This is a genomic window from Deferribacter thermophilus (assembly GCF_049472675.1).
GTDB classification, from domain to species: domain Bacteria; phylum Chrysiogenota; class Deferribacteres; order Deferribacterales; family Deferribacteraceae; genus Deferribacter; species Deferribacter thermophilus.
In genome coordinates, this window is record NZ_JAPNXM010000008.1 from 57672 (window position 1) to 98074 (window position 40403).

Genomic DNA, 40403 nt, shown 5'->3' on the forward strand with positions numbered 1-40403 from the left:
GAAAAATATTATAATAAATTATTTAACATGAAAGTAATAAAAACTGTCCCAGAAAATTATGTAGCCGAAAGTAATTTTAATTTTGAAGATTTCGATTATCTAATTGAAACTTTAGGAGCATTTAAAGAGATATGAGCTTTAAAAAGATAAAAAAATTAAACATTATACCAGAAAATTTAAGATATGATATTATTAAAGACTATATAATAAAATTATCATTCTTTACATTAATTTTAACTATTTTGATAATTATATTTGATTATTCAATGCTGTATTATAAAAATGGTCAGTTAGAAAAAATGATTAAAAATTTATCCGATTATAATAGTGAACTTAAAAAAGAGATAAGTAGCCTTGATAGATATGAAAAACAATACGATTCATTGAAAAATGAGTTACAAAAATTACTTAAAGAAAAAAAAGAAATCTACACTTTTTACTCCTCAACAAATTCACCACTTATCTCTACAGTCTTTTATTTGACCTCTAAGCCAGATGATATATTTTTCCAAAATGTGTCTTACAAGAATAACTTAATTTATATCGAAGGGATTACTAAAAATGCTAAATCCTTTTATAGATATTATCACTCTCTTGAAAATAATAAGTTACTTAAAAATATAGATTTTAATTTTATAAAGAAAGATGAATCAAGTAGCTATTATAATTTCAAAATAATTATGAGGGTAAAAGATTTAGATGAGATCAATTAAAAGAACCCATGTTATAATTTTGTTTATATTATTATTAATTTTAATTCTGTTAGTTTACACAAAATATATAAGACAGGTGCAAATTAGTAGGTTTAATACCTTAAAAGTCAAATTAAGCCAAATAGATGGAAAAATTAGCTCAAATTTGATAGAATTTAATAGAAGATTAAATACTCTCAGTGGAATTTACTCTTTGAAAAAACAAATTATTAACACCACAACAGATATGGCAAATTTACTAGAATATGTAAAAAATAAGACATATTTATCATCAGTTATAAAAACTATTATTTTAGATAGTGGAGTTAAAATTGATGAGTTTAGTTTTTCTGGTTTTGATGTTAATGGCATAAAGTTTAATAATCACTATTCTGTCTATGTGCAAGGAAATATTTACAATATTTTAAAGTTATTAGAAAATATTGAATATGAAAACGAATGGTTATATCTAGATTCATACAAGCTTGATTTTAAAGATGATGGAACTGTTTATATGACTTTGAATATATCAGCTTATGGGATGATAAAGTGAAAGGGTTTTTAATATTTTGCATAATTATTTTAACATTCAATGGTTATTGTTGGGATGTTGCAAATATCCCTCGTAATAATTTTTCATTTATAAATAAATATCGTTTTGCATTCATAAAACCATTAAAAAAAGGAGAAAACATAGTTCAAACAAAAGAAGAACAAAATTTTAATCTTACAGGGGTTATTAAAATAGGAAATGATTATTTTGCAATAATAAATAATAATAGTTATGGTCTAAACAGTTTTGTAAATGGATACAAGATAGTTAATATAGATATGACAAAAGTAGTTTTAACAAAAAATAAAAGTAGGGTTGTGCTCTATGTGGACAAAAATTAAACTAATAATTTTAATTTTATCAATATCATCATTAGTTTTTGCTGCTGATTTAAATCAAAGGATTTCTGTAAACTTTAAAGATGCAGATATCAAAGATGTAATGATAACCTTATCAAAATTGACTAAAATCAATGTCGTTTTACCAAAAAATATTGATGGTAAATTAACTCTCTATTTAGAAGATGTTGCTATCAAAGACATTATAGACAATATAGCAAAACAGTTTAATTTAAGTTATGAAATTAAAAATAATATTATTTACTTTTATAAATCAGGTATACAAAATGATACTGCACCAATAGTAGATTACTTTTATGCACCAAAAAATATTAAGCTATCCGATTTAGTTAAAATTTTAGAAAACTTTAAAAGTAAAAAAGGTAAAATTGTGGTCGATGACTATAGTGGAACTTTAATAATCACTGATACAAAAGATAATATCGAAAAAATGAAATATTATATCTCCAAAATTGATATTCCTATAAAACAGGTTATGATAGAAGCAAAAATTGTCGAAGTATCAAAAACTGGTAGTAGGGAGCTTGGACTTCAATGGTCTGCAAATACAAATTTCAACTCAACAAACTCTAATTTCCCTAATACAATATCAATAGGTGGTGATACATCTGGTTATATGGTAAATTTACCTATAACAAACCCTGCTGGAACACTATCCCTATTACTAGGAAATTATTCTGGATCTTTTATTTTAGATGCAAAACTTCAAGCTTTAGAGCAACAAGGGTTAGCAAAAATTGTTTCACAACCTAAAATCATAACTATGAATAATAAAGAAGCCAAAATTGAAAGTGGTTTTGAATTTCATTATAAAGTAATAGACAATGATGATACCAATGTTGAATCTGATGAAGCAAAACTTTCATTGACTGTAACTCCACAAGTCACACCAGATAATAATATTTTGTTAAAAATAGTCGTAGATAAGAGCGAACTTGACTTTACAAAAACTGTTGATGGGTATCCTTTAAAGTTTACTAGAAAAGCTGAAACTTATGTAAAACTTAAAGACGGTGAAACAACAGTTATTGGTGGACTTGTTCAAGAAAAACAATCAAAAAGCACTTCAGCCGTACCAGGTTTGAGTAAAATACCTCTCATTGGCTGGTTATTCAAAAGTAAAACAAACAGCCATGATTTAAACGACCTTGTAATTTTTATAACTCCAAAGATTATCAAGGAATAAAAATGAAATTAAAACATATTAGAATTGGTGATTTACTTGTTACTAAAGGGTATCTAACTGAGGCTCAACTTAAAGTTGCCCTTGAAGAGCAGAAAAAAACAGGGAAAAAAATTGGTGAAGTTTTAATAGACTTAGGATATATCACTGAAGATTTTTTACTCGATATTTTATCCGAACAGCTTGGCATAGAAAGAGTCACTTTAGACCAATTAGAACTATCTCCAAGCTTTAAAAATATTATCCCAGAAAATGTTGCAAGGAAATATAAAGTTATCCCTGTAAAAATAGAAGGTAACACTCTACATATCGCTATGAGTGATCCAAACAATATCATTGCAATTGATGAAATTACCAGACTTACCAAAAAAGATGTAATACCAATGCTTATTTCAAATGATGAATTTTTGGCTGCATTTAATAAAATATATGGTGGTGAAGAACATCTATATAATATTGCACAAACGGTAGAAAAAGAGATATCTCTTTTATCTTCAGAAGATGATAGTGTCTACGAATCCTTAGCAGAAAGCTCATCTGCGGTAAACCTCGTAAATAGCATTATAGCAAAAGCTATAAATGAGAAGGCATCAGATATTCATATTGAACCAGATGAAGATATATTAAGGGTAAGATTTAGAATTGATGGTATCTTACATGAAATTTTGACTTTAAATAAAGTATTAGCACCAGCTATAATTTCAAGAATTAAAATTATGGCAAATATGAATATAGCAGAAAAAAGAGTTCCTCAAGATGGCAGATTTAAAATAAAAATAAATTTTCAAGATATAGATTTTAGGGTATCCACACTTCCTACTAATTTTGGTGAAAAAGCAGTATTAAGAGTGCTTGATAGAAGCAAAGCATTGTTAGAGCTTCACAGAATTGGTATGGATACTCACTCATTAGAAATTTATGACTCTATTATTTCAAAACCTTACGGTATTATTTTGATTTCTGGTCCTACTGGAAGTGGTAAGACTACAACTCTGTATGCAACATTAAACAAATTAAACACATTAGAAAAAAATATTGTAACGATTGAAGACCCTATTGAATACAATTTTAAAGTAATCAATCAAGTCCAAGTAGATGAAGCTGCAGGTGTAACCTTTGCTTCTGCATTAAGATCCATATTGAGACAAGACCCAGATATTATTATGGTTGGGGAAATAAGGGACAAGGAAACAGCACAAATCTCTATTCAAGCATCCCTTACAGGTCATCTTGTTTTAGCTACAATACATACAAATGATGCAGTAAGTAGTGTTGTAAGACTTGTGGATATGGGGATAGAACCATATTTAGTTTCTTCTTCTCTAATAGGTGTTGTTGCTCAAAGACTCGTTCGAAAAGTATGTTTAAACTGTGCTGTAGAATACACTCCAGATGAAACTATATTGAAACGATTAGATATTAAATATCAAAATGCAAAATTTGTAAAAGGTGAAGGTTGTCCAGAATGTCATTATACAGGATACAAAGGGCGGATAGGTATCTATGAAGTTTTAAAAATTGATACCGAAATGAGAGAAATGATAAGCAAAAATGCCACTACAGAAGCTATTAGAAAATATGCTTTGAGCAAAGGGTTTCAAACACTTTACGATTCAGGGATGAAGCTTGCATCAGTAGGAATAACTACTCTTGAAGAGGTTTTGAGAGTTACTACTATAGAAAACGACTAAATTATCAATCATATATAAGTATCAAAATTGTTTCCTTTAATATATTTATTGTTAAAATCTATCTTTTACTTTATATGCTATTACTGAAGCAACAATTAATTTAATAATATCAAAAGGTAATGGTGTAAAAAAACCAATATATAATATTTTTTTGAAAGCTATAGCTTTATGCTGAATATAATTTAAATTCAAATATAAATATGATACCCCTAATCCATATATGACAATCAAACCTACAGCACCACCTAAAAAATAAAAAAATAGCTTTTTATATTTTGCAAAGTATCCAATAGGAATTGAAGCTAAAACAAAGCCAACAAGATAGCCAAAAGTAGGCTGTAACACATACCCTATTCCACCACCATGAGCAAAAATTGGTAAACCAATTAACCCTAATATTAAGTAAACCAAACCACCAATAAATGCAGGTTTTATACCAAAAATCATTGGCATTAATAACACCACAAAAGGTTGTAAAGTTAAAGGTACAGGTTCTAAAGGGATTTTTATAAAAGCACTAACTGCTAAAAAAGCTGTAATCAAAGCAGAAAAAACAATTTTATTATTTTTCATGTGTACCCTCCATCATTAATAACCGATTTATAAGTCTTTTCCCTTCCTCATATCCAATTTCTATTATTTCTTTAGCTTTTGTAAAATCTGTTAGTTTATAACCATCTAAATCAGGTTTTACCTTAATACATTCAACATCATCCATCACATATTCTGCAGTGGCTTCCTGCATTATTGCTATACTTTGAACCAAAATTTCAAAAATATTTGGATATTTTACTTTTCCATTTTCAATATTTTTACCAAGAATATCTCTCACTAATTTATTTATAGATTTAAAAAATAAATTATTATCTTTTTGTCCAAAGCTTTCTCCATTTGAATAATATTTATTTATAAATTCATCCTTTTCAGCAAAAGGCCCCACATGAACAGCAATTTTGATATCACAATCATCTGGTAATCTATTAACAGGCACTGGATTTTTTAATCCTCCATCCACTAAAAACATACCGTCTAAATAAGCTGGGATAAAAACTCCAGGAAATGAAATACTAGCCCTTATCGCTTTTATTAGAGAGCCAGAATTAAACACTATCTCTTTACCAGTAAATAAGTCAGTGGCAACACAGCAAAATTTTAAATCTAGGTTTTCTATTTTTATATCACCCACAAACTCATAAATAAATCTATCTATCTTTTTCCCATCTACTAATCCCGATTTTGTAATTTTAATATCAAAAAACTCAGTAAATATTTTCCAGTCAAGTTCATAAATCAGTTTTTCCATTTGAAAAACATCATACCCTGCTGCATATAGTCCACCAATAAAAGCACCCATACTTGAGCCGCTTATAGCATAAATTGGTATCTCTGCTTCTTGAAAAGCTTTTAAAATACCTATATGAGCCAAACCTCTAGCAGCCCCACTTCCAAGAGATATTCCTATTTTCATAATTTCAATTTACCCTTTCAATCTTAACAGCACAAACCTTATACTCAGGAATTTTAGCTACCTTATCCAAAGCTTTCACTGTAAGCTTGTTTACATTACCTTCAGGAAAATGAAAATTACCAAACAACTCCCCTGCTTTTAATCTCTCTGTAACAAAAACTTTTGCAATTATCTCCCCTCTTCTCGAAATTACTTTAATATTATCTCCATCTATTAAACCATAAGATTTTGCATCATTTACATTAATCATTACTATAGGCTTTGAACAGACTTTAGTTAACTCATCAACTCTCCGTGTCAATTCACCACCATGCCAATGATAAAGCTCCCTGCCAGTATTTAGTAAAAAAGGGTATTCATTATCAGGGGATTCATAAGGGTTACTATTAGATACTATATGAAATTTCCCTTTACCTCTTGCAAATCTTTCTTTGTGCAAGATTTTTGTCCCACTACTTTTTTCATCATAAACTGGCCAGTATAAATCTTCACCCTTTTTTAATCTTGAATAAGTAGCAAACCTATATATAGGAGTTGTAAAATTAATCTCTTTTATCACATCACTAATCTTTTGGTAATCCCATTTTGCACAATCACCAATTGGTATTAAATTAAGTTTTTTAATGAGTCTATTAGCAAGCAATACAATAATCTCAAAATCTGTTTTCGAATTATAAAGTGGGTCTATCAAAGGATTTATTAAATTAATTTTCCTTTCTGTATTTGTAAATGTTCCTTCTTTTTCTGCAAACGATGCAGCGGGTAATATCACATCTGCATATTTAGAGGTTTCTGTAGGAAAGATATCTTGTACCACTAAAAATTCTGCATTTTTTAAAGATTTTTCCACTTTATTTACATCAGGTTCTGTCATTAGAGGATTTTCACCCATGATATAAAGGGCTCTTAAAGTCTTGTCATCTAAACCATCCATCATTTCTGTAACTGTTTTACCAATAGTTCTATTAAGTTTAAAATTGCCAGATAATTTCCAGTAATTTTCAAATTTTTCAATAACCTTTTCATCAGATACCTTTTGATACCCACTAAAAACATCAGGCAGACAACCCATATCACAAGCGCCCTGTACATTGTTTTGTCCTCGCAGAGGATTTAATCCTCCTCCACTAACTCCAACATTACCAGTCAAAAGTTGTAAATTTGCCAAAGCTAACACATTGTCAACACCATGAGTATGTTGAGTAATCCCCATTGCCCATATTAGAGCTGTAGGTTTTTCTGTAGCTATAATTTTAGCAACATCGAAAAGTAGATTATAGTCAATACCAGTTTTTTTAATATATTCATCTAAGTTGATTGATAATATATATTCTTTGAACAAATCATAATTTTCACATCTTTCAAATATATATTCTTTATCCTCCCACCCATTTTCAATAATAATTCTGCATAAAGCATTGATTAAGTCTATATCGGTGCCTGGTCTAATTGGTAAATAAATATCTGAAAAATCAGCAATATCAATACACCTCGGATCAGCGACAATTAGATTTACATTTCTATTTATTACTGCTCTTCTAATCTTTACACCAAAAACTGGATGCTGCTCAGTAACATTTGAACCAATAATAAATATGGTCTTTGAATTTTTGATTATATCATCCATAGTATTGGTCATAGCACCAGAGCCTATACTCTGTATTAACCCCACAACTGTAGATGAATGACAAAGTCTTGCACAGTGATCAATATTATTCGTTCCTATTATCTGGCGAGCTAATTTTTGTAAAAGATAATTTTCCTCATTGGTACATTTTGCTGATGAGAAAAATCCTATACTATCAGCACCATATTTATTTCTTACTTCTATTAACTTGTTCACAACAATTTCCAATGCCAAATCCCAATCAACCTCTATCAGTTCACTATCTAATGATTTATTAGATTTTTCTAAAAGATATTTCCTTACAAGTGGTGTCTTTAACCTATCCTCACTAAAAATATAGGAATGACCATATCTACCCTTTACACATAAAGAGTTATAATTTTCCCCAATTTGTATAGGTTTTACATTTATATTTTTCCCATCCGTAAAAAGCCTAACTCTACAACCAACCCCACAATAAGAGCATACTGTATCAACTGTTTTTATATTATCCCCGTTTAACTTTACATTATTACTGATAGCTCCTGTGGGACAAAAATCAACACATGTACCACAAAATTCACAACCAGCTTCTTCAAAGGTTTCATCAACACCTATACTTAATCTCTGCTTTTTCCCTTTAAAAACAAAATTCCAGATAAATCTCCCCTGCAATTCTCTACAAGCAGAAACACATTTTCCACATTGCACACAAAGTGATTCATCAAAAGTAAAAAAGGGGTTTGACACTTTTCTAATGTCATACTTTTTATCATTGCCATAATTTTTAATTTCAAAATACTCAAATAACTTTTTAATATCATTAGATATTTTTATATCATCTAAAGAGATATTCTGGAATAATAATTCAAAATTTATTTTTCTGTATTCTTTTAACTCATCATTATCAGTAATTATTTCCATCCCATTTTCAATAAAACTTTCACATGATGTCATTATTTTTCCATTTACCCTAACGATGCACAGCTTACATCTTCCAATTGGCTTCAATCTTTTATCAAAACACAAATTTGGTATATATTCACCTGCTAAATCACACGCTTGTAATATCAATAATTTTTTTTCAAAAAAATAGTCTTTACCATTAATTTTTACTTTAATCATAACAGCTCGCAAAATAAGAATTTATTGCATTTTTTATCGCTTTACCCAGTCCGCACCTTGTACTGACACACATAGATTCAACTAATGTTTTGACTTCAGTTTCATTTATTTCATTTTTTTGACAGTTAAATTTTTCTAATAATTTTTTATACCCTCTATAACATGGAATACATTGACCACAAGACTCATCAGCAAAGAAAGAGACAAAATATTTTAAAAATTCTAATTTATCTCTTATTTCACTGGCAATAAAAATCGATCCTACAAAATTTGTATTAAAGTCTTTTAATCTTTTACCAAAATCTTTTTTATCAATAAAAAAACCAGAAGCACCACCTAAAATGGCAAATTTAGCTTTACCAACAACCCCATCGCAAAATTTCTCTAATATATCATTTATAGAATTATCAGAATCAATTTCCACTATGCCTTTTTTATTTACATCACCACTTACAGAAATAAGCCTTTTATCTAAATTTACTATTTTCAAATTACAGACTTCAAAAAGATAAGACAAAGTTTCTATATTATTAACAACAGTAGGTTTATTATAAATACCACTTTCTAAAGGGTATGGAGGCTTTATTCTTGGCCGTCCCCTTTTACCTTCAAATGATTCTATCAAGGCTGTTTCTTCACCACAAACATAAGCTCCCGCACCACTAACAATATGAATATTTATTTTTTTTAAAAAGCTTATATCTGATAAAAAGTTATCAATAGTTTTTTTCAAAATATTTTTTTGCTTTATATATTCACCTCTTATATAAAAAACAATATCTGTAGCTCCGATTATATAAGCAGATAGTATTGCACCAGATACAGCTACATCTGGATTGATCTCTATAAGTGCTCTATCTTTAAAAACAAATGGTTCAGATTCATCAATATTGCACACAAGATATTTTATTTGACTATCAATATTTTTAGCTATTTCTAATTTTTTAAAGGTTGGAAAATTTGCTCCCCCTCTTCCACTTAATCCAGAATTTTTCACCCAATTTAGCAATTCATCTTTGTTTAATAACAAAAGATTATTTAATGAGTTAATATAATACTCTCTTTCTTTCTTTTTTAAAATCAAACAATCATCTAAATTTTTATTCAATATTATTGTTTTATCAATAGGTTTAAAATTTTCACCATCATAGTATACCTGCTCTTCATTTTTGATAAAAGCATAATCTTTATCACACAACCCTAAACAGTGTGTTTTTATAATATTTTCACTTAAGATACTATTATTACAAGCAGGAGAGTTACAAGCCAATATAGCGTTTTTATCTGCATTTAATAAGGAATAAAATGATATTATCGAATAAGCCTCACCATAAGGTAAGCCATATTTCCTTGCAAGATTTTTAATATCATTTTTAGAAAAGTTAGAAAATTTATAACTTTTAGCTTCATCCAAAAATTGTTTATAAGCTAATTCATCTTTAAAAAAAACATATTTTCTAATAAATCTATCAACGACCGGCATTTCAATGCTCAGAATATATTTTACTTAATTCACTAAAAAGCTCTGTAGAATGCTTTTTATAGAAAAAATTATCAGGAATATCAATGTTTTTACTTTGTATTAAAACATGAAAGTTTGTACCAAAACCACCTTCGGGTATAATTAAAGATCTAATCCTAGCTTTATGCAAATCTGATTTGGATTTTTCAATTTCATCTAAAATGCCAGATTGGAGCAGAAACAACCATTGTGGCTCAAATTTTACCACATCCAAACCACTCTCTTTACCATATTCCATTAAAGCGGAAAAATCCACAAATGCAGTTATGTCCTGGTAACCGATCCTTTCAAAAAAATCATTGTTTTGGGTGTGTTTAAAATAACAAGTAACTGTTCCATCCATTCTAAAAGGTGCATACAGCTGTTTTGCTTCAAACCCATAATCAATTGTAACAACAACCCCTTTACTAATTTTTTTACCAAGCTCTTTAATCCATTTTGTTGCATCCAGATTTATATCTGCTATTTGTTTATCAACAAGTTTAATATTTAGTCTATTAATATAGTCATTTAACTCTTCAGTAGAAAATTTATCAGGATAAAACTGAAGTTTGTTATCATGATATATTACATAAAGTTCTTTAAGCTCACCATTAATATTAATAATTCTATGAACTGGAAAAGCATCAACTAATTCATTTGAAAAAAATATCCCTTCAAAATTATTTAATTTTTCAAAATCGATCCATGAAACTTTATCTTTATGTTGAGCTAAAAGTTCCTTTTGCCTATTAATCAAATAGTTACTTTTTTCAATTATTATATATTTTATTTTATCATAAAATTCAGGTTCTTCATTTAAATAAAAATTTAGGATATCATTTGCCAGCATACCGCTACCAGCACCCATTTCACAAAGCACAGGATCAAGACCAAGTTCATTTATTGCTCTCTTAAACCCTTTAGCCAATGATCTACCAAAAGACTCAGAAGCATCAACAGAAGTATAGAAACTACCCTGCATGCCAAAAGGGTTTTCTTTTTGATAATAGCCATAAACAGGATGGTACAAAGCAATATCCATAAACTCTGCAAAAGTAATTTTATATTCTTTAACCTTATCAATTATTAATTTTTTAAGTTCATCCATAACTACTCCACCCTAAAATATAATACAATTTCCACTTCATCTGCTTGTGTATAATCTACAGCATCAAATCTTAACTCTTTAATAAATTTCACAGCTAAATTTTCAACATAACTACTACTTCTGGTCACAAAATTTATATCATAAGGGATACCGTACCTATCAACTTTAAATTTCAAAGTTATTTTCGTATCTTTTTCAAGTTGAAAACTAGGTTTTGGTGGCTCATAAATAATTTTACGCTTGATATTTGAAATCTTTTTTATCTCATAAAAACTATTTGCCTTACTTTGAGCTATCTGTTCATTAGTAAGGGAATACTCTTTTAAAGCTTCCTCTTTCACAACATTTAATTCACTTTCTAAATTCACATCATCTTTTTTTTCAATATCTTTTATTTTGATTTCATTTAGCTGTGGAATATTAATTTTTTCTAAATTACTTGCTTCAGGTAAGTCAACATTACTTTTTATATTACTTCTCTTCTTTTTAAATCCTTTAATTTTTTCTTTTATTTTATTCAAATTAGCATTTTCTATAAGATTGTCTCTATTCTTCTTTTCCAAAACTTTTGAAACATAACTCTTTTTAACAATAAAAACTTCTACATCTTGCTCTCTTAATTTCTTAAAATCAATATGCAACTCAGGTATCACAAAAATTAAAGCAAAATGAAATATTAAAGATATAAGCAAGAAAAGTATAAGTCTGCTATAAACTATCATTCTTCTTCAACAGCTATTGTAAACCTATCAAAACCTGCTTTTTTACACTGATCCATTACATAAACTACTGTGCCATGTTTTGCATCTTTGTCAGCTTGTAGTATAATAGGAAGATTTTCAGATTTCTTTTTTAAATCTAAAAGTGTCTTATAAAGAGCAAACTTTGAAATCTTTTTTTCATTTAAAAAAATCTCGTTATTATTATTTATCACAATAACAATACTTTTATTTATTGTCTGCTCATCACCCTTTGCTTTTGGCAAATCCACCTTTAATGCATTGGTATATATAAAAGTAGTTGATACCATAAAAAATATTAAAAGTAAAAATACCACATCTATCAAAGGGGTTAAATTGATATCAAGACCTGCATTTTTTTCTCTTTTAGAAAATTTCATCTTAACCCTCTTTGAAAATCAAATTAATTACCTTTGCAGTAGCTTTTTCCATTTCTAATGTAAGCTTTTCAGATCTATGTCTTACTATGTGATAAAAAAGTACCGTAGGAATAGCTACAGACAAACCAGCTGCAGTAGTGAGTAATGCCTCTGAAATACCACCAGCCAAAGCTTGAGCATTTCCAACCCCTTGTTCTGATATTACTATAAAGGTTTTTATCATACCAAGTACAGTTCCCAGTAAACCTAAAAGTGGAGAAATATTAGCTATTGTTTGTAGAGTTGGTAAAAACTTTTCAAGTTTTGATGCTTGAAATCTGCCAGTTTCTTCAGCAAGCTCCATTAATCTTGTCACAGGAAGATCTAAATTATTCAAAATTTCATAAGCTATTTCACCCATCGGATTTTTTTGTAATTCACACAAGTTTTTAGCATCTTCAAAATCTTTTTTTTCTAAATAAATATATAATTTTTCCATAAAGGTATTTGGTACAAAATTATTTTTTCGTAATGTAAAAAGTCGCTCCATAAATACAGCCAATGAAATTATGGATAATGCAATTATTGGGTACATAAGTACCCCACCCTTTTGTATTATTTCAAACATTTAGCCCTCCAGCTTTTTTAATATTTTCTCTATTTTTTCTGCTTCCACGTTTTTATCCATTTTTAAATAACAATCTCTGGCATATTTTAACGCTTTATCAGTATAAACACTATCCTTAAACAAATAATAAATTTTCATAAAATGCTTCAATGCATACAGGAAATCCCCTTTATTGAAAAGATAAACACCCTTATAAAAAAGCCCTGCAGGTATAAAATTTTTATCTCCACTTTCTAAAAGCTCCATAATATATTGATAGCTTTCATCACCAATGGTTTCTTTTTTCTGCAAAAACTTCTCTAAACCCTTATAATAAATATTAAAATCTTTATCTTTAAAATATAGAGCGTTTTCTAAAATTTCGCTACTATTATCAGATAAAGCTATAATTTCTTTTCTACTTAAGTATTCATAACCTTCTTTATTAACTAATAAATCCTTAAATATAAAATAGGCTTTTTTGGGATCTAACTCTTTTAAACATTGTGCTTTTACAAAAAGTGCCTCTGCGCTTTTACTTTTTTTGTAAGCAACATCAGCGTCAATAACACACTTTTCATACATATTATTTCTCATATAGAAATTAGCTCTTAATATAAGCATTTCAGAAGCATATTTAGAATTTGGATACTTTTTGAAGAAATAATTTATGAGCTTTATATAATTCTCTTTTTCATTATTTTCAAAAGATATCTTGGCTAATTGTAATATTATAAAATCTTTATCTTTAAAATCATACTTGCTTATCAAATTAACAATACTGTTAACAAAATTCTTTTCACCTAAACTTTTTTTAATATTTATAATTCCATAAATTGTATCAAATAAATATACACCTTTATCCAATAACGCATTAAAAATTTGTTCTGCACTTTTGTATCTTTTTAAAGAATAAAGAGATTTTGCCTTTAGCAACAATAAATAATCATTATTAATATTTGATTTATCCACATAATTTATAACATCATCATATTTACCAGCTAAAAACAGGTATTTTACCCCTTCTTTTAAAAAATCTATATCACTTAAATGATTATTTAAAACCGCTTTTGCTTTCATTATTTTATCTTTTTTAAAGTAAATTAGCATCCTTAAAAAATCCACATCTCGCTCTTTAAATTTAATCTTTTCTACTTCATCTAAAGCTTTTGAATACTCTTTTAGATTATAAAAAGATGCAGCTCTTAAAAAGTAAACTCGATCATCCTTGATCCCCTCTGTTAGCTTTAACAAATTATTATATTTTTTGAGATGGTAAAAAACTTCTGCTTTTATTCTTTTACAAAGATTGCTATCACAATCAGCAACCAACAAAAAAGCATCGTTATAATTATTATGAAGAATTCTTATCTGTGCTACCACAAATCTTGCAATATCTATCTTTTGATCATCCAAAGACTTATTTAGATATTGGGTTAAAAAACTCTCCGCTTGATTTAAATCTATATAGACATAGCATATACCTTTGTAAAAAAGTGACTCTTTATAAAGCTTATCATTAAATATTATCTTATCAAAATATAGAATTGCCTTTTTATAGGAATTTTTTATATAGTAATAAAGTCCTAAATAAAAATTTTTATAATCGTTTAATTTATAATCACTAAAATATATTTCATCGATTGCTTTAGAATCAACATTTGGAAAATATCTTGATAGATAAAACATTAAAACTGACAATTTATCAATATCCTTGAGGCTTTGAAGGCTTGATGGAGAAAAAGTCCCGTTTAATGCAGCTATTTTTACTTTAAAAAATTCTTTAATATACCCATCTTGAAGATTATTCAAAATTTCATTTACCTTTTCAACCTGCTCTTTTTCTATCAAAACATCCACCAAAAATGGCGCAACAGTTTCACTGTAATATTCAGTTTTTAAAATTTCATCATATTTTCCTAAGAAATAAAGTGATATAATATAAAAATCATTCGCAAAATCATAATCAACATTTTTATCCAAAACATATTGAACAACTTTTCCATACTGGCGACTTGAAAACAAAGTATTGAGATAAACATAAACTGAAAATGGAGTTTTTTTATCTAACTCATTAAAAATGCTTATTATTTTTTGCTTATTTACATCTTTTAAAATATTAAAATAAAAGTCTATAGCTACATTTTTAAAAATATTTTGTGATTTAATAATCTCATCTAACTCATTATAGGCATCTTTCTTAAAACCTGCTTCAAATAATGAAAAAGCATATATTAATCTAACTTCATCTTTGATTTCTTTTGTTTTTATTTTTTCATAATATTTTTTGTAATTTTCTAATACAGAAATATAATCCTTTTCCAAATATTTTTTTACTAAAAAATTTCTGTATGCTTTTTCACCAACAAATATAGCTGATAAACCTGTACCAAATTTGGAAGAATATATACTACCAGGTTCATCAGATTTATACTCTTCTTTTATTGGTTCGTTAATTTTAACTTTAATATTCTGGATATAACTCGAAAACTTTGAAACACCTTTAAATTTTATTTTAATATTTGTGAAAGTTGGTTTTACACTAAAATTTGCTATCTCCTTACCAACAAAAGAGAAATTAGGCACATCAATTGCTGAATAAGTAACTCTTGTTACAAAAAATAATAAAATAACAATTAAAGCTTTTTTAATCATTTTTAATTAGTATTTGTTTGTTCAGGTGATGTTGGATTACTATTTGAACAGCCTTCACACCCAACAAAAACAATTATTGAAAACATCATTAACAAAAATAACAATATTATCTTTATCAATCTTCCCATTTGTACTCCTCCTTTTTTACACTATCAAAAAAAGAATAGTCAGTTAGATCATATTTCAATGGAGTTACACTAATATAACCATCCTGTATCGCTTTATCATCACTATTTTCTCCATTATATTGAACGATTTTTTCACCAGTTAACCAAAAATATGTATTCCCCCTTGGATCAACCCTTTTTTCAAATGTATCAAGATATCTTGTTTTACCTTGTACTGTAAATTTCCATCCCTTAATTTCTTCCCGCTTTAAAGGTGGAACATTTACATTAAATAACAGATATTTATCATCTTCACTTTCATAAAGATATTTAGCGAAAAAAGCTGCAAATTTAGCTGCAACAGAAAAATCATCATACTCAACTGATGCTAAGCTTATTGCAAAAGATTTCACACCAAGCATAGCACCTTCAGTAGCAGCAGAAACAGTACCACTATAAATAACATTTGATGATAGATTTGCACCATGGTTGATACCAGAAACAACAAGATCGGGTTTTGTCGTCAAAATATCATCAAAAGCAAGTTTTACACAATCAGCTGGAGTACCTTTAACTCCATACCCAAAAAAAGTATTTCTCCTTGTAACCTCATAAATTCTCAAAGGATCAGAGATAGTTATAGCATGCCCCACAGCGCTCTGTTCAGTAATAGGAGCTACTACAGTAACTTCAGCTATTTTAACCAGCTCTTCATAAAGAGCATAAATACCTTTCGAATAAATCCCATCATCATTTGTAAGAAGTATTTTCATATTTATTCTCCCAGCTATTTTTTATAACATTTTTATTTTTTAATCAACCATACTTTCAGAGAACTTATTGAAAAAATATTTATTAAATCTATATTAACCTCTATTTAAATACAATAAGGAGGTATTATTTATGTCATCATGTAATTCAAACAGTTCATGTAATAGCTGTTCTGCACAAAATAGTTGCAATCCCAATGAAAAACAAAAACATACAAAAGAGCTTTTAAAACAAAAATTATCAAAGATAAAATGCACCATAATGGTAATGAGTGGAAAAGGTGGTGTAGGAAAATCCACCGTAAGCACAAATCTTGCCACAATGTTAAATATGCTTGGACATAAAGTTGGTATTTTAGATGCTGACATTCACGGACCAAATATTCCAAAAATGTTTGGTATAAACGAAAAAGGTGTTTTATCATCTGCTGAAGGGATTATTCCGTTTGAACCTGTAGAAAATCTCAAAGTAATGTCAGTGGCTTTCCTTTTAAAAAGTGATGATGATGCTGTTATCTGGAGAGCACCTCTAAAACATAGCTTAATTGAGCAATTTATAAGCGATGTAAACTGGGGTGATCTTGATTTTCTTATAATAGACCTTCCACCTGGAACTGGTGATGAACCATTAAGTGTAGCTCACATCATTGAAAATGTTGATGGTAGCATCATTGTCACAACGCCACAAGAAGTAGCACTGCTTGATTCAAGAAAATCAGTAACCTTTAGCAGAAAATTAAACATACCAGTTTTAGGTATTGTTGAAAATATGAGCGGTTTTGTATGTCCTAATTGCGGTGAAAAGATAGACCTTTTCAAAATTGGTGGTGGTGAAAAAGCAGCAAAAGAATTAGATGTCGACTTTTTAGGAAGAGTTCCTATTGACCCTTCTGTTGTTATAGATGGTGATTCAGGAAAACCTTATATTCTAAATCATCCCGAATCAGAAGTTACAAAATCTTTCAAATCAATAGCTGAAAAAATAATAAATAAGACCCTTTTATAAAAAAGAGCACTAATAAAAGTGCTCTTTTGTCTCTTCATACACTAACTATAATTTTATTTTTCTATACATAAATATGCTTATATTACAAATATTTAACCATCTTTATAATATTTATTTCATGAGTTATTTATTTAACATTGATAATTTCTATCATTAAACCAAATGCGATTAAAAATAATTTATTTTTGCTAAACTTATTATTTTCTTAATATGTATTTACAATTTTTAGTTACAGATATTTATAGTAGTGCAACTGCTATATATTTTATTCTTTTTTATCATATAATTATATTTTTATTGACAATTTATATTTTCTATAATATAAAAAGGAAAATCCTATAAAAAATAAAATGCCGCTTCAAAATACATTTAGGAGGAATTTTAGATGAGCAGAAGGAAAATTTTAGCAGCTAACAGAGGTGAAATAGCAATAAGAATTTTTAGAGCAGCTACAGAATTAGGCTTTAACACAGTTGCAATTTACTCAGAAGAAGATAAATACTCACTACACAGATACAAAGCTGATGAAGCTTATCTTGTAGGGAAAGGTTTAGACCCTGTTTCTGCTTATTTAAATGTCGATGAGATTGTTGATTTATGTATCAGAAAAAAAATAGAGTTTGTTCATCCAGGATACGGCTTTTTGGCAGAATCTTATGAATTTGCAGAAAAATGTCAAAAAGCTGGCATAAAGTTTATCGGCCCATCTCCAGAAACTATAAAAATTTTTGGTGACAAAAAGATAGCAAAAGATCTTGCTAAAGAATGTGGAGTACCAGTTATTGAAGGCTCAAACAAAATAAGTTCATTAAATGAAGCTAAAAAAATCGCTAAAACAATCGGTTATCCCATTATGATTAAAGCAACTGCTGGAGGGGGTGGCAGAGGGATAAGAATTGTGCATAATGAAAAGGAATTAGAAGAAAATTTTGAATCTGCTAAATCAGAAGCTTTCAAAGCTTTTGCAAACGATGATATTATTTTAGAAAAATATATTGAAAAACCAAAGCATATAGAAGTTCAACTTTTAGCAGATAAATATGGAAATATAGTGCACCTATATGAAAGAGATTGCTCAATACAGAGAAGACATCAAAAATTGATTGAGATAGCACCAGCTTTTACAATACCAGAAAAAGTGTTAAACCAAATATACGAAGCTGCAATAGAAATTGGCAAAAAATCTCAGCTTATTAGTGCAGCCACAGTGGAATTTTTGGTAGACAAAGACTACAATTTCTATTTTTTAGAAGTAAATCCAAGAATACAGGTAGAGCACACAATCACAGAATTAATTACAGGAATAGATATCGTACAATCACAGATTTTTATTGCCGATGGTAAAAAACTTTCTGATAAAGAAATAAATATCAAAAGTCAAAAAGATATCACTACACATGGTTACTCAATTCAGTGTAGAATTACTACTGAAGATCCAGAAAATAACTTTATGCCAGACACAGGAACATTAGAAGTTTATAGATCAGCATCTGGCTTTGGTATAAGATTAGATGCAGGGAATGCTTATACTAATGCAAAAATTACCCCCTATTATGATTCTTTATTAGTAAAAGTTTCATCTTGGGCTATTACTTTTGAACAGGCTGCAAAAAAAATGCTTAGGGCTTTAAGTGAGTTTAGAGTTAGAGGTGTAAAAACAAATATTCAGTTTTTAGAAAATGTAATATCACATCCAAACTTTTTATCTGGTAACTTTGATACAACATTTGTAGATAATACAAAAGAACTCTTTGTTTTTAGAAAAAGGCGCGATAGAGCAACAAAAGCACTTAAATTTTTAGGCAATAACATAGTTAATAACCCTTCTAATGCAAAAATTCCTGATGATATGGTTTTGCCAGAAATTAAGCCTCCAATAATAAAATATGGAGAAAAAATACCTGCTGGCACAAGAGATATTCTACTCAGAAGAGGTGTTGAAGGGGTATTAGATTATATCCAAAAATCAAAAGAGACACTTTTTACAGATACTACCTTTAGAGATGCTCATCAATCACTTCTTGCAACAAGATTAAGAACCTTTGATATGCTACAAATAGCTGATGCCTACGCTCATCATATGCATCATCTCTTTTCTCTTGAAATGTGGGGTGGAGCTACATTTGATGTTGCATACAGATTTTTAAAAGAATCTCCATGGGAAAGATTAAGATTATTAAAAGATAAAATTCCAAATATACTATTTCAAATGCTTCTTAGAGCATCAAATGCTGTAGGATATACAAACTACCCAGATAATGTGGTAAAAAAATTTATAGAGTTATCAGCTAAAAACGGTATTGATGTTTTTAGGATTTTTGACTGTTTCAACTGGACTGCTCAAATTATCCCTGTAATCGAAGAGGTAAAAAAACAAGGGAAAATTGCAGAAGCAGCAATCTGTTATACTGGTGATATTTTAGATACGAAAAGAGACAAGTATTCGCTTAAGTATTATGTAAACTTAGCAAAAGAGTTAGCTAATGCAGGAACAGATATTTTGGCAATAAAAGACATGGCTGGGTTAGTAAAACCCTATGCAGCTAAAAAACTTATTAAAGCAATAAAAGAGGAAACAGGTTTACCTATACATTTTCATACACATGATACAAGTGGTAATGGAGAAAGTGCCATACTTATGGCAATAGAATCAGGCGCTGATATTGTTGATGCAGCAATTAGCTCCATGAGTGGATTAACAAGCCAACCAAACTTAAATTCTATTGTCGCAGCTTTGGACAATACTGAGCATCAATCATCAATAGATAAAGAATGGGCTCAAAAAATATCAGACTATTTTGAAAGGGTCAGAAGGTATTACTTTCCATTTGAAAGTGGCTTAAAAGCGGCTACTGCAGAAGTATACGAACACGAAATCCCTGGAGGTCAATATTCTAACCTTGTAGTACAAGTGGAAGCCTTAGGTTTACTTGATAGATGGGAAGAAGTGAGAAAAATGTACAAAGAGGTAAATGAAGCTCTTGGAGATATAATAAAGGTTACACCTTCATCAAAAGTGGTGGGTGATTTAGCACTTTTCTTGGTAAGAAATAATTTAACAATTAATGACTTGTATGAAAAAGGGGACACTCTATCCTTCCCTGATTCAGTAGTTAGCTTTTTTAAAGGTTACTTAGGGCAACCTTATGGTGGATTTAACGAAAAATTGCAAAAAATTGTACTAAAAGATGAAAAACCTATAACATGCCGTCCAGGTGAACTTTTAGAACCTTTTGACTTTGAAAAAGCCAAAAAAGAATTGGAAACAAAGTTTAAAAAACATAATTTTACAGATGAAGATTTAATATCTTATGCTCTTTATCCAAAAGTTTTTGAAGACTACATCAAATTTGTGGATGAATATGGTGATGGTGCAATCTTTGATACAAAATCGTTCTTTTATCCATTGAAACCTGGTGAAGAGATTAGTGTTGATATAGAAGAAGGTAAAACTCTCATTATTAAATATCTTGGTGTCAGTGAAGTTGATGAAAAAGGGTACAGAAGATTATTCTTTGAATTAAATGGTCAACCAAGAAGTGTATCTGTTAAAGATGAAAAAATCTCCGATATAATCAAATCAAATGTTAAAGGGGATATAACTAATCCAAAACATATTTGTGCAACAATGCCAGGCAAAATTGTAAAAATATTTGTAAAAGAAGGTGATGAAGTTAAAAAAGGTGATTTATTAGTTATTACTGAAGCGATGAAAATTGAAACAAAAATAAATGCTAACTGTGATGGAAAAGTAGAAGAGCTCCTCCTGCACGAGGGGGATAAAATAGAAGCTGGCGATTTAATCCTGAAGCTGTCCTAAAAGGACAGCTCCCCCTCATAAAATTTTCTAATCTTTCTTTACATGCACATCCATCTGAGGATAAGGGATTACAATACCCTCTTCATCAAATCGTTCTTTTATCCTTTCTAACAAATCAAACTTGACAGCCCAATAATCAGAAGCTTTTACCCAAGGTCTTACAACAATATTGATAGAACTATCAGCAAGCTCAGCAACTGCAATTGTGCAAGCAGGTTCTTTTAAAATCCTTTCATCACTGTTTACTATTTCCTCTAAAATTGCCTTAGCCTTTTTAATATCAGATTCATAGCTAATCCCAATTGTTAGATCGACACGCCTCGTATCATTTGCAGAAAAATTAGTTATTGGATTACCAATAATACTTGAGTTTGGCACAATAATCTTTTTGTTATCAGGAGTTAATAATTCTGTATTAAAAATAGAAATTTTTTGAACACTACCTGAAATACCACCAACTTCTACAAAATCACCAACCTTAAAAGGTTTTGTCAATAATATTAATACACCTGAACCAAAATTTGACAAATTACTCTGCAATGATAAGCCAATTGCAAGAGTAGCAGCACCAATAATAGCAGCTAAAGATGTAGTTTTAAAACCAAGAGTATTTAAAGCAATTATTACAGAAATTATAAAAAGTGCATAATAGAGAAGATCAGATAAAAAATTCACTAGCATTTCATCAGCGTTTGCTCTTTTCAAACCCATACCAGCAAGTTTTGAAATTTTCTTTGATAAAAATCTACCAACAATAATTATTAAAATCGCCAAAATAAGTTTTACTGCATAACCAATCAAAACACCTTTATATACATTCCACTCCATCAAAACCTCCTTTATTTTTTAAAAACTCTATGTTAATATAATATTACGATGGTAAAATTCAAGAAAGACATATTAGAAAAAGTATTTGATAATTTTGAAAAATTTTACATTCATATCATGCCTCATAAGAATCTAATTATTGGTAATAGAGGTTTAATTGATCAAGAAAAAGAAAAAGGATTAATGCTTGTTTTTGGCCCCTACTCTTATAAAGATTTCGATTGGGATGATGAAAATATTTATGTGTCAATGAGATTTTCTGGAGTCTGGGAATTTTTAACTATACCTTTTGATTCTATCGTATCAATTTTTGATGATCCTTTAAATCCTAATTTTGTCATAAGTTTTAGGTATATGCCTGAAAAAGAAGATGTAGATAAAGAAAAACCCAAAGTTGAAAAAACAAAAGAAAATGAAAAAGTTATCAAACTAAACTTTTCAAGGAAAAATAAAGAATGAATAATTTTTTTGATGCTTTAACAGAATTTTTAAACTATACAATAATTGATATAAAACTGAAAAAGCTTCTTATATTTTTTGGTATCCTTTTTATATTCTTCTTTTTAAAACAAATTTTATCTAAAATAATATTTAATTTTATAAGAAAAATTACTGCAAAAACTAAAACCACATTAGACGATTATCTAATAGAATCTATTGAAAAACCTGTTAAACTAATTATTGTAATGATTGGTTTTCATATTGCATTTTTATATTTAAACCTTCCACCCAATCCTCAACAGCTTGTATCTCATGTAATAAATTCATTCATTATTTTTGCAATTTTCTGGGCATTATATAAATCTGAAACTTTGCTCAGCAGTTCAATTGAAAAATACTTTAAAGACAGAAATTATGAACTGATAGAGAGTTTTCTTCCATTCATAAATAAATTCATTAAAGTTACCATTATAATATTTGGAGTTATTTTTATTATTCAAGAGTGGGGTTATAATGTAGGAGCATTAATAACAGGGCTTGGTATTGGTGGTGTTGCTGTAGCTCTTGCTGCAAAAGATACCCTCGCAAACTTTTTTGGTAGTATAATGATACTTATTGATAGACCATTTAGAGTGGGTGATTGGATAATATGTAACGATATCGAAGGGATAGTTGAAGATATTGGTTTTAGAAGTACAAGAGTGAGGACTTTTGCTAAAGCACTCGTATCAATACCAAATTCGATAGTAGCTACATCACCCATAACTAACTGGTCGCTTAGAGATAGAAGAAGGATAAAAACAATCATTGGGGTAACTTATTCAACACCAAGGGAAAAATTAGAAAAAGCTGTTAATCAAATCAGAGAAATGTTAATAAATCATCAAGATATACATGATGAACCATTAATGGTCTATTTTACTGATTTTAATAGTAGTAGTTTAGATATTTTTATTTACTGCTTTACCAAAACAAGTGTTTGGTCAGATTATTTGGCAATCAAGCAGGATGTAAATTTAAAAATTATGGAAATTTTAGAAGATTTAGGAATAGAATTTGCTTTCCCATCTACTTCTATTTATGTAGAAAAACTACCATTTGATAAATCTTAATTTAATTTTTGTACTTATTTTTATATGTTGTATAGGAAAATAATGCTATTTCTTAAAATTTAACAGTTAAAAACTTAAAATATCCAATTCACAAATCTTTTTTATCTCGCCAATTTCCCTTGCATAATCATAAAATAACTTCAAACCTTCAATATGTTTTTCTGTTAAGTCATAATTTATTATTTCCCAATAATCTATAATTTGATAAGGGGTCAACCCCTTAAAAAAATAATGCTCCACAAGTGATGAAAGATTTAACTTGCTATTATTTTTTATCTTTATAAGTTCATCATATAACTTTTTGATAAGTTTTTCTTTTTTATAATAAGTATCTTTTTTGACTAACCAAAGTGCATAAACAAAGGGTAAACCAGTTGAATCAAACCATAATTTTCCCAAATCATAAATATATTTAAAATCATTATTATAATATCTATATAAAGCTTTATCCCCTATAAACAAAAAAGCTTCACATTCTTCTTTTATAGGAGAAAAACTCAATTTAATATTATAAAATTTTTCAAAAATAATTTTTAATAAAACTATACTTGTCCCAGATTCTTCAGTCAAATAAACCATTTTATTTTTCAAATATTTCAAATCATAATTAGAAAATAAACATACACTTTTTACCTCTTTAATAGAACTAATAGATATATCAGGTAAAATAAAATAACTACCGCAATTTCTTACATATTCAATACTACTACAACAAGATATATCAATACCACCTTCTCTCAGTGCTTTATTTAAAACTGACGGATATGACTTAACAAATTTAAATTCACCAAAATTCTTTTTTTTCAGCGAATAAAAAATTGGATAAACATTAGCGTATTCAATCTCACCAACTATCAACATATTAAACTACCAAAAACTTAATTCCAATAACAATTAAAACAAATCCACCAAATACTTCCATCTTATCACCAAAAAACTTTCTTGATAAGCTACCAAAATAAACACCAAAAATAGAAAAAATCGCACAAACTATACCAATTATTAGTGAAGATAAAAAAATATTATTATCCCCAACAGCTAATATCAGCCCAACACCTAAAGCATCCAAACTTGTAGCAACTGATAAATAAACTAAAGAAAAACCTCTGGTAGGATCTAAATTATAACAATGTTTATCATCATCTTTTATACCATCTTTAATCATCTTATAACCAATAAAAAACAGAATAATAGCTGCCAAATAATTTAATCCAACAACATAATTTTTTAAAACAATTCCGATAAAAGCTCCAATCAGAGGCATCAAAAATTGAAATAATCCAAAGTGGAAAGCTAATCTAAAATAGTGCCTTAAGGTATTAAACTTACAGCCTACCCCAAAAGAAACAGAAAAAGCATCCATACTCAAAGCAAAAGCAATAGCAAATACTTCTATTAAACTCATAATATTTTAAATAATACCTCAGCATACAATAAAGTAAGGATCAGCGAAAAGGGATAAACTGCAGCATAACTTATAGATGGTAATTCATTACCTACCATATTATTAACTACACCTAATGAAGGTGTAGATGTAAAACTTCCTGCAAGTAAACCTAAAAACTGTAAGCCGTTTACTTTTAACTTTTTTAAAAATATATAGCTGAATGCTAATGTAATTATTATAAGAATGGTAAGTGAAATAATTATTGGATAAATACTATATTCAGATAAAGACTCAAATAGATATTTCCCAGCATTTGTTCCTACAGAAACAACAAAGAGCAATTGCCCTAATACTTTCATTAATGTGTTGGAATGAGGAGAAAGTTGCCAAACTATAGGCCCTATTCTTCCCAATCTGCCGAGAATTAGTGCTACTAGTAAAATCCCACCTACAAAACTTAACTTAAACAACCCAACAAATGGTAATCCAATAGGAATCATCCCAACCAATATCCCCATCACAATACCTAAAGATATAGGGAAAAAATCAGCTGCAGGAAAAGCCATCAAATTGTCACCAATTAATTTTATTATTTTATCTTTATTCTTTTCAGGGCCAACAATATATAATTTATCACCTAGCATAAGATGAACCTCTGGCATAGGTGATATATCAATCCCTGATCTCCTTATTTTAGTAATTCTCCCACCATAAGAATAAAGCTCTTTTAACTCAGAAATCTTTTTACCAACAACTTCTTTATTACTTACCAAAAGTCTATAAATTTTCATATCATCTCTAAACTCTATATTTGATTGATATTCTTCACCTGCTACGATTTTCAACCTTTTTAGCTGTTCTTCATTACCAGTAGCCCTTATGATATCCCCATAATGTATAACAAAGTCTTCAATAATATCATGTATTTCATATTCTGATTCTATTCTTTCAATAATTGTACCAGTCATTCGCTCTAAATCAGATTTTTTTATCGTTTCATTTTTAAAAATATCATTAGTAACTCTAAAATTTTTTGTGATAATTGGCGGATTATTTTTTATGACATTTAACTTATACTTTTCGTACTCATCATTAAAATCTATCTTAAATATCAAAGGTAATATTCTAAACAAAATAACAGTGACAACAAGTGCAAATGGATAAACAATACCAAATATAACAGATATAGTATGAGAATTTTTAACCTCCAAAGATGCGGCCAAAGCTGGTGCAGATGTAAAAGTCCCTGTATAGATTCCAGATGCCACATCCTCACCTAAATTGAAATACCAGCACACAACCAATATACTAAAGTAAATTACACTAATAAAAACAAATGAGATTAAATTAAGTTTTATCCCCTCTTTTTTTAAAGAATCAAAAAAACCTGGCCCAGTTTGCAATCCTATTGCATAGATAAAAATTGCAAGGCCAAAATATTTAAAAATCTCTGGTATAACAACACCAAAATGCCCTGCAATTAAAGAAACAATAAGTAAACCAGCAATATCTAAATTAAAGTTTTTTACCTTTAAATTACCTAAAAATAAACCGATAGAAAAAAGCAAAAATATGTAAAAAACTGTATTTAAATAATTCATATTATTAATTAAAAGCTTTTATAAGCATTGAGTAAATTTTATCGATATATAATTCTAAATCTCTACTCATCCCAGTGAAAACCCATGTTGAAATAACTTCATCTAATGTTCCAAAAAACATCTCTCTTGCAAGATATACATCAAGGTCAGGAGAAAAACTCCCCTTTTCTTTACCTTCTTCTAAGACTTCTTCAATAACTTTAAAATAATTTCTAAGATTTTTTCTTACTTTTACTCTAAGCTCCACATGAGGTTGTCTCAATTCAATTTGCAAAACTTTTGCTAAATCGGGGTTATCAGTCATAATTTTAATATGATATTTTATAAGCACCTTTAACTTATCTTTTGGATTTTCAATATTTACTATCTCTTTCTTAGCATTATTAACATATTCTTCTAATTTAATTTTAAAAATCGTTACTAAAATATCCTCTTTATTTTGAAAATAATTATAAATAGTACCATCTGCAACATCAGCCTCTATAGCAATATCCTTAATCTTAGCATTATGAAACCCCTTATCCCCTATTACTTTAATTGCAGAATTTAAAATTCTTTCAAATTTATTCTCTTTACTATTTTCCATTTTTCCTCCCTAACTCTTTTGATCTATTTGTTGCTGATTCAACAGCATTTATCAAAGTAGTTCTAAGACCACCCTGCTCCAAAGTGTGTAATCCTGCAATTGCAGTTCCACCAGGAGAAGTAACCATATCTTTTAATCTTCCTGGATGCATACCCGTTTCAAGCAATAATTTAGCTGATCCAAGAACAGTTTGAGCTGATAGCTTCAATGCCACTTCTCTTGACAATCCCATTTTAACACCAGCATCACTCAATGCTTCAATAATCATAAAAATATATGCAGGCCCACTTCCTGACAAACCAGTGACAGCATCCATTTGTGTCTCATCAACAACAACAACCTTACCTACGGCCTTAAAAATCTCTAAAGCCAATCTGATATCATCTTCATTAGCATGAGCTCCAGGACATATAGCTGTAGCACCCTCTAACACTAGAGCAGGTGTATTAGGCATTGCCCTAATTACCCTCAATTCTTTACCTATTGTAGTTTCAATATAATCAGTACTTATACCAGCAGCTATAGAAATCAGCAGTTTTGAATCATCTACAACATGATCGATCTCTTTTAAAATTTTATCAAATATTTGAGGCTTAATTGCTAAAACAATGATATCAACCTTTGTAACTAAACTTGCATTATCTTTAAAGATTGTATTTATACCAAACTCATTCCTTAAAGAATCCAATTTTTCTATATTTATATCACTGGCGTATACATCTTCAGGTTTGATTAATCCAGACTTTAAAATCCCTTTAATCAAAGCTGTAGCCATATTCCCTGAGCCTATGAAACCGATTTTTTTCCCTGTAAACATTTATTCCTCCCTAATCCACTCTTCGATCTGACCAAAAATATTGTTAACTATTGGATTGCTATTCAGTGTTAATACATGTTTTATATCTTTTTGTTTTATTAAATCAATCTTTTTTTTACTTGAATCTAATTTATTATAAAAATTTACTATTTTTTTGTTATCAATAACATCATCATATTCAGAGTAAATTATATATACAGGAAATTGTCTTTTATTTAAAATACTCCATGTATATTCTATTAAAAGTTTTAATTGAAATAATGCCTTTATAGGTCTGACATTATAATAATATTCTTTTAAATCATCACTAAAATTTTCTTTTTTAACAAAATCTATAAAATTTTTCAAAATAGGGACTAATTTAAATTTAAAACTTTTAATACCCAAGCCAGGAACTAACATCACCACTTTGTCAACATCATTAAAAGTAGCCACAACATAAGCCAATAATCCACCCATTGACTGCCCAACAACTACTATCTTATCACAACTATTTTTTAAAACATAATAACTATATTTTAAAGATTCATACCAATCTTCATAAGTTAATAAATTCAGATTTTCTGGCCTACTTCCATGCCCAGCTACCCTTGCATTATACACAGTGTACCCTTTTGAATTTAGGTAATTAGCTAAAAAACTCATTTCATAAGGAGAAGCAGTAAAACCATGAATTAACAAAACTCCAATATTATTATTCCCTTTATAAAACTTTGGCATGTTCTCTTCTATATTAACACCCTCTGAAATAGCCCTTTTTTTATCCATAATTAATAACTCTTTAATATCCACTGAGCTTAAATCTACAAAAGGTTTCAGCTCATATTTTTCATTTTTATAATAGATTAGATAAACTCCTACAATAATAATGAAAATTAGCCAAGGTATTAAAAACCATTTAACAAAAAACATTTATCACCTTTTATTTATTATTTTTCTCTTTATTAATAAACTCTTTTACATTCAAACACTCTTTATCATTTTTCATAAAAAATGATAAAAATCTTTCGAATTTATCAAAGATATCTTTATCTATTACATGCTCAATTCTGCAAGCATTCTCTTCAGCCCTTTTCCTATCTACACACAAAATCTCTACCAAAAACTTAGTAAGAGTGGTGTGTTTGTGGTATATTTCACTAGCGTATTTTTCCCCTTCTTCAGTCAAAGTAATATGACTATATCTATCATAATTTATCAGTCTCTTATCAGCTAAAAGTTTTAATGCATTAGTCACAGAAGATTTCTTAACTCCCAATCTATCAGCTATTTCTGTGACCCTAGCAACAGGATTATCCTTTAAAATTATAAAGATAGCCTCAAGATAATCTTCCATATTCATTGTCAGTTTATTACTCATTATAATATCCTCCTAATTAGTGTCCTCAGCTATTTTTAAATAAATATAATTATACTTTCTTTTTCAAATTATTCAAATCATAATGAATAAATTGGTAATTTTTACACAATTTTTATGAAATTGTGTAATTTTTACACATCATCACATCCAAAAACCTCTTATTTTTTGGCATATTAATTGCACTTTTTGAGAAAAATTATTTGGAGGGTTTTATGATTTCACTTAGGAAAATTACATCATTAATTATGTTAATATCATTTATTATTCTAGTTTATAGCGGAATAATACTTTTTATTGCGCCTCAAGGAAAAATTGCCTATTGGAGTCTTTGGGAATTTTTGGGATTAACAAAAGAAGAATACACAAATATCCATATCAATTTTTCATTACTTTTTCTTATTTCGGGATTATTACATATATATTACAACTGGAAACCTATTATAAATTATCTAAAAAACAAAAGTAAGAAGTTAGTAGTCTTTACAGTAAACTTTAACCTTGCACTATTAATTTCAATAATATTTTTTCTTGGAACATATTACAAAATTTCACCATTTAAAACCATACTTAATTTCAGTGAAAATATGAAAGATTATTGGGAAGAAGTATTAGGCTCACCACCAATGCCACATGCAGAACAATTATCACTAAAAAATTTATGTAATAAATTCTCTATTGATTTAGAAATGGCTAAAAAAGCATTAATTAACCAAAATATAAAAATAAGCTCAATTGATGAAACACTTTCTCAAATAGCTAAAAATAATGGTATCAGTCCAAACCGCATTTGGGAAATAATAAAAGAATATAAAAAATCTGGTATGAACTCTAACAAATCAACTAATGAACCAACAGGTTTAGGGAAATTAACACTGATTGAATTTTGCAACAAATATAATATAGATTATAACAAAGCATCTAACATTTTAAAAGAATATGGATTTAAATTTAAACAAGATACCAAAATAAAAGAGATATCATCACAAAAAGGGATGTTACCAATAGATATTTATAATCTTTTACAGAAAAAAGAGTAGATGCTCAAACAGCATCTACTCTATACATACTTATTTTCAAAATCTGAGTAGCTATAATTTTTAATCCATTTAACTCCATCTTTTAAACTTATTACTACAATCGATGGAAGTTTTACTCCATTAAAAGTATTATTTTTAACAAAAGAGTACAAAGCCATATCCAGCATTATTAATTTATCACCAACTTTTAGCGGATTTTTAAATGAGTAATAACCAAAAAAGTCCCCTGCAAGACATGAGCATCCACCAATTCTGTATTTAAACTCATATTCGTTCCAATCACCAGCACCAAGTATTTTTGGAGTATAAGGCATTGCTAGGACATCTGGAGTATGGGTTTCTGCAGAAGAATCTACAATGGCAATATCAACCCCATTATTAATTATATCAAGTACTTTAGTAATAAAAACTCCAGCATGTAAAACAACCGCTTCACCAGGCTCCAAATACACATCTAAGTTTTTACCATATCTTTTTCTAAAGTCTTTTAGAGTATCAATCAACAGTTTTAAATCATAATCGTCCCTTGTTATATGATGACCACCACCAAAATTAACCCATTTTAAACCATTAACATATTTTCCAAATCTTTCTTCAAAACTTTTTAATACCCTAACAAACACATCAGAATTTTGCTCACACAATGCATGAAAATGAAAACCATCTACAATACTGAGTTCTTCCCCCTCTATATCATCAGGATTTACACCAAACCTTGAGCCAGGGATACATGGGTTGTATAAATCAACCTCCACTTCTGAATGTCCAGGGTTTACCCGTAATCCAACCTGTTTCCCTCTTTTTTTTACTAATTCACCATATTTTTCCAATTGATTAATCGAATTAAAGATAACCACATCAGAACATTCTATAATCTCATCAATTTCATCATCTCTATAAGCAGGTGCATAGGTATGCACTTCCTTTTTAAAATGTTTATACCCTAATTTTGCTTCCCATAACCCACTTGCACAAACACCGTAAAGGTATTTTGATATTAGAGGATAGGTTACAGGTAAAGTATAAGCCTTTTGAGCCAAAAGAATTTTTACTCCAGCTTCATCCTGCACCCTTTTTAAAATTTGACAGTTATATTCAATTGCATCTTCACTTATAACATAAGCAGGGGTATCAATTTTATTTAATATATTTTCTGGAAAAAAATTGTAATATCGCTCAATATAATTTTTCATCAAAACTCTGGTAACTCCCCTTCAAAGTCCTCTATTTTCCATGGTAACCCGTATTTATTTAGTGCATCCATAAATGGGTCAGGATCAAGCTGCTCTACATTAAATACACCTTTACCACTCCAAACACCTTTTATTACAAGCATAGCACCAATCATTGCAGGAACACCTGTTGTATAGGATACAGCTTGCGCTTGCACCTCTTTATAAGCTTCTGCATGGTCACACACATTATAAATATATTTTTTAAACCTCCTACCATCCTTTTCACCATCAAATATACATCCAATAACTGTCTTCCCTTTATAATTTGTGCCAAGCTCAGCTGGATCAGGCAGTAATTTTTTCAAAAATTTAAGAGGCACGACTTTACACCCTTCATAATCCACTTCATCAATTCTTGTCATACCCACATTTTTTAAAACCCTTAAATGGGTTAGATATTGATCAGAAAAAGTCATCCAAAATCTAATTCTTTCAAGCCCCTTGATATGCTTTACCAATGATTCCATTTCCTCATGATATAAAAGGTAGCTTTCTCTTGGACCAACTTCTGGATAGTTAAAGGTAAAATGAATACTACCCTCCTCTATTATTGGTGGTGTTTCAACCCATTTGCCATTTTTCCAGTGTCTAACCACTTGGGTAACTTCTCTAATATTTATCTCAGGATTAAAATTCGTGGCAAAAGGATGGCCGTGATCACCAGCATTACAATCTAAAATATCTATAGTTTTAATAGTATCGTAAAGATGTTTAGCAGCATAAGCACAAAAAACATTTGTAACACCAGGGTCAAACCCACAACCTAATACAGCCATTATCCCAGCATCTTTATATCTGTCATGGTATGCCCACTGCCATTTATACTCAAATTTTGGATTGTCTTTCGGTTCATAATTTGCTGTATCAAGGTAATGCACCCCAGTTTCAAGACACGCATCCATAATAGTTAAATCTTGATAAGGTAGAGCAACATTTACAACAATATCTGGATTAAAATCTTTTATTAGTGCAACAACCTCTTCTGTTTTATCAGCATCAACTGCAGCTGTTTTAATATCAACACCATACTGATTTTTGATATCAGATGCTATTTTATCACATTTCTCTTTAGTCCTACTTGCTAAACATATCTCTTCAAAAACATCTGGTAGCATAGCACATTTTTTTGCTACAACATTACCAACACCGCCAGCACCTATTATTAAAACTTTACCCATAATTTCACCTCAATTTAATTTTTTGAACCTGCTATAGTTTTTAAATAGCAATTTTCACTTAATACAAGATATAAATTACCAATGACATCTTTTTTCTCATCAGCAGGGATTAATTCAGAATCTTCAATATTTTGTTTTAATCTTCTTTCAATCTCTTTTGCATCATAGTCAAGATCATCTAACACATCCAAAATATTTTGTGCTTCAATGATATCATCTATTTTATAATTTCCCTCTTCATCAAAATTAATGACAAACTCGGTTGGATGTGTAAATAAATTATGCTCCATACCTAAAGTCTCTTGATAAGCACCAACAAGAAAGAAACCTAAAAAGTAATCCTCTTTTTTCAAATCCACATCGTGCAAAAACAAAGGTCTATCAGCATCAAAGGCTATTTCACCATCACTATCGCATGTAATATCCCAAAGGCTTGCTGATCTTGTAGGTGAAATATCAAGTTTATCAAGTGGCATAACAGGAAATTGTTGCCCAAGCCCCCAATAATCTGGTAAACTTTGAAAAATAGAAAAATTCAACAAATATCTTTCCTGAATCATATTTTGAATATCTTTCAATTCAGAAAGATTTTTATTTTTTAATAATTCAATCGCTTTTCTAATTATGAGATGGACTAAAACTTCTGTATTGTTTCTATCTACTAAGTCAATATACCCTAAATCAAATAGGGTTAAAAGAGATTCCATGTGGTCTAAACTGTCATGTAAAAATTCTATAGCATTCTTCTCATTTATTGTATTGTAAAGCTCATACAACTCCTCAATTAGAGGAGGATTTTGTTCTTTTAAACAGAGTTTTTGCTCATTATACTCTTGAGAAAATAGCTCTAAAACAGGTACTACTAATACAGCATGGCTTGCTGCCACATATCTACCTGCTTCGATAAATATATCAGGCTCAGGAACACCTTTGTTGTTTGCTATCATTTTAAGTAAGAACACAACATCGCTGGTATACTCATCTAAAGTATAATTGATACTGTGATTACTTTTATGTTGGCTATACTCAACAGCGAGACCACCACCAATATCTATCTTTTTTAAATTTTTTGCTCCCATCTTATACAATTCAGCATAAATATTACCAGCCTCTCTTAATGCTTTCTTTACAGGAGATATTTCACTTATCTGAGAACCTATATGAAAATGAATCATCGTTAGATAATCAATTAAATTTTCCTCTTTCAAAATTTTTAAAGCTTCTATTAATTCTACAGAAGTAAGACCAAACTTTGAATTTATACCACCGCTTTTAGCCCAAATACCTATACCAGAGCTATGAAGCTTGATTCTTAAACCAATATTTGGATATGGAGGTCCCATCTCTTTTGCAACTTCTACAATCGTCTCAAGTTCATTTAAGCCTTCAATGGTTAGTGTGATATTTTGCCCCATTTTTGCAGAAATAAACCCAAGAGATATCATTTCTTTATCTTTAAAACCGTTTACAACAATCGGACACCCATCATTTACATAGCTCATAGCAATTATGAGCTCTGGTTTACTACCAGCCTCTAACCCATAATTTTTCCCTTTTGTATTTTCCATCAAATATTTAACAAAATTTGGATACTGATTTACTTTTAATGGAAATACCGATGAAAATTTCCCAGAATATTCATACTCTTTTATATACTTATTAAATTTATTAAAAAGTGAATTAACTTGCTTTTTAAGTATATGAGGAAATCTAAACAGAACTGGCCCTTTAAACCCCTGCTCTCTAACATCTTTTACAATATCAATAATTGCAGGTCTGTTACCTTCATTAATGACAACTTTACCATCCTCAATAATAAAATCGTAACCGCCCCAAATCTTTATTCCATAATCCATAATAAACCTCTTAATTTTTGCATTATAGAAGTAAATCCATTTAGTATTAAAATTCAAATTTTGCAATTAAAAATTTAAAATAAAAGGGACTAAAATTGGAACAAGCGCACTAAGAATAAAACCATTTATAAAGGCAACTATCGCTGCGCTACTTCCTGCATATTTTTCGATAATAGGCAAAGCGGTATCCATAGTAGTAGCACCACCTGGTGCAATAGACACATAAGGGCCAACATATTTCGCAAGATATGGAACAAGCATTATACTGATTATTTCCCTGCTAACATTAGATAAAAATGCTATTGAGCCCAAATCGGCACTTTTCATTTTTGCAATTATAACAGCAGAAAGGGAATACCACCCAAAACCAGCTGCAATAGCAAGAGAATCTTTTACGCTGATTGCAAGGAAAAAAGAAGCCACAAAACCTCCCACCAATGTTCCAACAATTGTTCCAAAAGGGACTAAAAAAGCATATCTATCAGCAGAAACAAGCCTCATAATAGACTCTTTGTCTCTGCCTATATCATAACCAATCAATAAAAGAAGTAAATACAATGAATAATCTGTTATATTCCCAGAATATTCTGTTAAAAATGTGGGTAAAAAACCAAACTGTGCAAACAAAACACCACAAATCACAGCGATTATCATCAAAAAAATCATTTTTTAAAAACCCTCATTAGCACAGCTACAACTATTACACTAAATGCTACAGTAAATAAGCTGATAATCAAAGATGTATAACCAAACATCGATATTTTATCCATCAATTTAGGATCTTTTCCTATACTTACACCCATAAAAAAAAGTAAAATCAATACAGTGGTATTTAAAACATGTTTGCTGTATTTAGGCTCTCTTTTAGACCCTATAAAATAACCAAATAAAACTCCAATAACAAGAAATATAAGATATTTGACCAACTTATCATTTACCTCTTAAATCAATTACCCTCTTAGCTTTCCCCTGACTTCTTTCAATAGCACCTTTTTCTACAATTTCAAGGTTTAGATGAAACCCTAAAAAGTCGTACAGTTTTGTATAAACCTTATCATAAATCACATCATTAAAACCGTTTTCCCTTTCTACTTTTAGAGTAACACTATCTTTCCCCTTTTTGTCTTCTAAAATGATAACATACTCCATCGATAATTCGTTAAACTGAAGTAAAATGGACTCAATTTGAGATGGATAAAAGTTAACCCCTTTTATTTTAAGCATATCGTCAGTCCTACCCTTTATTCGCCCAACCTTTATGGTATGTAATCCACAATCACACTTTTCTCTACTAACGATTTTCGTAATATCCCTAGTTCTGTATCGAATCAAAGGTAACCCTTCTCTTGTCAAAGTAGTGACCACCATTTCACCTTCAATACCATCCTCAACTGGTTCACATGTAACAGGATCGATAATTTCTACAATATAATGGTCATCCCACACATGTATGCCATCATGTTTTATACAATCAATCCCTAATCCTACACCACCTGTCTCTGTCATTCCTATGATATCAAAAGTTTCTATCCCCATAATATATTCAATTCTTTTTCTCATCTCATCAGACCAAACTTCTGCACCAAATATCCCCACTCTTAGCTTCGAATCCTTTTTAAAATCAAAGCCTTCATCTTCAGCTATTTCAATTAATCTTAATGGATAAGATGCTATAGCACACAAAACAGTTGATTCTAACTCTTTCATAAATTTAAGCTGTAAATGAGATCTACCTGGCCCAATGGGGATTACAAAAGCTTTGATCTTTTCTGCTCCGTAATGAAAACCAAAACCACCGTTAAACAAACCAAAAGATGGCGTAATCTGAATTGTATCCTCACTGGTAACAGTTGCAGTTTTATAACAACGAGCCATTATTTCTGCCCATTGATTTATATCATTTTGGGTCATAGGGTTGATAATAGGTGTACCAGTAGTTCCACTACTCATGTGCATTCTCATAAAATCCTTTCTATCAGCACAGGCAAAACCAAAAGGGTAACCATTTCGCAAATCATCCTTTGTGATAAAAGGCAATTTTATAAAATCATCATAACTTTTAATCTCAGAGTTTACATTAAGCCTTTCAAAATAAAATGGGTTATTTTTCTTTATCCTATAAACAGTTTTATTTAATAATTCTAGCTGTAAATCAGATAACATTTTTCAACTCCTTGAGTATTAAAGTATATTTATTTTCATCTAAAAGCTTTTGATTTATCAAAATGTTTTTTACATCAATTAAGTCTATTTTTCCTAATAACCCAAAGAATATGAACAATAAGAAGTAGTTTGCGTATTTAGGTGACTCAAAAATTTTTAATGATGATTTTGTTGCATCAAAAAATACCCCTTTATTGCTTTTATTATTTTTCTCAGTATTAACAATATAATATCCATCATTTTTTAAGTAATGCTTATTATTTAAATATTCATCATAATCTGTAGAAATTATGTAGTCAGCCTGATTATAGCCAAAACCTGCACTTTTAAATTCTCCACATTTTAAAAAAGTACTTACACTACCTCCTCGCATTGCCATACCATGCGTTTCTGCAGAAATCACTTTGTATCCTAATAAAGATAAAATATTTCCTATAGTTCTATTTAAAGTGATAACCCCTTGCCCACCTTTTCCACAAATTAAACAGTTAAACCTCATCATCTACCTCATCAATATAAGCAATGGCATCAAATGGGCAAACTGATATACAAACACCACAGTTAACACATAATAATTCATCAATTTTTGCTGCATTAGCAAACTTGTCTTCGAAGATGGCTGGACACTCAAATTTTTCATAACAGATTTTACAATTTTTACATTTATCTGTAATAACTACTCTTTTTTTACCTTTATACTTAATTTTTGTGACACAAGGGTGCTTAAAAATAGCTACTGCAGGGGTATTATTCTTTTCAGAGTACTCAATTGCTTCATTTAATAACTTTATACTCCCATCAAAATCATAAGGGTCAATAGTTTTGCAAAAATCAACGCCACACCCTATTACTACTCTTTCAATTGATATTTTTTTATGATTATGAGGCACTGGTTGAAATCCTGTCATGGCAGTAGTTTCGTTATCAAGAATTGCTAATACAATCTTTGAATCATTTGCCACAGCATTTATCAAAGCAGGAACTCCAGTATGAAAAAATGTAGAATCACCAATTGTAGCTATAACCACCTTTTCATTATTTGCTCTTTTTAACCCTTCTGCAAAAGTAACGGATGCTCCCATACATATACATGTATCCACAGCTTCCAAATTAACACCCAATGTATAACAACCGATATCACCAGGAAAAATACCTCTGTTTTTCGCAACTTTTTTAATAGCATAAAATGCTGGTCTATGACCACAGCCAGGACACAGCCTTGGTTTTACACTTTTAACATCTACATCAAACTCTTCTATCTCGTTTTCTTTGCCAAGAAATTGATACAATTTTGATTGTAAATATTGGTAAGTTAATTCACCCATATTTGTAATAAAACCGTTTAACCTACCAAACACTTTATCTCTTCTTGCAAATTGCATTTCAATAACTGGTTGCGTTTCTTCAATAACAAGAATTTTTTCATACTCCTCCAATAAGCTGTTAATAAGCTCATCAGGAAGTGGAAAAGGTAAATCAAGTTTGTATAAATCTATATTTAGGTCGTCTTCAGCTACTATATCCATTGCCATAGCAAAAGAATAACCTGAACCAACAACAGCAAAATCACTCTTTTTATTAATTTTAAACTCTTTGTAATATTCATTTGAGATATCTTTTAATTTTTGATTTAAAATACTATGTAATTGCTTACGAAATTTGGGTGTAGCAGCCCATCTCGCAGTATCTTTTTCAAAAGAATTAGAAATAATTAAATTATTTTTTTCAATATCTACATCTATCGACTGTCTTGAGTGACATACACGCATAACAGGTCTAATCATCACAGTAATTTCATATTTATGAGATAAATCTACAGCCTTTTTTGTAAGAAAATAAGCATCCTCAGGATTTATCGGGTCAAAAACTGGTAATTTGGCTGACATTGCATACATTCTACTATCTTGCTCTGTCTGAGAGCTATAAGGGCCAGGATCATCAGCAGATGCAATTACTAATGCACCTTTTATACCAGTATAAGCAATGGAGAAAAACGGATCGGCAGCCACATTAAGACCAACCTGCTTCATACTACATAAAACAAATTTACCAGAAACAGCTTCAGCACCAGCCAATTCTAAAGCGATTTTTTCATTGACAGACCATTGAGCATACACATCTTCAGAAATCTTAATAAAATATTCGAGAATTTCACTGGAAGGAGTTCCAGGATAAGCGTATGCTGACCTCACACCTGCATTATAAGCAGCAAGTGCAATTAATTCATTTCCCATTAAAAATTTTTTCATATCAGTTAAATGAAATATGATAATTGTTGAAAAAAGTCAAATATAATTTAACCTAAATTAAATTTGCAAAAATTTGTATTTATTTAAATTATTTCCTTAACTTACTTTTTGATAACATCAGTCAATATTTTTTTTAGCTCTTCTACCTTAAAAGGTTTTAATAGATAGTTATCAAAGCCAAAATCACTATAATTTGCAACCGCACCAGTATCAGAATAACCGCTTGTCACTACAATATATGCATCAGGCTTTATTTTTCTAATCTCTTTTGCTGTATCTACTCCTCCCATACCTCCCACTATAGTCAAATCAAGAATAATTACATCAAAATCATCCTTTTTTATTGCCTCAATAGCTTCTTCCCCTTTTGATACTGTAATTACTTCATGCCCCATACTTTCTAATAAAATTTTAAAAGAATCCCTTAACATGTCTTCATCATCCATATAGAGTATTTTTAACATTTTATCCGTTTCAACAATATTTTCATCTTTTGATATTTGAGTTTTTATTTCTTTAGCTTTTTGCAAAAGTATTACAAACTCTGCTCCATTTTTATATTCTCTATTCAAATAAATAGTGCCACCATGTTTTTTCAAAACAGAATAACATATAGCCAAACCAAGCCCATTACCATTCTCTTTTGTTGTAAAATAGGGATCAAAAATTTTATTCATTAATTTTTCACTGATTCCAGGCCCAGTATCCCTAACCCTTATTTCAACATATTCGCCAGGCGATAAATTTAAAACATTTTCTTTTTGCAATGAAATATTTCTTATATTTACTTCTATTTTACCGTTATTTTGCATAGCATCATTAGCATTGACAAACAAATTGACAAAAACCTGCACAATCTGACCTTTATCAGCAAAAACTAAGTATTTATCGTCTTTAAAATTCAAATTATATTGAATACTAGTCCCACTTAATGACAAACTTATGGCCTCTTTTATCACCTCTTTTATATCAATCAGTTCTTTAACAGGCTCACCACCTTTTGCAAATGTTAAAAGTTGTTTTGTAATGCCTATACTTTTTTCAACAGTTATATCTATATTTTTAGCTATACCTAAAATTTCGTTATCCAAATTTTGCTTTTGCATAATCAAATAAATATAATAAGGCTATTGCATAATTTCTATGTTTTTCAATTTTCATCATTTTTCTTAAATTTTGCTCAATTTTCTACTCAATTTT

The 40403-nt window shown here is 29.4% G+C and carries 39 protein-coding genes (1 of these 39 only partly in view); 11 read left to right on the top strand and 28 right to left on the bottom strand.

Annotated features, from left to right (window positions below; genetic code table 11):
- The 6 genes in view from OWM07_RS08310 to OWM07_RS08335 are tightly spaced (at most 2 nt apart) and all read left to right on the top strand, a layout consistent with a single transcriptional unit that may run on beyond the window.
- Positions 1–135 carry the 3' portion of a hypothetical protein gene (locus OWM07_RS08310; protein ID WP_423303230.1) on the top strand. 819 nt of this gene lie to the left of the window's left edge, so 135 of the gene's 954 nt are visible here — the last part of the coding sequence; its start codon lies off the left edge, out of view; its stop codon occupies positions 133–135.
- Entirely contained in the window at positions 132–713 is a 582-nt protein-coding gene (locus tag OWM07_RS08315) for a PilN domain-containing protein (protein ID WP_423303231.1), read from the top strand. The genes OWM07_RS08310 and OWM07_RS08315 overlap by 4 nt, the downstream gene beginning before the upstream one ends.
- Complete coding sequence (locus tag OWM07_RS08320; protein WP_423303232.1) at positions 700–1245, top strand: hypothetical protein; 546 nt, start codon at positions 700–702, stop codon at positions 1243–1245. Before OWM07_RS08315 ends, OWM07_RS08320 begins: the two co-directional genes overlap by 14 nt.
- Positions 1242–1586: a hypothetical protein gene (locus OWM07_RS08325; protein ID WP_423303233.1), complete on the top strand. Its 345-nt coding sequence runs from the start codon at positions 1242–1244 to the stop codon at positions 1584–1586. Before OWM07_RS08320 ends, OWM07_RS08325 begins: the two co-directional genes overlap by 4 nt.
- Complete coding sequence (locus OWM07_RS08330; protein WP_423303234.1) at positions 1570–2790, top strand: secretin N-terminal domain-containing protein; 1221 nt, start codon at positions 1570–1572, stop codon at positions 2788–2790. Before OWM07_RS08325 ends, OWM07_RS08330 begins: the two co-directional genes overlap by 17 nt.
- Positions 2791–2792: 2 nt before the next feature.
- On the top strand, positions 2793–4478 hold the full coding sequence (locus OWM07_RS08335) for a GspE/PulE family protein (RefSeq protein WP_423303235.1): 1686 nt from the start codon (positions 2793–2795) through the stop codon (positions 4476–4478).
- 51 nt (positions 4479–4529) lie between these two features.
- Here the strand turns inward: OWM07_RS08335 and OWM07_RS08340 are convergent, their stop codons facing one another.
- The 11 genes from OWM07_RS08340 to surE are packed head-to-tail and all read right to left on the bottom strand — an operon-like array spanning position 4530 to position 16530.
- Positions 4530–5051 (bottom strand): biotin transporter BioY, encoded by a 522-nt coding sequence (locus OWM07_RS08340; protein WP_423303236.1) that lies wholly within the window; start codon positions 5049–5051, stop codon positions 4530–4532.
- Entirely contained in the window at positions 5041–5946 is a 906-nt protein-coding gene (locus OWM07_RS08345) for a patatin-like phospholipase family protein (protein WP_423303237.1), read from the bottom strand. Before OWM07_RS08345 ends, OWM07_RS08340 begins: the two co-directional genes overlap by 11 nt.
- 4 nt (positions 5947–5950) lie before the next feature.
- Positions 5951–8677 carry a formate dehydrogenase subunit alpha gene (fdhF, locus tag OWM07_RS08350; RefSeq protein ID WP_423303238.1) on the bottom strand — a complete coding sequence of 909 codons (2727 nt, stop codon included), beginning with the start codon at positions 8675–8677 and terminating at the stop codon, positions 5951–5953.
- Positions 8670–10160 (bottom strand): NADH-ubiquinone oxidoreductase-F iron-sulfur binding region domain-containing protein, encoded by a 1491-nt coding sequence (locus OWM07_RS08355; protein WP_423303239.1) that lies wholly within the window; start codon positions 10158–10160, stop codon positions 8670–8672. Before OWM07_RS08355 ends, fdhF begins: the two co-directional genes overlap by 8 nt.
- Position 10161: 1 nt before the next feature.
- Positions 10162–11289: a class I SAM-dependent methyltransferase gene (locus OWM07_RS08360; protein WP_423303240.1), complete on the bottom strand. Its 1128-nt coding sequence runs from the start codon at positions 11287–11289 to the stop codon at positions 10162–10164.
- 2 nt (positions 11290–11291) lie between these two features.
- Positions 11292–12011: a hypothetical protein gene (locus OWM07_RS08365; RefSeq protein ID WP_423303241.1), complete on the bottom strand. Its 720-nt coding sequence runs from the start codon at positions 12009–12011 to the stop codon at positions 11292–11294.
- Positions 12008–12409 carry an ExbD/TolR family protein gene (locus tag OWM07_RS08370; protein ID WP_423303243.1) on the bottom strand — a complete coding sequence of 134 codons (402 nt, stop codon included), beginning with the start codon at positions 12407–12409 and terminating at the stop codon, positions 12008–12010. Before OWM07_RS08370 ends, OWM07_RS08365 begins: the two co-directional genes overlap by 4 nt.
- A 1-nt stretch (position 12410) precedes the next feature.
- Entirely contained in the window at positions 12411–13016 is a 606-nt protein-coding gene (locus OWM07_RS08375; RefSeq protein ID WP_423303245.1) for a MotA/TolQ/ExbB proton channel family protein, read from the bottom strand.
- Positions 13017–15650, bottom strand: a complete 2634-nt coding sequence (locus OWM07_RS08380; protein ID WP_423303246.1) for a tetratricopeptide repeat protein — start codon at positions 15648–15650, stop codon at positions 13017–13019.
- Positions 15651–15652: 2 nt separating this feature from the next.
- Positions 15653–15778, bottom strand: coding sequence for a hypothetical protein (locus OWM07_RS08385; protein ID WP_423303247.1), 126 nt, complete (start codon positions 15776–15778; stop codon positions 15653–15655).
- Positions 15766–16530, bottom strand: coding sequence for a 5'/3'-nucleotidase SurE (gene surE / locus OWM07_RS08390; protein ID WP_423303248.1), 765 nt, complete (start codon positions 16528–16530; stop codon positions 15766–15768). The genes OWM07_RS08385 and surE overlap by 13 nt, the downstream gene beginning before the upstream one ends.
- A gap of 130 nt (positions 16531–16660) precedes the next feature.
- Here surE and OWM07_RS08395 point away from each other — a divergent pair, with 130 nt between their 5' ends.
- Together OWM07_RS08395 and OWM07_RS08400 are read left to right on the top strand one after the other, a co-directional pair.
- Positions 16661–17533 (top strand): P-loop NTPase, encoded by an 873-nt coding sequence (locus tag OWM07_RS08395; protein ID WP_423303249.1) that lies wholly within the window; start codon positions 16661–16663, stop codon positions 17531–17533.
- Between the two features lie 385 nt (positions 17534–17918).
- On the top strand, positions 17919–21353 hold the full coding sequence (locus OWM07_RS08400; protein WP_423303250.1) for a pyruvate carboxylase: 3435 nt from the start codon (positions 17919–17921) through the stop codon (positions 21351–21353).
- A gap of 27 nt (positions 21354–21380) precedes the next feature.
- On the opposite strand, the gene OWM07_RS08405 is transcribed toward OWM07_RS08400, so the two are convergent.
- Positions 21381–22181, bottom strand: a complete 801-nt coding sequence (locus tag OWM07_RS08405) for a mechanosensitive ion channel family protein (protein ID WP_423303251.1) — start codon at positions 22179–22181, stop codon at positions 21381–21383.
- Positions 22182–22229: 48 nt separating this feature from the next.
- Between OWM07_RS08405 and OWM07_RS08410 the strand changes: the two genes are divergently transcribed.
- Both OWM07_RS08410 and OWM07_RS08415 read left to right on the top strand, forming a co-directional pair.
- On the top strand, positions 22230–22640 hold the full coding sequence (locus OWM07_RS08410) for a ClpXP protease specificity-enhancing factor SspB (protein ID WP_423303252.1): 411 nt from the start codon (positions 22230–22232) through the stop codon (positions 22638–22640).
- Positions 22637–23734, top strand: coding sequence for a mechanosensitive ion channel family protein (locus tag OWM07_RS08415; RefSeq protein ID WP_423303253.1), 1098 nt, complete (start codon positions 22637–22639; stop codon positions 23732–23734). The genes OWM07_RS08410 and OWM07_RS08415 overlap by 4 nt, the downstream gene beginning before the upstream one ends.
- Before the next feature lie 66 nt (positions 23735–23800).
- Here OWM07_RS08415 and OWM07_RS08420 read toward each other — a convergent pair whose 3' ends face one another.
- Genes OWM07_RS08420 through OWM07_RS08450 form a run of 7 tightly spaced genes read right to left on the bottom strand, consistent with a single transcriptional unit; the run spans position 23801 to position 29485 of the window.
- On the bottom strand, positions 23801–24595 hold the full coding sequence (locus tag OWM07_RS08420; RefSeq protein ID WP_423303254.1) for a menaquinone biosynthesis protein: 795 nt from the start codon (positions 24593–24595) through the stop codon (positions 23801–23803).
- 1 nt (position 24596) lies between these two features.
- On the bottom strand, positions 24597–25139 hold the full coding sequence (locus tag OWM07_RS08425) for a manganese efflux pump MntP (protein ID WP_423303255.1): 543 nt from the start codon (positions 25137–25139) through the stop codon (positions 24597–24599).
- Positions 25136–26722 (bottom strand): aspartate:alanine exchanger family transporter, encoded by a 1587-nt coding sequence (locus OWM07_RS08430; protein ID WP_423303256.1) that lies wholly within the window; start codon positions 26720–26722, stop codon positions 25136–25138. Before OWM07_RS08430 ends, OWM07_RS08425 begins: the two co-directional genes overlap by 4 nt.
- Before the next feature lie 4 nt (positions 26723–26726).
- A complete protein-coding gene (locus tag OWM07_RS08435; protein WP_423303257.1) occupies positions 26727–27308 on the bottom strand; it encodes a TetR/AcrR family transcriptional regulator in 582 nt (193 codons plus the stop codon).
- Positions 27298–28125 (bottom strand): pyrroline-5-carboxylate reductase, encoded by an 828-nt coding sequence (gene proC / locus OWM07_RS08440; protein ID WP_423303258.1) that lies wholly within the window; start codon positions 28123–28125, stop codon positions 27298–27300. Before proC ends, OWM07_RS08435 begins: the two co-directional genes overlap by 11 nt.
- Positions 28126–29037: an alpha/beta hydrolase gene (locus OWM07_RS08445; protein WP_423303259.1), complete on the bottom strand. Its 912-nt coding sequence runs from the start codon at positions 29035–29037 to the stop codon at positions 28126–28128.
- A 10-nt stretch (positions 29038–29047) separates the two neighbouring features.
- Positions 29048–29485, bottom strand: coding sequence for a metal-dependent transcriptional regulator (locus OWM07_RS08450; protein ID WP_423303260.1), 438 nt, complete (start codon positions 29483–29485; stop codon positions 29048–29050).
- Positions 29486–29697: 212 nt separating this feature from the next.
- Here OWM07_RS08450 and OWM07_RS08455 point away from each other — a divergent pair, with 212 nt between their 5' ends.
- Positions 29698–30522 (top strand): DUF4405 domain-containing protein, encoded by an 825-nt coding sequence (locus tag OWM07_RS08455; protein WP_423303261.1) that lies wholly within the window; start codon positions 29698–29700, stop codon positions 30520–30522.
- Positions 30523–30542: 20 nt separating this feature from the next.
- Here the strand turns inward: OWM07_RS08455 and nspC are convergent, their stop codons facing one another.
- From nspC to OWM07_RS08500, 9 genes are all read right to left on the bottom strand, one after another.
- Positions 30543–31715, bottom strand: a complete 1173-nt coding sequence (nspC, locus tag OWM07_RS08460; RefSeq protein WP_423303262.1) for a carboxynorspermidine decarboxylase — start codon at positions 31713–31715, stop codon at positions 30543–30545.
- Positions 31715–32935: a saccharopine dehydrogenase family protein gene (locus OWM07_RS08465; RefSeq protein ID WP_423303263.1), complete on the bottom strand. Its 1221-nt coding sequence runs from the start codon at positions 32933–32935 to the stop codon at positions 31715–31717. Before OWM07_RS08465 ends, nspC begins: the two co-directional genes overlap by 1 nt.
- 14 nt (positions 32936–32949) lie before the next feature.
- A complete protein-coding gene (gene speA / locus OWM07_RS08470) occupies positions 32950–34806 on the bottom strand; it encodes a biosynthetic arginine decarboxylase (RefSeq protein WP_423303272.1) in 1857 nt (618 codons plus the stop codon).
- Between the two features lie 51 nt (positions 34807–34857).
- Entirely contained in the window at positions 34858–35457 is a 600-nt protein-coding gene (locus tag OWM07_RS08475; RefSeq protein ID WP_423303264.1) for a LysO family transporter, read from the bottom strand.
- Positions 35454–35717: a LysO family transporter gene (locus OWM07_RS08480; RefSeq protein WP_423303265.1), complete on the bottom strand. Its 264-nt coding sequence runs from the start codon at positions 35715–35717 to the stop codon at positions 35454–35456. The genes OWM07_RS08475 and OWM07_RS08480 overlap by 4 nt, the downstream gene beginning before the upstream one ends.
- A 4-nt stretch (positions 35718–35721) precedes the next feature.
- Positions 35722–36954 (bottom strand): phenylacetate--CoA ligase family protein, encoded by a 1233-nt coding sequence (locus tag OWM07_RS08485; protein ID WP_423303266.1) that lies wholly within the window; start codon positions 36952–36954, stop codon positions 35722–35724.
- On the bottom strand, positions 36944–37453 hold the full coding sequence (locus OWM07_RS08490; RefSeq protein ID WP_423303267.1) for a 2-oxoacid:acceptor oxidoreductase family protein: 510 nt from the start codon (positions 37451–37453) through the stop codon (positions 36944–36946). The genes OWM07_RS08485 and OWM07_RS08490 overlap by 11 nt, the downstream gene beginning before the upstream one ends.
- The gene (locus OWM07_RS08495) at positions 37443–39203 is read right to left on the bottom strand and encodes a thiamine pyrophosphate-dependent enzyme (protein WP_423303268.1); all 1761 of its coding nucleotides are present in this window, start codon (positions 39201–39203) and stop codon (positions 37443–37445) included. Before OWM07_RS08495 ends, OWM07_RS08490 begins: the two co-directional genes overlap by 11 nt.
- A 101-nt stretch (positions 39204–39304) precedes the next feature.
- Positions 39305–40309, bottom strand: a complete 1005-nt coding sequence (locus tag OWM07_RS08500) for a hybrid sensor histidine kinase/response regulator (protein ID WP_423303269.1) — start codon at positions 40307–40309, stop codon at positions 39305–39307.
- Positions 40310–40403: the final 94 nt, after the last annotated feature.

Coding starts and splice junctions, on each gene's coding strand:
- OWM07_RS08315 (WP_423303231.1), top strand. CDS start 132: ATGAGCTTTAAAAAGATAAAAAAATTAAACATTATACCAGAAAATTTA.
- OWM07_RS08320 (WP_423303232.1), top strand. CDS start 700: ATGAGATCAATTAAAAGAACCCATGTTATAATTTTGTTTATATTATTA.
- OWM07_RS08330 (WP_423303234.1), top strand. CDS start 1,570: ATGTGGACAAAAATTAAACTAATAATTTTAATTTTATCAATATCATCA.
- OWM07_RS08335 (WP_423303235.1), top strand. CDS start 2,793: ATGAAATTAAAACATATTAGAATTGGTGATTTACTTGTTACTAAAGGG.
- OWM07_RS08340 (WP_423303236.1), bottom strand. CDS start 5,051: ATGAAAAATAATAAAATTGTTTTTTCTGCTTTGATTACAGCTTTTTTA.
- OWM07_RS08345 (WP_423303237.1), bottom strand. CDS start 5,946: ATGAAAATAGGAATATCTCTTGGAAGTGGGGCTGCTAGAGGTTTGGCT.
- fdhF (WP_423303238.1), bottom strand. CDS start 8,677: ATGATTAAAGTAAAAATTAATGGTAAAGACTATTTTTTTGAAAAAAAA.
- OWM07_RS08355 (WP_423303239.1), bottom strand. CDS start 10,160: ATGCCGGTCGTTGATAGATTTATTAGAAAATATGTTTTTTTTAAAGAT.
- OWM07_RS08360 (WP_423303240.1), bottom strand. CDS start 11,289: ATGGATGAACTTAAAAAATTAATAATTGATAAGGTTAAAGAATATAAA.
- OWM07_RS08365 (WP_423303241.1), bottom strand. CDS start 12,011: ATGATAGTTTATAGCAGACTTATACTTTTCTTGCTTATATCTTTAATA.
- OWM07_RS08370 (WP_423303243.1), bottom strand. CDS start 12,409: ATGAAATTTTCTAAAAGAGAAAAAAATGCAGGTCTTGATATCAATTTA.
- OWM07_RS08375 (WP_423303245.1), bottom strand. CDS start 13,016: ATGTTTGAAATAATACAAAAGGGTGGGGTACTTATGTACCCAATAATT.
- OWM07_RS08380 (WP_423303246.1), bottom strand. CDS start 15,650: ATGATTAAAAAAGCTTTAATTGTTATTTTATTATTTTTTGTAACAAGA.
- OWM07_RS08385 (WP_423303247.1), bottom strand. CDS start 15,778: ATGGGAAGATTGATAAAGATAATATTGTTATTTTTGTTAATGATGTTT.
- surE (WP_423303248.1), bottom strand. CDS start 16,530: ATGAAAATACTTCTTACAAATGATGATGGGATTTATTCGAAAGGTATT.
- OWM07_RS08395 (WP_423303249.1), top strand. CDS start 16,661: ATGTCATCATGTAATTCAAACAGTTCATGTAATAGCTGTTCTGCACAA.
- OWM07_RS08400 (WP_423303250.1), top strand. CDS start 17,919: ATGAGCAGAAGGAAAATTTTAGCAGCTAACAGAGGTGAAATAGCAATA.
- OWM07_RS08405 (WP_423303251.1), bottom strand. CDS start 22,181: ATGGAGTGGAATGTATATAAAGGTGTTTTGATTGGTTATGCAGTAAAA.
- OWM07_RS08410 (WP_423303252.1), top strand. CDS start 22,230: ATGGTAAAATTCAAGAAAGACATATTAGAAAAAGTATTTGATAATTTT.
- OWM07_RS08415 (WP_423303253.1), top strand. CDS start 22,637: ATGAATAATTTTTTTGATGCTTTAACAGAATTTTTAAACTATACAATA.
- OWM07_RS08420 (WP_423303254.1), bottom strand. CDS start 24,595: ATGTTGATAGTTGGTGAGATTGAATACGCTAATGTTTATCCAATTTTT.
- OWM07_RS08425 (WP_423303255.1), bottom strand. CDS start 25,139: ATGAGTTTAATAGAAGTATTTGCTATTGCTTTTGCTTTGAGTATGGAT.
- OWM07_RS08430 (WP_423303256.1), bottom strand. CDS start 26,722: ATGAATTATTTAAATACAGTTTTTTACATATTTTTGCTTTTTTCTATC.
- OWM07_RS08435 (WP_423303257.1), bottom strand. CDS start 27,308: ATGGAAAATAGTAAAGAGAATAAATTTGAAAGAATTTTAAATTCTGCA.
- proC (WP_423303258.1), bottom strand. CDS start 28,125: ATGTTTACAGGGAAAAAAATCGGTTTCATAGGCTCAGGGAATATGGCT.
- OWM07_RS08445 (WP_423303259.1), bottom strand. CDS start 29,037: ATGTTTTTTGTTAAATGGTTTTTAATACCTTGGCTAATTTTCATTATT.
- OWM07_RS08450 (WP_423303260.1), bottom strand. CDS start 29,485: ATGAGTAATAAACTGACAATGAATATGGAAGATTATCTTGAGGCTATC.
- OWM07_RS08455 (WP_423303261.1), top strand. CDS start 29,698: ATGATTTCACTTAGGAAAATTACATCATTAATTATGTTAATATCATTT.
- nspC (WP_423303262.1), bottom strand. CDS start 31,715: ATGAAAAATTATATTGAGCGATATTACAATTTTTTTCCAGAAAATATA.
- OWM07_RS08465 (WP_423303263.1), bottom strand. CDS start 32,935: ATGGGTAAAGTTTTAATAATAGGTGCTGGCGGTGTTGGTAATGTTGTA.
- OWM07_RS08475 (WP_423303264.1), bottom strand. CDS start 35,457: ATGATTTTTTTGATGATAATCGCTGTGATTTGTGGTGTTTTGTTTGCA.
- OWM07_RS08485 (WP_423303266.1), bottom strand. CDS start 36,954: ATGTTATCTGATTTACAGCTAGAATTATTAAATAAAACTGTTTATAGG.
- OWM07_RS08490 (WP_423303267.1), bottom strand. CDS start 37,453: ATGAGGTTTAACTGTTTAATTTGTGGAAAAGGTGGGCAAGGGGTTATC.
- OWM07_RS08495 (WP_423303268.1), bottom strand. CDS start 39,203: ATGAAAAAATTTTTAATGGGAAATGAATTAATTGCACTTGCTGCTTAT.
- OWM07_RS08500 (WP_423303269.1), bottom strand. CDS start 40,309: ATGCAAAAGCAAAATTTGGATAACGAAATTTTAGGTATAGCTAAAAAT.